A 57,671-nucleotide genomic window follows, 5' to 3' on the forward strand; every position below is an offset into this window, starting at 1 on the left:
CAGTAACATTACCTAAAACACAATCACCAGTGTTAGTTACAGTAATATTAAACGCAACAGTATCATTAACAACAACGAAATCTGTAATGTTTAAACTTACTTTAACAACAGTCATGTTAGGACTGTATACGGTTACATTTGCTGTGTCATTGGTATCATTTGTAACATTTGATTTTGCTGTAACATTGTTTACAAGAGTTCCGTTAGTTAAAGCTTGGAAGTAAACAGTGAATGTAGCATTACCATTCAAACCAAGAGGTTTAAGGTATTTAAATGTCACATTATCCTCACTACTCCAATCAGCACCAACAAACCTAATAAACCTAAATTCAGAAGGTTTGAAGAACTCAGTCACAGTAACATTACCTAAAACACAATCACCAGTATTGGTTACAGTAATATTAAACGCAACAGTATCATTAACAACAACGAAATCTGTAATGTTTAAACTTACTTTAACAACAGTCATGTTAGGACTGTATACGGTTACATTTGCTGTGTCATTGGTATCATTAGTAACATTAGACCTAGCAGTTACATTATTCACCAAAGTACCATTAACTAAAGCTTTAAAGTAAACAGTGAATGTCGCGTTAGCCCCTATACCAAGATCTTGACCATAGAAGAAAGTCCTATTGTCCTGGGATACAGACCAATCAGCACCAACAAATCCAAGATATTTAAATTTGTTAGCATCAAACTGCTCAGTCACATTCACACTACCTAAAACACAATCACCAGTGTTAGTAACAGTAATATTAAATGCAACAGTATCATTAACAATAACGAAATCTGTAATGTTTAAACTTACTTTAACAACAGTCATGTTAGGACTGTAAACAGTAACATTAGCAGTGTCATTGGTATCATTAGTAACATTAGACCTAGCAGTAACATTATTCACCAAAGTACCATTAACTAAAGCTTTAAAGTAAATAGTAAATGTCGCGTTAGCTCCAATACCAAGATCTTGACCATAGAAGAAAGTCCTATTGTCCTGGGATACAGACCAATCAGCACCAACAAATCCAAGATATCTAAACTCAGAATCATTGAACACATCAGTCACATTCACACTACCTAAAACACAATCACCAGTATTGGTTACAGTAATATTAAACGCAACAGTATCATTAACAACAACGAAATCTGTAATGTTTAAACTTACTTTTTCAACAGTCATGTTAGGTTTATAAGCGGTAGTGTTGTTACTTGCTGTATCAGTTTGGTTTCCTGTTTCATTAGTAGTTAGATTAACTGTGTTGATTAAAGTACCGTTAACTAATGCCTTAAATATGACAGTGAAGTTGACACATTCATTTGCAGCCAAACTACCGTCATATGTGAAAACATTACCATTTCTGGACCATTTATCCTGATTGGTATAGTTGACAAACTGCAATTCAGTTGAATTGAAGATTTCAGTAACTGTAACATTGTGTAAAATAATATCATTTGTATTATTTACAACAATTACAAACTGAACTTCCTCTCCAACGTAAACAGTCTTATTTACAGTCAACTTATCTATCAATTTAAGAACTTTAGTTTCATTCCTTGCTTGGAAAGTCTTGTTTCCTGTTTCATTAGTTGTCACATTTACTGTGTTGATTATGGTACCTGTAACTAGAGTTTTAAAGATAACTGTTAAATAAGCACTCTCATTAGTACTCAAGCTACCATTATATGTGAAAACAGTACCATTTCTAGTCCATTGAGTATGGTTAATGTAGTCAACTAACTGCAATTGAGATGAATTGAAGATTTCAGTAACTGTAATGTTATGTAAAGTTTCATTAAATGTATTATTTAAAACAATTACAAACTGAACTTCCTCTCCAAGGAAAACAGTACTGTTTAATGTAATCTTTTCAACCAACTCATGAGGTACGACTCTGAATGAGGAACGGTTTTCAATGGCAGTGTAATAGGTACTTTCCCTATAAATTGCCTCAACAGTATAATTTCCTTTTTTCAAGCCTTGAAGAAGCAATGTTGTAGCACCATAAATGTCAGTCTTATTAATTTCAGCATATGTGACATCTTTTACTACATTGCCCCCTTCATCATAAACAATAATCCTGATAATCTGGTTGTTTTCGAAAGGATATTGATAGATGTCCTCACCGTCATGGCTGTTTTCAGGCCCAATAACAGGGTTTATGTCTTCGGCTGGAGTATGCTTAATGATTTCAGTACCATTCATAGCATAGAATGGGTAGCTGATGTTATTTACAGTAACATCACTTTCCTGATTATAAATTGCATTAGCAATGTTGTCTCCACCTTTATGATAAACGATGATTGTAATGTTTTCGCCCTCATAAATTGTTGCAATGTATTTAAAGTCTTCACAAGAACAGTTGCATTTACCTTCACTTGAACAATTTCCAGAGCAGCCACAGCCACATTCGCACTCATCATAACTGCTTGCACGGATGACATCAATCATTCCATTGGCCCGCATTGAATCTAACATTCTATTATGTACACTATTCATAGTGTTTTCACGATTCCGTGTATTATGACTTGAACAATTGCAGCTGCAATTGCAAACGCCTTTCACAGTACAGTTAGCTGTACTGTTCCACCTGTCATAATCAATGATTAACAGATAGGATTTAGCCTGATTGTCAAAGAAACTTGAATCATGAACCCTCAATGTGGAATCCTGTACATATATTGCAGAACCGTTTGTAGCAGTGTTATATGTAAAGTTACCTTGAACATCAATGTTTTCAGAGTATGAAACGTGAATTGCTCCACCTTCACCTCTGTCCCTGTCGATGTCTCCGGTAGCATGGTTGCTGTAGAATGTGGAATTTTTGATAATTAAATCGTTGGCATACATGATTTGAGCAAAACCACCATTTTCTGCAGTGTTGTTGAAAGCATAGATATCTTCCATGTAAAGATTTTCACCATAACATACCATTGCCCCACCAGTTTCATCTGCTAAATTGGATGAAATGTTGTTGTGGGTGAAATTGGTGTTTGCCCCTTGTATCGCCATAGCTCCTCCGGAACTGAATGATGGAAACTCTTCACTGTTGTGAGCTTCGTTAAAGGTGATGTTGTTGTATGTGAATAGGCTGTTATCACCATCAATATAGATAGCACCACCCATATATGCTGAATTTCTGGAGATGTTGTTGCCTGTGAAGATACTGTTACTTCCCTCAATGGCTATTGCACCTCCTCCAAAATCAGCGGTATTGTCAACAAGAGTACAGTTTTTAACAACGTTGTCATCACCTGCAACATAGGTGGATCCACCCAAATAAGCATGGTTATTTACTGAAGTAACATTCTCAAAGACATTCTCGTTTCCTCTGATGTAAACAGCACCACCTTCTTCGGTAGCATTACAGTTGGACAAGGTCACATTGACAAAAGTACAGTTGTCACCTGCAACGTCCAAACCACCACCACGAACATCAGCGGTGTTGTTGTTCAAATCAGAATTTTTAACAATAATGTTGTTACCTTCGATAAATGAAGAACCACCACGTTCAGCATGGTTATGAATGGAAGTAACATTGTCGAAGACTGTGTTGTTACCCTTAACGTAAACAGCACCACCATCCTTAGCAGCGTTACAGTCGGACAAAGTCACGTTAACGAAAGTACAGTTGTTACCCGCAACGTCCAAACCACCACCATTTATAGTAGCACTATTGTTGTTCAGGTTACAGTTCTTAACAACAACCTCATCACCAGCTATATATGAGGAACCTCCTTCCTGAGCAGTGTTGTTAACAGAAGTAACATTATCAAATACGGATTTATCACCTACAACGTAAACAGCACCACCTAAAGTACCTGCTTCGTTGTTGGATAAACTTACATTGAGAATTTGACAGCCTTCACCACCGCCAATGTTTAAAGCTCCACCTCTTAATGTTGCGGAGTTGTTGTCAAGGTTGGAATTTTGAACGGTTACATTACTACCACGAATAAATGTGGAACCTCCAAGATAAGCGGAGTTGTTGTTTGAGTGAACATTATCAACAAGGATATTGTCACCTACAATGTCAAATCCACCACCTAAACCGGAAGTCTCATTTCTGCTTTCGTTGAAGATAGCTCTATTGTTATTCAGCTCTCCGTCTCTAACGATAATGTTGGTACCGTTAATGAATGCAGCACCACCACGCTCAGCAGTGTTGTTATCAGCGATAACATTGGTCAATGTAGTACCATTTGAATTAACGTAAATAGCACCACCCATAAGACCTGCCTTATTGTTGGATACACTAACATTTTCAACATTACAACCGTCACCTGCAATATTAATACCACCACCACGTAAGGTAGCGGAGTTGTTGTCCAGGTTACAGTTCTGAACGGTTACATTATCACCACGAATAAATGTAGAACCTCCAAGATAAGCGGAGTTATTGTTTGAGTGAACATTATCAACAAGGATATTGTCACCGACAATGTCAAATCCACCACCTAAACCGGAAGCTTCAGGATTGCTTTCGTTGAAGATAGCTTTGTTGTTGTTCAATTCACCATCTCTAACGATAATGTTGGTACCGTTAATGAATGCAGCACCACCACGTTCAGCAGTGTTATTGTCCGCAACAATATTGGTTAATGTAGTACCATTTGAATTAACGTAAATAGCACCACCCATAAGACCTGCATTATTGTTGGATACATCAACATTTTCTATTGTACAGTTGTCTCCTGCAATATTTAAACCACCACCACGTAAGGTAGCAGTGTTGTTGTCTAGGATACAATCTTTAATAATAGTGTTGTTACCACGTATAAATGTTGAACCTCCACGATAAGCAGTGTTGTTTACGGATGTAACATTGATGAATTTACAGTCATTACCGAATACGTCGATTGCACCACCGATACCTGAATTGTCAGGGTCGCTTTCATTGAAAATAGCTTGGTTATTACTGAATGTTGAATTTGATACAGTAATGTTATTTCCTTCAATGAATACTGATCCTCCACGGCTAGCGGTGTTGTTGAGTGAGTCAATTTCGTAAATGTTTAAGTCATCGGTTTTGATGTATATTGCTCCACCTTCTCTGTCTGCGTGGTTATTTGACACTTCAAGGTCATAAACTTTACAGTCATCACCAGCGATGTCGATTCCACCACCTCTACCGGAACCCTCAGTTCCGTTATAAAGTGCTTTATTTCCATCTAAAGTACAGTTGTGAACATCAGCATTGTTTCCTTCAATAAATGTGGAACCTCCTTTGGCAGCTGTGTTGTTTACGGATGTTACATTAGTGAATGTTGCATCGTTACCTCTAACGTATACAGCACCTCCTTCGGCACTGGCATAGTTATCGGATACATCAACATTATAAACAGTACAATTGTCACCTAAAATGTTTAGACCTCCACCACGCAAAGTAGCGTTGTTTCCGTCAAAAATACAATCGTGAACAACAGTGTTGTTCCCTTCAATAAATGTTGATCCACCACGATTTGCAGAGTTGTCGACAGAGTGAATATCATAAACCTCTAAATCATTGGATTTAATGTACATCGCTCCACCATCATTGTCGGCATGGTTGTTTGAAACATCCAAGTCATAGACTTGACAGTTTTTACCAGCGATGTCCAGTGCACCACCTCTACCGCTGTTATCACTTCCATTGGATAGAGCTTGGTTTCCATCTAGGGTACAGTTGTGAACCAATGCGTTGTCACCTTCAATGAATGTTGAACCTCCGCGAGAAGCAGTGTTGTTAAATGATGTTACATTATAGAATGTTGCATCGTTACCTTTAACGTATACAGCACCTCCATCAGTACCAGCATTATTATCGGATACATCGACATCGTATACAGTACAGTTGTTACCTAAAATGTTTAGACCTCCACCACGAAGGGTAGCATTGTTTCCGTCTAAAGTACAATTGTGAACGACAATGTTGTTACCTTCAATAAAGGTTGATCCACCTAATTGAGCGGTGTTGTTTACTGAATTGATGTCGTAGATGTTAAGATTACTACTTTTGATGTAGACAGCTCCACCTTCTCCGTCAGCGTGGTTGTTGGACACTTCCAAATCGTAAACCTTACAGTTGTCACCGGCAAGGTCCAATCCACCACCCCTACCGCTTAATCCGGTAGAAGAAGAATTGTAAGCATTGTTTCCAACTAAAGTACAGTTGTGTACATCTGCATTGTTACCATCAACAAATGTGGAACCTCCTCTGTTAGCGGTGTTGTTGAATGAGTATACATCAACAAATGTTGCATCGTTACCTTTAACGTATACAGCTCCACCATCAGTTCCAGCACGGTTGTTTGACACGTCAACGTTATTTACGTTACAATTGTCACCAGCAACATTTAATCCTCCACCACGCAAAGTAGCGTTGTTATTGTTTAATGTACAATTATCTACTAAAGTATTGTCTCCACGAATAAATGCTGCACCACCAAGGCTTGCATTGTTATTATTAGCGGTTACATTAGTGAATCTACAGTTATTACCGAGTACATCTAATCCTCCACCAATACCTGACTCTTCATTGCCGTTATAAATAGCACTGTTGTTGCAGAATGTGGAATTCTGTATGACTGCATTGTTACCTCTAATGAATGAGGAACCACCGCGAGCAGCGGTGTTGTTATTTGAGGTAATGTTGTCGAAAAATGCACCTTCTGTAATCAAATAAATAGCACCACCGTCGGTACCTGCCCTATTGTTTGATATGTCAGAATTTCTGAATTCTGTAGGTGAAGATGTAGCGTTGATGAAAAATCCACCACCTTCAGAAATAGCGGTGTTGTTTTCAAATGTACTGTTTTCAACTGAAACAGTTGCAATAATAAATAAATCAACTGCTCCACCTCTGTCTGCAGTGTTATTGTAACATTCACAATCCACAATGTCTACATGCTCAATATGATACATGTGAAGAGCACCACCTTGTGCCCTTTCGTCGGCACGGTCTCCTTTAGCGGTGTTTCCGATGAATGTTGTGTTTATGTAACGTAATGATGGTCTTGGACTTACAATATCGTCGATTGTAACGTCAATACCCCCACCGTTACCGTTGAAAGCGGTGTTGTTTATTAATTCTGAATCATATGTGTTGAATGAGCCTCTTAAAGCTCCACCATATGAACCACTATTATTAATGAAAGAAGAACCATAAACGCTTACTTCCTGAACACAGGACCAGATAGCTCCTCCACCGTTTGGAACACCTCTTCCATCTCCGAGAGTACTTAATGCTGTGTTATTAATGAAAGTGGAATTGTAGAAATTCCAGCCTGCAGCATCATTGTTTACTCTTACAGCACCACCACCGATATTAGCGGTGTTGTTGATAAAGGTACAATTATCGACTACTCCATTGGTACTTCCCACTACATCAATGGCACCACCATAATCGGTATTGTCACCATTGATGAATGTGATACCCTGGAGAGTTACACCATCAACATTATTTATAGTGAATATTCCGGATTTTCCTTCAGCATTCAATACAGTGCCGTCAACACCAATGATTGAAATTGGCTTATTTATTACCATTTCATCACTAATATCATTTAAATAAGTGATATCTTTTAGCATTAAAATAGCACCGGCTTCGGCATTGTCAATTGCTCTTTGAATATCGGAAAAAGCATCACCTTCAACATTCACAATACCAAAAGTACCTTCTTTTGTTTTACCGTCTAAATAAGTAGCGGTGTAAGTATAACTATCCATTGGAAGATGTGAATAATCATAAGTGATTTGACCATTGCTATCAGTAAAATCAGTAACAGTATCTACTAAATCCCCATTAGAATTGCGGATTTCCAATTGAATTTCTTCATTAGGTAAAGGAACTTTAGAACCTTCCTCACCAGATGCTCCTTCAATGTTTCCGACAACAATATTGGAATAGTCAGTAGCTAATGTAAATGTCAACACAGGATATCCTGCGACAACACTTAAATCTGTTACTCCTCCAAGTTCACAGTTTGAAACTTTACCGTCAGCACTACCGTAAGCGTAAATTGCTTTACCTGAATTAGCGGTGTTGTCTGTAAAATTACAGTAGCTCATATCTGCATTATGGCAGTCATCTTCAATATAGATGGCTCCACCATTAACTGCAGAGTTACCTGTAAAATTACAGTTTGTCAAACTTGCATCATCGTGTGCAATATCTATAGCACCACCACCAATGTTTCCATTTGTAGCAGTATTTTCTTCAAATTCAGAATTTATTACAGTTAATTCCGGTCTTCCAGCATGAATTGCACCACCCATACCGCCGCTATTCTTTTTAAATTTAGAATTGGTTATTGTGAATCCTGTTCCATCACCAACAATATTGATGGCACCACCATAACCCCAAGTTTCAGCAGTATTTTCCGTGAAATTACAACTATCAATTTTTAAATTACCTCCGGAAGCAACATGTATTGCACCACCATGAGCAGCAGTATTTTCTTCAAAATTACAACCAGTAAATTCACAATCATTTGCTTCTATAAAAACAGCTCCACCGCTGTTAGAGTGTCTTCCTACATTATTAGTGAAATTACAATTGTTGAATGCAGTATTTGTTCCTTCATCACTAATATGAACGGCTCCACCCCCTTGATATTGACAATTATCAAATAAACAATTGTTTATTGTACAATCTGAAGCATCAATATACAGAGCTGAAGCAGGACCATTACCACCATTTGAATTTAAAATTCTAACATTATTTAGAGTGATTCCAGGTGCATTAAAGCTAAATACTTTACCAGTATTTGCATTTATTGTTGAAAATCCATTAGGATTGGAGATACTACCTCCGCTAATAACAATATTTGCAACATTTACATTGATTGGTCCACCATTATAATCACTCCAGGAAGAAGTAATGTCGTTATTTCCTAAATAAACGGTATCGCCCTCAGCTACATTTCCATTGTCAAAATACTGTTGGATCTGTTGAAGTGTAGAACCTGAGAGGTCATGATCAACAGATAAAATCTCATCATCTTCACTAATCTGTAGCTCATCCATCGAAGAGTCACTCGACGTCGACTGCGATATCGAATCACCCGTATCAGTTAATGTAATATTATTCGTTGCTGAATCTTCCGATGCGCAAACTACTCCCACTAAAGATACGAACAAGAATAATATCAAAATAAATACAATCGTATTTTTAATCTTGATATTATCTCCTCCATTTGAATACAATTTTTTACTTACCCGTATAATAAATATAATTTATCATACCAATTTAATCAAAATATATGATTAAATCATAAAAAAATGCATATAAATCATTCTAAAGACTAAACAGCCAATTAGAACAAAGAATAATACATTCCTTTACGAGTTCTATATTAGTTTTTGAAAGTATATAAACTTTATAATTTTATGGCAAAAATGTGTGTAAAATATAACTGTCATGAAAAAAAGATAAATGAATTTCTTAAAAATCAGAAAAAAATAATTAAAAAAAATAATTTAAGGGAGAATTTACAATTCTCCGTTAGCTCGTCTTTCATCCAAAAGTTTAAGGCCTAAGTCGCCAAGCTTATACTTTTGAATCTTTCCGCTTGTGGTGAGCGGGAACTCGTCTACAAAGAAGACATATTTAGGAACCTTGTATCTTGCAATGGATCCGATACAGAAATCACGGATGTCCGCTTCGGTCACATCATCAAAGCCATCTTCCTTGATTATGAATGCCCCTACGATTTCACCGTATTTCTCATCAGGTATTCCTGCAACCTGAACGTCCTGTACGCATTCGTGGGTGAAAAGGAACTCCTCGATTTCACGAGGGTAGATGTTTTCACCTCCACGGATGATCATGTCCTTGATACGGCCTACGATTGAATAGTATCCGTCCTCGTCAACTGTCGCAAGGTCTCCTGAGTGGAGCCATCCGTCAGGTTCGATGGTTTCTGCGGTCTTTTCAGGCATGTTGTAGTATCCCTTCATCACGTTGAATCCTCTGCACATGATTTCACCGGTCTCTCCAGGACCAAGTTCCTCACCGGTTTCAGGGTCAACGATTTTAACCTCGATGTTAGGGAATTTCCTGCCTACTGTATTGATTTTCTTCTCGAATGAGTCTGCAGCGTTGGTCTGTGTGAATCCAGGTGCCGCCTCTGTGAGTCCGTATACGCTGGTGATCTCCTTCATGTTCATCTTTTCAATGGCATCCTTCATTGTTTCGACAGGGCATGTTGAACCTGCCATGATGCCTGTTCTAAGTGAGCTCATGTCGAACATCTCGAACATAGGATGGTTCATCATTCCGATGAACATTGTCGGAACGCCGTAAATGGATGTGCACTTTTCCTTTTGGATTGATGAAATGGCTAAAAGAGGGTCATATTCCTCAAGGACAACCATTGTTGAACCGTGGGTGATGACAGCCATCACACCGAGAACTGTTCCGAAACAGTGGAACAGCGGCACTTGAAGAAGCAGTCTGTCTGCAGGGGAGTAGTTCATGTTTTCCCCAATGTAGTAACCGTCATTGACGATGTTTCTGCTTGTAAGCATTACTCCTTTCGGGAACCCTTCTGTTCCTGATGTGTACTGCATGTTGATTACGTCATGCTGTGTTACGGAGTCCTTAACCTTTTGATACTCGTCATCGTCATAGTTCATTCCAAGCAGCAGAAGCTCATTGGTGTTGTACATTCCGCGATGCTTCTCCTGACCCACGTGGAAAATGAACTTCAGATGTGGGAATTTTTCAGCAACAAGATGGTCCCTTGCACAGGTCTTGAGTTCAGGAACCAGTTCGTTGATGATGTCGAAGTAGCTTGTGTCCCTAAATCCGTCGGTCATCGCCAATGCCTTCATGTCGGATTGCCTGAGCACATATTCAAGTTCGTGTGACTGGTATGCTGTGTTTACTGTGACTATTGTTGCACCTATCTTTGCGGTTGCGAACATGTAGGTAAGCCATTCAGGCACGTTTTTTGCCCATATTCCAACATGGTCTCCCTTTTCAATTCCGATAGCCAGCATTCCTTTTGCCAGATTGTCTACTCTTTCATCAAATTCCTTATATGTAAATCTTAAGTTTCTGTCCGGATAAACGATAAATTCATGATCAGGTTGTTTTTCAACCATTGATTCGTAAAACTTTCCTAATGGAAGTTCTGTAAATAATTCACTCATACTTTCACCTCTAATCTCTTAATAAAATAACTAACCAAAATACAAATCATTAATGCAATTCCAATTGCAATGTTTTCAAGTGTAAATCTAAATCAGCTGTGTAAAATCTATCAATTTTTGGCTTAAAAGTTATTTTATTCATTCAAATCACCAACCTAGTATGGAGTGTAGAGCACTGCTAATATCTTAGCGCCATTTTCACTTTTTGCGTGAAGGTGGTGCGGAACCGCTGAGTCATAGAATATGGTGTCCCCTTCACCGATTGAGAAAGTGTCCTTTCCGTAGATTACTTCAATTTCTCCCTCTAATACGTAAATGAATTCCTCACCTTCATGGGAGGATAATTCCTTTTCTCCTTCCTCATACTGAATATCAATCATGAAAGGATCGATGTTCCTGTCAATCTTACCTGCACCTAATGAGTGGAATTCAAGGTTGGTTGCGTTTGTCACGTCCTCACGGCCTGAGAAATACAGGGAGTTTTCGGTCTTGCCGCCACGGGTAACTACAGGTCCGAGTTCCGGTGTGTCGTCGAGGAATGTTCCGAGCCTTACCCCTAAAGCCCTTGCCATCTTGGTCAATGGGGTTAATGAAGGGATAACTTCTCCGGCTTCCATAGCCTCTAAAACTTCAAGCTTTACGCCACTTCTCTCTGCGAGGTCTTCTATAGACATGTCCTGTCTAGCTCTAATGTCTTTTATTTTCTTTGCAAAATCTTCGTTTGTCATATCTTTCACGCTTTTTTGAATTTACACTTAAAATAATTTAAGTATTAATAACTATATTCAATAATATATTTAAGATTAACCTTAAATTATTTAAAATGGTAAAAAAATTGAAAAAAAACTGCCGAATGTTTAGGAAAATCATTAAGATGACAATGAACAAATATCCTTGCAGTTTCACATCAAAATTGACTTAAACTCGTTGAATTGACTTAAAATCCAACAAAAATGTTTTATATCTTACAGACAAAGTAGATAATGTAAAGACATTCCCCATTTCTTTACAATAAAAAGAAAAAACTATATTTAGTTGTAGAATTTCCAGACGATAAGGCTAGTTAAAAACTAGTCTTATTCATTAAGTTTAAATAATTAAAGAAATATAAATTATAATTGAAAAACATTGCGATGTTTTTCATAATTTGCAGATTAGTAAACTTGTTTTATAAAACATGGGAGAAAACACGAAAAAAACAGTATACAAAAGTATTATTGTCTGGTGCAAACTTAACTGATTGCGCTGGACAATATCAATACTGTTTTTTTTACCTCATCCTACTTATTTTCAATGAAAAACTTTTAAACTATAAGAGAATAATATCAATTAAGGGTGAAATTTTGAAAAGGAAAACCAAGATTATTCTTATAGTGGTTCTTCTGTTGCTTTTGGGAGTGATGATTTACAGTGAGCAATACAAAAAGGAACATTCCCCATATCAAGTTATCGGAAACAACAGTTTAGGAACTGTTGAAAAGATAGTTTACGGCAACATGAGTGCCAATAATTCAATTGCATTGATTACAGGAATTCATCCAAGGGAAAAATTATCCATTGGTCCTGAAATCAAGGCTGCAAAGGAATATGTTGATGGAAGGGATGACGTCAAGATAATTCATTATCAGGTAAACGTGACAAAAAATCCTAAAGACTACAAGAAGAGCCGTGCAAACGGTGAAAGCCTTGTCCATGACTTCGTAAATCCTGATGTTACAAAATCAGACGCTGATTGCGTAATAATCAGCCATTCACATATGGACTGGTACGGTGAGGGATTCTACCTGGCAACACCTGAGATGGACAATGCCTCCGTTAAGATAGCCGAAAAGATCAACAATACCACCGATTTCAGATACTATCCGAGAACAGGCAATGAGTCATACAAGTCAACATCAGCTGTCCTTGTTTCAAAGCCTATCGCACAGGCAGGATATCCTACCTTCGTTTATGAGATTCCAGAAAATATCACAAAGCAGGATTCCACCGATTGGGCTAAGGACTTGTTTGGACTAATGGAAAAATATGCTTGCTAGCATATTTTACCTTTACTTATTTTTAAACCGAAAATTAACCTTCAAATAATTGAATTTATCGTTTATCAAATTGAAAGAAACACAATTTCCATCAAAATTCAAACACATTTCTTCAATATAATTGTCTTAGACTATCAAATCGGAACCAATGGATAGGACAATCTACATGAACCGATGAATTTTCTAAAAAATAAAACATATATATTAACAAATACATACCATTAATTAATTTAAAAGGACTGTTTTATATGTTAAGTATTAATCAATGTTATTTAGATTTTGTAGATAAAATCTTAAAAAGCGGAAAGGAAACCTATAAGGACTCAAACCATCATTTATTGGAGAGTCTTGGAAACTTCTATATAATCGACGACCCAATGGACTTGAAATTCAGGGCAAAATACCAAAACTACACCACAGAAATGATGTTGGACGACATCAAATCCGGAAAGTACGACCTCGAAGGATGCCCAATCAAAAGCGATGCACTGTATCAATATGTGCAATCAGTGGAAGACCCTGAAATAATCAACAACACCCAAGGATTCGTCTACACATACCCAAACCGTATTTTCGCACACTTTGACGTTGACCAATTCGAAAGCATGAAAAAAAGAATCCTGACCGCAACCGGATCAAACCGTGCCGTTGCAGTCACAATCAACCCTATTGAGGATGCAGAAGAGGAAGACATCCCATGTCTCCAGTTCCTCCAATGCCTTGTTCGTGACAATGAACTCACAATCCACTGCATATTCAGAAGCAACGACATTTTCGGAGCGTTCTACTCAAACATGTTCTTCATAGCATACCTGGGATTGAAGATGAAGGAAGAGGTGAACAAGGAAATTGTCGGTGAAAAAATAAACTTCGGCGGAGTTCACTACCACTCAACCTCAGGCCACATATATAATACTGACATAAAAGCAGCTCGAAAATTAATTAAAGCAAATAAATAAGGTTTTTACCTTATTTAATTCTTATTTTATTTTTAATCTGTAACTTGCCATAGCTTGTTTTTATGGTGTATTTTCCTTTTTTATATTTTTTGGTAATTTTTAAAATGGCTTTACCTTTTTTGTTTGTTTTGACCTTATAGGTTTTTCCTTTGAATTTGAAGGTGATCTTTTTATTTTTAAGGATTTTACCATTTTTGTTTACAAGTTTGGCTGTGAATTTGATGGTCTTTCCCTTTTTGACCTTGATGTTTTTGGTAACCAATGTTGTTTTGACTGTGATTTTATTTGATACCTTAAATCCATTATATTCCGCATTTATGGTGTATTTTCCTGGATTCAATGAGACCATAAATGATGCATAACCATTATTGTCGGTTGTCCTTGTGTATTTCTTATTGTTTATTGTGAATGTCACCTTAACGTTTTTGGAGACATTTCCATTATCATCAAAGACCCTGACCTTGAAGTATTTTCCGGCATCGTAATAGACTGTCAAATCATTATTTCCGGTTATTCTTTTGACAACCTTAATGGATTGAACCCTAACGTCACCATTAAGAGGGTTTGTGATTTTAACAGAATAGACGGCAGGACTTAAAGTGATGACAACATTGCCGACACCATTTCCATCAGTGATAACCTCATAATTGTTGGATCCGATTGTGACCAGAACGCGTGTATCCCTCAACGGAATGCCGTAATTGTCCAGTAGGGTAAATGAATATCTGGAATTATAGGTTTTAGTATCGTCATTTGACAGTATAGTGGTCATTACGGTAAGATTTGCTGATGAATTTGATGAATCATAATAATCTTCAATTCCATTGTAGGTCACATAGACATTATTTAAGCCCAAATCTTTAAAGCAATGGGTAAACTGTGCAATTCCCCTAGTGACATTGACTGTATATGGAGTATCATCAACAATGAATGTGACATTGCCTATATCCATAGCATTGCCGTATTGGTCGGTGACTTTAACCCACATTACAACCGGGTTATAATCATTATCGATTGCCAATGTGATTTTTGTACCAATAATGCTAACATCAAACTCCTGAAAAGTTCTTGATGAGTTATAATAATAAATTGAATTGAAAACAGCTGAAACATTATGTTTGCCCATACTGAACTCTTCAATAAGTGTTGCGGTACCGTTGGTAATGTCTACTGTATATGGAACATCATCAATAGTGAATGTGACATTTCCATAATTTACGGCATACCCATACTCATTAAAGATGTGAGCAGTGATGTTAATAGGATTATGCTCATTAATTTCCAAGGAAATGCTGGTATTCATCACTGATGCATTAAACTTAATGGTATCCTGTGATGAAATGTAACCTGTGTTGTCATATACTGCTGAAACTTCATACTCATCGATACCCAATGGTATTTTCAGTGCAGCCCATCCATTGACAACACTGACAACATAATCGTTTGCGTTAATAGTGAATGTGACATTTCCTCCTATTACTGGATTACCATATTGATTTAAAACCTGAGTTTGGATTTCAAACATGTCGGAAACATTTATGGAGAGTTCAGTGGTTGTGTTGACCTCATTTAATATTGTAAATGCCTTTATGCAGGCTACCTGTGTTGCATAGGTATGGGATGAATATTCCCAATGTAAACCGTACAAATCAGTCCAGTTTTCACCGTCATAGCTTATGAATGAAATGTTTTCATAAAAGAGCTGCTTATTGATTGGAACGCCAGAGGCAATTATATCTTCGGAAATAGGAACGCTTGCCTCATTATCTGTGGTAATCTTGAATTCGACTTCAAAGACATCACCAACGGCAAGTGGAATGAAGCTGCTCAACTCGATTGTTGAATAGCTAAGAGTTGCAGTGCCTGACTGGACATGTCTTAAAACATCATTCACATATATTGACAGATCCCATGCAGTGTTCTTTTCAAAATAGGTTGAAACTGCAGTTAACCACTCATTGTCTGTTGCAGTGAATCTGTTCTTGTACCATACTGTATTTGACTCGTTTAAAAAGAAATCAGTCCTTCCGCTTACATCATACTGGTAATTCTTATCGTATTTTATTGACTCGTTGAACAGGAACACGTATGTACTATAAGGCTTGTTTAAAGGAGCTAAAGATGTGTCATAATATGAAACATAATAATATCCGTTTTCACCTGAGCCGGTACCCCAACTGTTTTTGATTATCCAAGCACCGTCGCCAGGAGGGGTTGTTTTGAAGTTATTTTTTGAATAGTTGTCATCCCATCCGACAATTGCAACAGCATGGTTTGCCCCCTTATCTGTCCTATACCAATAAATATTTTTTCCATTAATATAATAATTAGTATATCCATCCTTTTCGGATTCAGGACCTGATTGATACCAGTGGATACTTGTTGAAACAGCACCATAGCTCATTATTACCCTTTTGATTTCATCATTGTCAGTGTAACTTGTCCTTGTTAAAAACAGAATGTTTTGAACATGGAAAATGCTGCTTAAAACTGGAGACAACACTTCTCCTATGATATATCTGTCCTGAGTTTCATTGACAGGTCCCATCCAGCTTACAAGATAAGCATGACCCATACGGTCATATCCTCCTGTGTTTGTTACCATTTGCCAGCCATAACTTGAAAATTTGGACATCAAATCCTTCATGTTCTCTTCGGACAAATCATAGGTGCATCCTGTTGCCTTTAAAATGCAGGATTCAAGTGAAGCCAATGAGGCAAATGCCCAACAGTTTCCGTTTGAACCCTGGCTCTTAACCGGAGTGACATAGCAATCCCTCAAATCATAACTGGAAGGTAAATCAGAATCATATGAAGGTCCTGATCGTATAAGCAGGTAATTTTGAGAAGAGTTATAGTTAAGATTGATTGCTTCACATTCATAAACGTCATTTTCATAGCTTGCAGTGTTGTTGAAGAATGAATTCATTAATGATTCGTTCAAAATGGATGTGCGATTCAGATTTCTGCTGATTGCTGAGTAGACTGCACCCGCAATGCTTCCTGCAGTGTTATCAGTAAAAGTGTTGTTGAATGCTATGAAATTGTTCACCTCATCAATGAACAGCGCTCCACCGTCTTTTGCAGTATTGTTGATAAAAGTGGAGTTGTTAAGGCAGAAAGAACCGAAAAGCGCATAAATTACACCGCCACTATACTTCGCATGGTTGTTTCTTGCTGTCACATTGGTGAGATTCAGATTTGTATATACTGCAGTTATCGCACCGCCCATTATGGATGTGGAATTGATTATCGCCACATTTCTGCTGATAAATTTCGCTTCGTGAAGATAAATTGCACCACCATACCGTTCGGCATAGTTATTAATGAAAAAGGAGTCAATGATTTCCAAACTACCCTTAGTGATGCTGATTGCACCACCTGATGTTGCACTACAATTCAAAAAGGTACAGTTTTCCAGATATATTTTTGTATTGGGAAAAGTAACACTTATTGAACTGATTTTAGTACCTTTGAAAATTACATTTGTAGCGTTAATAATTGAATTGGAACTGTCGGAAATAGCCAAACCAACCAAAGTCAAATTCTTAAGAGTAATTGAACTATCAGCAAAAAATCCAACATTATTATTATATTTGACAACAGTGTTTTTTGGATTTTGACCTATCAGAGTTATATTTTTACTCATGACCTGAGCGTCCAATGGATATTCTCCATCACTCAAATGAATAATGGAATTGTCCTTAACTCTATTTGAGGTGAGTTCCTTGTATGGATTGTCCTGAGATCCGTTTCCAGTATCATTCTCAACATTAGCGTCGAAATAATACTCTTCACTTATCACATTAGTCTCATTACTTACTTCTAAAGCTGTCTGGTTGTCCATAGCATATGTTGCAGGTATCAGAATCAACAGACACAATAGTGAGAATAATGCAATTACTTTATAATTTTTCAAGCCAGTTCCTCCGTTCAACAATTTAAACATGTGAAAATCGTGAAACGATTTATAATATTTCTATATTTGGCTTTAATAATATAAATACTTGTTTAGAAAAAAAAAGGAAAAATTTAATTAATGAAATTAAATTGCTCTTCATTAATTAAAAGATAATTTATCAATTCGGATGAATCCAAATCTTCACGGTTCAAATCGACTGCAGTGATTTGTGAGTTATGATATGTCCTGTAATAGAGTATTGCCTTGTTTGTGTTGTAGCATGAAGTATATATGGTGTACTCATACAAATCAGGGTCATCTATAAAAGTGCAACCGTTTTGCTGCTCTACTGAGCCAAGTATATGGAAAAACTGACCCACACTGCTTGCCTCATCGCTATCGGAGTATGAATTTGCACGGGTGAAGGCAACCTTTGCAAATCTTGAAGCGGATGACAAATCTCCGGGAAGGCCGATACCTCCCATACCTCTTGAATATTCATCCAAATCAATATCCCCTCCGAATGTGTTTTCAGGGTTTCTATTTGACAAGTTCCTGTAGTTATTCAGGTAGAACAGCTGCTTGTCGAAAGGAGGGTTATTTGTCAGTACCCCTACAGGATTATCATATATCTTCAGACCCTCTTCGAGAGGCTCAACCACAATAGCTTCCTTTCCGTCGGACAACATCCAGTGAAGCGGAGAGAGTGGCAGTTCATCTGCGAAATTGATGTTTACAAGATTGATTTCAGACAATAGCTTGCGCGCTTCAGCCACATTGCCTGCCTGGCCCAACAAATAGGGAATCAGCTCAAATGGTGTTACATTCACCATATCCTCATCAAATTCCTTATAGACTGCATTGCCTGCAAAGTTTAAGCCTGCAATAGCCAGACCCTTTTCGTTGCATGCATCATAATACAAGGGATATGAGTCAATTCCTGCAGCTATTCCAATTATTGCATAATGGGACTCAATTGCATCAATCTTTCTAAACTCGAATTTGTAATTTCTTGGAGTTATTGTTACCCTTTCATTATATGAAATTTCATAATCAAAGTTCCGTCCAAAATAATGGTCATCAGTTATATAATTACTTGCAGTACACATATTATCACCTCATAAAAAATTTGAATAATTCAAAGCTCTGTTCTTAATGTCTCCAAACTTATCCTCAATCAATAATTCACCATTCCTAAATACTGTTTGAAGATAGTCTTCACCTTCTGAATCTATTGAGACTGTTTTGAATGAATTGTTTTGCTTGATTAATTTGAATCTTCCTGTTTTTGATTTTTTACTTGAATCCAAAGGGTTCTTGAATATGTCATGCCATTCGCCATCACGCAACTGTGCTGAGCATTTGAATGCATTTCTTTGGGTATCGCGAGTTACAGAGGAATGCAATCCTCCTCCCATACCAAAGATAATGTTTTGTGCTGCCCAACCTGCAGACTTCATCGCAAAGAGGATATCACGAATCTTTTGATAGTTCAAACCGTCTCCCCACAAGAGTCCGATGTTCAAATCAAATACCTTATATCCCTTATCGGTCAGATGACTTCCAAAACCTTCGGAAAGCAGGTTTAAGCAATCGATAGTTGTTGATACAGGCTCTCCACTATCCGGCCTGAAGACTACCTTATTGTTTTCTCCATCCAGGAAGTTCAAAATAGCATCGTTCAACTCCGAACCTGATTTTCCGGCTTCAGCCAATAGATTTTTGTAATTATAGGAATCTATGACAATTGACAACACTCCATCTTTAGCATTGTCAATGACATTGAGCACCTGCGAAATTTCACCTTCAGGACCTAAAGAAGTCATTACACTGTGTTCTGTCGCCTGAACTGAAAATCCGTAAATGTTTGGATCATTATAATAGTTTACAGGAATTGATAAGGAAGGAATGGTATCTGTTCCTGAAAAACTAAGCAAGTGAGCGGATCCGCACAGCCTTGATGATTCCGTTGAGGTTGCACCCCTATAACCGAAGTCATGCAACATGAAATCAAGATTATCCTTAAGGGATCCTGTTATCTCCAAATAGAAATTGCATAGCTTTCTAACCTCAGCAGAGAGTGTTGCAACAGTTGACGGATACCATACCTGCAATAATAACGGTTCCAGGTAATTAGGTAGCCAGCATGATTTCTTATCAGTGTTTTCAACTGTCATTAAAGCATTGCCTACCTCAACAGGAGTTCCTTCCGCAACCGCTTTTATTTCAATAGGAAGCCTTCCGTCATAGTTGTCCAAAATATGCTCCCAGCCCTTTTTGTTGAAGATTCCTTCACCTATATGTGTGGAAATTATGCTGTCGGCTTCATCAATCTTTTCCTGAGTTACAACGGAGCCTTCCAAATACTTTTTAATGATATATTGGAGTCCATAAAAAATTGTTTTGTTAAACTCAGCACCAACCCTACTTTCGAGGTAGGAATAAATCTTTTCAGTGCCTTTAGGATAGAAATAGTGATGAGTTACTTTATAGCTGTCGGTTAAAAGGCAAATATTGTTTTCTATCATAACATCACTTGATAAGATATTTGACAGGCATAAAATATAAATTTTTGTAAAAAAAAGAAAAAAGAAAATAAGAGTCTAGATATAACTAGTGTCTTGTTTTCTGAAGTGTGCTTGTGGGTGATCGCATAATGGGCAAACTTCTGGAGCTTCTTTTCCATAATGGATGTATCCACAATTGTTACATTTCCATGCGATTTCTTCATCTTTCTTGAAGACTTTGTCCGCTTTGATTTTGTCGGATAAAGCGTTGTATCTGTCTTCGTGTGCTTTTTCAGTTGCACCTGCTGCGTCAAATAAAGCTGCTATGTCATCAAAGCCTTCTTCACGTGCAGTTTCAGCGAACTCTTTGTACATTACGGTCCATTCGTAGTTTTCGCCTGCTGCTGCGTCTGCGAGGTTGGTTAAGGTGTCAGGTACTTTTCCACCATTCAACAATTTGAACCAAATTTTAGCGTGTTCTTTTTCATTGTCGGATGATTCTTGGAAAATTTCCTTGATTTCAACGTAACCGTCTTTTTTAGCTTGAGAAGCGTAAAATTCGTATTTTACACGTGCTTGTGATTCACCAGCGAGTGCTGCTTTTAAGTTTTCTTCAGTTTTAGATCCTTTTAAATCTGCCATAATTTCATCTCCGTTAGATTAATATTAATAATGAATGTAATATTATTTAAATGTTTTTACCAGGTCAAGACTTCCCTTTCAACAAATATATCATCATATCGACAGTTGATTTTGCTCTTGTCTCCTTTAAAGACTGTGCAGGCAAAATCCTTCTCATTGTCAGCGATTAATTGCTTAAGCTCCTCATAGGCGTTCCATTTGATTGAATGCTTCATGAATTCGTTGACTGGAAATTCCCATCTGATATTATCTCCCTGATAATACTGGATGATTCCCTCTGCATACTTCTGAGCCTCCTCATCGAGCAGGTAATCTCCATCGATTAGACCCTTGATTGCAACGTCGGGAAACCTCGGATGCCTTATGAAAAATACTACCATCTTGTTCATAGTAATCTGGTAAAAAATAAAAAAATAAAAAAAGTAAAAGAGCTTATTTGAAGTTAGTTGCTCTTTCTTCGAAATGTGCTTTTGGAAGTCCACATACAGGACATTTTTCAGGTGCGTTAGGACCTTTGAAAACAAATCCACAGTTTTCACATTTCCATTCAATGTCTTCTTCTTTGTTGAATACTGCATCGTTTTCAACGTTTGCGAGTAAAGTTCTGTATCTTTCTTCATGTTCTTTTTCGATTGCTCCTACTTTTTCAAATAAGAATGCAATCATTGGGAAACCTTCTTCTTTAGCGGTTTCAGCAAACTCTTTGTACATTGCAGTCCATTCTTCGTTTTCACCGTCTGCTGCAGCGTTTAAGTTAGCAATAGTGTCTGGTACTTCTTCATCGTGTAATAATTTGAACCAGATTTTAGCGTGTTCTCTTTCGTTTTTGGAAGTTTCCATGAAAATATCGTGGATTTGAACGTAGCCTTCTTCTTTTGCTTTAGCTGCAAAATATTGGTATTTAGTGTGTGCTTGGGACTCACCAGCAAATGCTGCTTGTAAGTTTGCTTCAGTTTTTGTACCTTTTAAATCAGTCATGATTAACATCTCCAATAATATAATATTGTAAATTATTTATTAAATGTTTTTCTAAAAAAATCTGAAAAAATAAAAAAAAAGAATAGATTATGAAAATAATCTATTTAAGCTATGTCGGAATATAAAAGACCGTTAGCTCTGTTCATTGCAAACATCAAGAATGGTGTAACGATAATGTTCAAGATGCTTAACATAGGGATTTTACCGTAAACAAATGATAAAATTCCAGTGATTATGCTAACAATTATAGCCATTAAAATAACTGTTGCAATAACTTTTCCGATACCAATTCTTGAAAGGTCTCTGAAAGCTTCAGGTATGTTCAATGCTTCACCTAAACTGTCGGTGTTTGCTAATCTTGCATTTGCCATGTATTGGAAGAATGAGAAGATAATGAACAATACGAGAGCAATGATGAGAGTGATTGAAAGTGAACCAACTAAACTGCTCATAACATCTTTAGGAACCATTTCCAATGCTGAGCTTGCAACGACGGTTCCGTTGGTGTTTGCAGCAGCTTGATTAACATATCCCATAACATTTACAACGTTGCCAGGAACATTGGTTAAGAATGCAACGATCATAGTGATTATTGCAGGGATGATGTAGTATACGATAACTACAATGATAGCTTTGATACCTCTGACCAAATCGTTCTTAAAGTCAATGCTTGGAGCCTTATCTTCCAAGTCGATACCTGCTTTTATAATGTCAACTTCATATCCTGCTAGCACAAATGCAACTATAAGTGCAAGAATAAAGAATATTGCTGTACCTATTAAATAAACGCCGGAACTTGCTCCTAATGCACCAATTCCAACTCCTAATGCAGCAAGAACGCCCACTACAAAAGTGATTGCAATATATATTGCAAGTGCAGTCAAGTTGTTTGCTGGAAACATGAATGAATCCTTGATAATATCTAAAATTTCCATATATATCACCTATTAATTTTTTAAACACTCCAATAGTGTCCAAAAGAATATTGAACTTTATAATATTTAAAATTGATTGAAAAAAAAGAGAAAAAAAGATGAATAAATCTATTCATCTATACCGAAGGACTTTTTGAGCAAGTCTGCGTTTACAAATCCTTCCTTATACATTTTACCGGTAGTCAAATCATTGATAACTACTTCTGCAGGAGCAAACATTCCTTTGTCGATTTGATAGAAGTCAAATTCTGCTTCTTTAAATACGTCAAAGAATGGTTTACCATATCCATCAGCTGCGGAGGATGGTAATTGAGCTGCCACAGCGGCAATGTCATCATCTTCATCAGCTTCAACATAGTAGTAGGTTCTTCCACCGAAGAGTACTGCATCGTTTGTTTTACCCATAGCTTTAAGTCCATCTGGGTCAACAGGTGCGATTGGTGCGATACCTGCTGCATGTTTAACTTTGGTCACATCGAACTTGATGAATTCCAACATTTTGTAAGTTCCGTTTTCAACTACTCTACCGGAGATTTGAATAGATCCAACAAGAGAAGAAGTAGGAGCTACAAGCAAGTAAACATTTTTAACGTCAACGTCACATTCATCAGCAATGTATTGAGCAACTTCATCACCAGGTAAGACATCAGCTTCCAAGGTTAAGATAGCTAAATCAGCATCCTTGTCTTCGTAACCGATTTCCTCATAGGTTTCAGCCGGTTTTAAAGCGATTGCTCTTGCAGGTCCAGAACCTAATGCGAAGAAATCTCCAACAGATACGGACCAACCAGCTTTCTGTGAACCTAAGGTTGAAATGGAAGGTGAGTCAGTTTTGATTTTTACTGAAGGAAGTGCGAATTTTTCAGATAAATCGCCTGGAATTGAAATTCCAACATCTGCAAGTCCACCAAGGCATACTTTAGTGTATAGTTCTCCTGCTTTGAAACTTCCATCGACATTTACACCACAGTCGATAACAGTAGCACCATTATCTAAAGTTGCAACAGCGATGTTTAATTCATCTGCTTTTTCAATCATTACATCTACGGTTTTTTTAGCTTCTACGTTTACACTTACCATAGTTTTTACCTCTAAAAAAATTTAACTTAAATATTAAGTTATTAATTAAAAATATGGTTTTATTCTTATTTATATTTGCCTAAATGAATTTTGAAAAAACTAGTCATCATTCACTTCATTTTCAATCGGCTTTTGCTTGGGCATGTTAATCCTTGCAACCTTGACCAACTGTTCATCACTGCTTTGGGCTATTATTGTCTCAAAGGAGTTGACGGATTTTACGTTTGCAAGGGCGAATATCCTAATGTGCTGTGATTTGGCGTTGAGCACAATGTCAACCCATTCCTCATCTGTGCCAATGTATTCTGCGATGTGTGCGAAGTTATCCAGAATGTGAGGGAGCTGTTTTGCTATCTTCATCAGAAGCGCCTTGTTCCTAATCTTTAGAAGGGCCTTTTCCCTGTTGTAGAAGTAGGACTTGAGCTTTCCATTCTCCCTTGTGATGTCACAGTTAGGGTCATTTATGACTATGTTGGTGAGAATCTCCTCATCCATGATTCTGTCAATGGCCTTCTCCTGAATGAACCTGTTTTTGGACCTTTCGGCGATGTATGCCAGAAGTGACTGGCTGTCCGATGCCGCAACCATGAAAAGCTGTGTGTCATCATCGAATTCGTTGATGTCGTGATTCCTGAAGAATGACTCGTCCAGGTTGTTGATTATCTTTTGACGGGTTTCGGTGTCGGACTCGTTATTGTTCATGACGGCCATCTGGAACCATCCCGGATATTCGGTCAATGACTCGCACTTGTCAAAAATTGCCTTGATTGAAGTTTCCCTTGAAATCTTCCAATTCTCAAGACTGGAAACGTCGTTGAGGGAACTGCAGTTGTAAAACAGCTTATTCATTGACTTGATGTTTGAAACGTCCCATTTCTTCAATGGTGAAACGTCTGTCAAATCGCTGCAGCTGTCAAGCATTCCGGTTACTGACTGGACGTTTTCAATGTCCCATGACTTGAAATGGCTGATGTCATACAGTGAACTGCATTCCCTGAAGAGGAAATCCAGTGAAAACACGTTGGAAACATCCCATTTTTTCAACGGTGACGCATCCCTCAGGGAAGCGCAGCCTTCAAACAGGCCGCTCATACGGGTAATGTTGGAAACGTCCCATTTCTTCAGCGGCGAAATGTCCCTCAGATTGGTACAGTATGAGAATACCGCAAGCAAGGCCTTGTTCCTGTACATCTTGGAGAGATCCCATTTTGACAGGGGTGAGATGTCCTTGAGATTGACGCATCCCCTAAACAGTGCGGTTATGTTGAAAACATTTGACAATTCCCAATATTGCAGGGCTGAAATGTCCTCCAGTGAGGCGCAGAAATCAAAAAGGCAACCCATGTCCAGGACATTGCTGACATCCCAATACGCCAGGGCTGAAATGTCCTTGAGGCTAGTGCAGTATGCAAAGAGATAATACATGTCGCTTACATTGCTTACATCCCATGACTCGAGGGCAGAAAGCTCTTCAAGAGATTCGCAACCTGAAAACATCCTTGATATGCTATGAACATTGGACACGTTCCATTTCCTCAATGCTGAAATGTCGCTTAGGCTTTTGCAGTCCTTGAACATGAAACTGATGTCTTCCACATTGCTGACGTCCCATGATGAGAGTGATGAGATTTCCTCAAGGGACTCGCATCCTGAAAACATTTCCTTCATGCTTTTGACATTTCCAACTCCGAATGTCACTATGGCTCTGAGGTTCTTAAGGTCCTTGTATCTTGCCTCAAGCTGGGTTTGGCCAAAGAGGTCTTCACTTATGAATATGATATCCTCCCTATTTTCAACATCCTTCCAATTGGTGAGGTTTTTACCGTCCTGAAGAACAATGAGAAGGTTAAAGTCCCCCAATTCATAGATACTTTCAGTTGTAGTATTGAGATGTTCAAAATCATACAAGTGAATCTTAGCCATAACAAACCCCTTTTTAATAAAACAAAATCAATCTAATAATAGGTTTGTTCAATTGAATATATAATGTTTAAGTAAATCCAAATCGCTAAAGCATTTCATCAAAATCATCATAATCAATTAAATCCGGACTGTCTGACAAGTCTGAACCGCAGTTTTCACATGTCACACGTGAAAGGTCATTCAGATGTCCGCAAACGCTACAAGTAATCATATTATCACCTAATACCTATCGAGATGAACCTTAGATTCATCATATCTTAACTTAACTTCACTTTCATGGGCAGGATAGCCTACACAAATCACTGAAAATGGAATGCAGTGGTCTGGAATATTCAGGTATTCCTTCAGCCTCAACGTCCTGTCCTCAATAGGATGGAAACCCAGCCAAACCGCACCGAGCCCCTCATGTGTTGCCTGAAGCAAAATGTTTTCATTGCATGCCCCAAGGTCCTGCTCAATCATCCTATGGATTCTTGCCTCGCTGAGATTTCCAATTGTTACAATCAGATGTGACGCCTTCTCGGCGGGCTTTGCATAGTCATGCATTTGGGAAATGGCCAGCTTGTCCTCAGGCCTTGAGACAACAATGAATTCCCATGCCTGCTGATTGCATGCCGAAGGCGCCTGCATGGCGGCCTTAAGCAGACTCTCTATCTTCTCGTCACTGACCTTTTCATCCGTAAATCTTCGAACACTGCTTCTTTTAAAAATTAAACTCATCTAACCACCAAACAACTCTTCGATTTCCTCTCTTACATACGGATAATCATTGACGTCGGTCAATATTTGAATCTGATCTGAAAAATTGATTTTAAAGTCTTCAGTAGGAATAACATACTTGCCGTTTCTGATTACTGACACCACAATGGCATTCTTAGGGAATGGAATGTCCTTGATTTTGAAGTTGATGTAATTGCAATCAAGAGGAACCACATACTCACTCAGGACATGCTTAGATGTCTTTTTGACATATTCCTGATTCTTTTTGAACAGTAGCCTGTCATATAATGACTCGTAAATCGGCTCGTTTCCAAGAAGCGTAGGGACAACATATGCTATCAGTGACACGATGACCATCGCAACCAGGGACTCTGTAGAACCTGACATTTCCGCCAAAAGGACTATACCAGTGATAGGTGAGCGGACGGTAGCTGCGAAAAAGCCGGCCATGGAGATGATTATGAACCTGTAAATCAGGTCATGCTGCAATCCAAAGGCCGGAACGACTATGGTACCGAATACCGCACCTATATATGCTCCCAATACAAGTATTGGCAGGAATATGCCTCCAGGAGCTCCTGATGAGAATGAAAACATTGAAAAGAGATATTTCAATACCAGCAAGAGAACCAAAAATCCAAGGGACGGAATGGCAATGTCCAGCATGTCCATCATGAAGTGACCTCCGTCACTGATTTCAGGAATCATCAGCGCCACAATACCTGAAATGACAAACACCAAGACGAACTTGAGCCATGAAGGGATGCTGAGACGGTTCATGAAATCGCTTGACTTGATCATTCCAACATTATAGACATAACCCAAAAGACCTATGACAAGTCCTAAAATAACCAGCAGCCAATAGGATTCAAGAGGAATGTCCAAAACAGGGAAAGTGAGGATTGTGGATTGCCCAAAAATAATTTTTGAGATAAAATCCGATACGATTGCTGAAACAAAAGCGATGAAAACCAAAGTCTTGTCGAATCCGTGGTTGATTTCCTCAAAAACAAAAATCACACCTGCCAATGGCGCATTGAATGCTGCAGTGATACCCACGGCGGAACCCACAAGAATGAGCCTCAGCTCATCGGTCTTGGATCCCTTGAACATCTTGGCTATTCCCTTACCTGCCATACCACCAATCTGGACTGACGGGCCTTCAGGACCAAGGGATAAACCACCAAGAGCGGTCAGGACACCGGCGGCAATCTTTGAAAAGAGCACTTTTGCCCAATTGGCTTCCATATGACCCTTCACCTCAGCATAAACCTGGGGTATTCCGCTTCCTGCCGAGTCGACTTCCCATTTGGTTATAAGGTCGATCAAAAGCCCCATAATTATCAGGGCTATGAAAAATAGAATGATGTACAATACATTTCCATGTATTATACCCAAATAATCTCTTAAAACACCCTCTGATAGTGCAAGCAAGAGACGGTATAGGCAAACCATCAGTCCTGCAAATATACCTACCATAACTCCCTGAATGGTTAAACGGAAGATATAACGTGGATTTTCACTCACGGATTTCAGTGTTTTTTCAAGAGCTTTCATTATTTTACTATTTATAATAAATCATATAAATTATTTTCAAAATCCTTCACAAAGTATCGGATATTTTTCCTGCCTCTTGTGTAGATTTCATGGCCTTCGGCTTCAAGCATTTCCTTTTGACGCTCGATTCCACCGGGATATTTTGGATTCAGCTCGCCATCACGCTTAAGTGTCCTCCAGTATGGAATCTCATCGAAATCACGTTCATTACTTGCCTGAGCAACAAGATTGATGAATATTCCGGCAGTCATCGGACAGGTGAAGTCCGCCCCATGCTTATCAGCTAAAAAATCCCTGATCTGTGTAATGGTAATCAGCTTACCCTCAGGAATTTCAGACATTATCTCATTATATTCCAGTGGAGGTGCTATGAGCATGTCCTTTCCACCATATCGTTCAATAGACCTGTCATCTTCAACAACAACTATTTTCGGCATATCTTTAGAGTCTTGTAATTTTTCATTGAAAGTTTTGCGTGCCATAGTATCACCTATTATAGGGATAGCTATATTTAAAAATCATAGTATAAAAAGATTGGTTTTACCTTAATAGTTAAAGAATACCCTGGCCTCCACATGTCGGAGAGGTTCAATCATAGAATATTTGCATATTTCAAAAAAAGTTAATTAAGAGAACACCAAAAATATATTACAGTGATTCAATGAAAGGCTTTTTTAAATTTGAAGATGAAAATACCGATTTACCCTTTTATAACAATGAACCGAAATTATCCAAAATGGAATGGGCATTGTTAATACTGGCAGAAATACTATTTTTGATTCCGGTATTTTTATCCATAGAAATGTCCGATGAAGTATTTTCCTTGTATTTGTGTTTAATTGTCTTGCTTCCAGTAATATATGTTTCAAAAGGCAATTTGAGTTTATTTTTTAAAAAAGTGAAACGTGAAAACATAAAATTAATAATTATATGTACAGTTCTTCCTTTCATCTACTCAATGTTCATGATATTTATTTTAGAATACCTGAAGATTTCTCCTGAATCCACAATTGAACCTACGTCAACAACCCTTCTTTCGATAATAAACATGCTTGTTCAATTAATGGGCGAAGAACTCTTTAAAATAATATTATTGATTATTGCAATGTCCATCATATATCATTTTACTAAAAATCGAAAACTTTCAATCATTATCTCATCAATAATTACAATGACAATATTTGGAATTGCTCATTATCAATACGGTCCACTTATTCAAATCCTATTGATTCAAGGATTAGGATCAATATTTGATTTGTATGCTTATCTAAAAACCAAAAATGTTCTAGTCTCATATTTAGCGCATTTGCTTTATGATTTCATTCCATTTATAATGGAACTGATAGCGCTTCCTATGTGAATTCAATATAAATTAGAGTTGTCAACTATAATCTGTTTCTCTTTAATATTGTCAATGACCTGATTTTTGTATTTAATTTCAACAGCAATTAATGTGGCACCTTCATTTTTTGGAATGAATGTGATTGAATGCTTATTCAATATAATCCACTGCATATCCTTAAAATTTAATCTGGATTTTTCATCCCCTATATGCATTTCCACATACTCATCCTCAATGATCAGCTTCTTGGAGGAATCATTATTCTTAAACTTTGAAATTCTTCTGTTGATGAGGAAAATATAGACTATTCCCAAAATCAGCGCTATTGAAAATATAATGATTACATACAGATACATCGAAGTGCCTGGACTCATAAGATACAGGACTGCAAAGATTACCAGAAACACCAATGCAATTCCGGTTAAAAGAATTGCCTGTGACTTTAATCCCCTTATTTTTTGCCTTGGATTTTTCACCAGCTTTGAATAGTTGGACATCACTGCCAAAACTTCGCTGTAATAATCGTTAGATCCGATTTTGTCAATTTCAATTTCCATGATTAATACTTTCATTAAGAAATGTTATAAATTTATTCCTTTTTACGGAAATTAATTTCTAGTTTGAGCTTCTCCAGGTGTTTCCGCATTTTGCGCAACGGATAAAATTAGTCGGAGCCTCATCGGCTGAGCGTGTCTGCACTGTCCACCAGTACCCCTTGGTCCCACCGCATTTGTAGCAGGTTATTTCTTTGCTAGGAAGGAGCACACTATCCTTATCAAGAACGATTACTTTCGCATCAGGTTTTTTCTCCCCTTCCATGTGGTACTGCTCCTCAATATCGTCATCGGTGAGGCTTTTCTCATAGCCACATCCACATTTAATCATGCCTTTCTTAGGCATTAACATCTTACCACAATTAGGACAGAATTCCATATCACCAAACACCATTAAAAATTCGTAAGTAATAGTTTAGTCGAAGGTGTTTATAAATTAAACGGTTGAAAAAAAGAAAAAGAAAGTTACTGTAAAAGTAACTATTCTAAAATTACGGCAGGTTTGATCAAGTCACGTGGTTTGTCCCTCATTATGATCATTGCTTCGTAGATGTCATCGAAGTTTGTGAATCTGTGAGTGATTAGTTTACTTGAGTCAAAACGACCATATTGAACTAATTTGACAAGTTGTTCCATTCTTGCACGTCCACCAGGACATACTCCACCACGGATTGTTTTGTCGGCCAGACCTGCTCCCCATGCAAGTGCAGGCAATGGAATTTCAGCTGCGCCGTCGTAATGGTTCACATTACCTAAAATTCCTCCAACCTTAAGGACTTCAAGTGCTTCTCCAACTGTGTTTGCGTTACCACCTGCAACAACAACCTTGTCCACACCTTCACCGTCGGTCAGGTCCATGATTTGCTGTACGGTGTCTCCATCGTGATAATCGACAATGTCGGATGCTCCATATTCTTTTGCCACTTTAACGGAAACAGGTCTGCTTCCTACAGCAAGAATTCTGGATGCTCCCATGAAGTGTGCTCCGGCAACACCCATAAGGCCCACAGGTCCTATACCGAATACTGCAACGGTTTCACCAGGTTTGATTTCAGCCAGTTCAGCTCCATAGAAACCTGTTGTCATCATGTCGGATATCATTACAGCCTGGTCGACGGACACTTCATCAGGCAAGTGCGCAAGGTTACCGTCAGCTTGGTTGACATTGAAGTGTTCTGCAAATGTACCGTCCTTGAATGTGATGAAGCTCATTCCTGTACCCATTCCATAACAGTGTTGTCCGAATCCTTTTTGTCCAGGTACGGTAAGCCAGTCAGGAGTGATTGCAGGTACGATTACACGGTCTCCAGGCTTGAAGTCTTTTACATGGCTTCCGACTTCTTCAACGATACCTGTTGACTCGTGACCGAGAATACGGTTTGGTGCATCGCTCATGTATGCATTTCCCCAAACAATGTGTACGTCAGAAGTACAAGGTGCAAGTGCAATCGGTTTTACAATCGCATCGTAAGGTCCACATTCAGGTTTGTCTTTTTCAACCCAATCCATAACGTCTTGGTCTATTCTTGCTAGTCCTCTCATTGTTTTATCTCCTTAAAAAATTTATAAGCTGATTAGGTAAAATTTACATTACAATCAACTCTGATTAAAAATATATTTTTAAAATATTTAAATGTTTTCAAAGAGTTGAATATCGTTCAAAAAAAGAGTATTGTTAATCAAAAGAGAAAAATAAAAAAAAGTTCGACGTGGAAGGATTAGCCTTCCACCATTATCAGCTTACCCGTAGCGGGGTCCTTGTAAACCGTACCCATTTCGGTATATCCTTGACCGGAACTGTTTGAAGTGTCCGGAGTTTCGTTCAATTGCTGACCTTGATCCACTTCGGTCATCTTTTGCTGCATCTGCTCCTGAATGTTATGGTCCGGATCAAGCATAGCCTGCATGTTCCAGCTTATGATAACAAAAACAAGAAAACCCAGAGCAATAACAAGCATCGCATCCACAAGGTTGGAGGTACCTGCCATCGGGTCCTCTTCGACACGTTTAGATCTACGTCTACTCTGTTTTCTCACCATAAAAACCACTATCTTTTCATTCTATCAAGAACAGCATCAATCAATGCGTCCAAATCGGACAGGTATCTGTCATACCAACCTGAACGGACTTTACCAATAACATAACATAACGCACCGGAACCGATACCTACAATTGTGGTGTTGAACGCCACTGTAAGGGATGTTGCCAGAGTATTGATGTCTCCCGCACCCAATGCAGCAAGACCTGGACCCATAGGAATCAATGTACCCATCAACCCTAGTGTAGGTCCGATACGTGTAATAATATCAGTTTTCTGTAAACTGTCCATTGTTTTTTCTTCTTCAAACTCAAATAGCTTACGTGCAAGGGCTTCCCTTGACTCCACTCCCAATTCGGAAGAGGAAGCGATTTCAATCAATGCCTTCTTCTGTGATTTTGGAATCTTGGCACTTGTAATCACATTTTTCAATGATTCGACTGAATCTGCCCTGTTGATATCATAAATCAAATCCCTGATTGTTCCGACAGGAACCTTACGTCTTGAGGTATACTCAGCTATAACTCCTCCCAAAGTGATTATGGAGATAATAACAATTATAAGAAGTATAACCAATACAGGAATTGTCAGACTTTGTGAAATCACATCAAGAGAGCCTGTTAAAAATTCTCCACCTGGAATATTTAAAACCATACATTTTCACCTTTATCTTAAAATACTTTTACCGTTTCTATTTAAAACGATGCCTCCGGCAATCAGAATGGCGAAAGCCAAAATAACCATTAAGACATCTTGAGGAGAACCCATGGTAATCGGACTAGTAGTTTTTGCCAAAACCCCCGCAATGTTAGGGATAACAATTGCTGAAAGCAGGAAATATGCACCAAGCAGAAGCATGAAATTGCCCAATACAATAGGATAAGGCCTATTGATTACCCTGACAATTGTGTTTGATGCAAAGTATGTCACTATCATAACGCCGACAAGTGCCGCTGCGGCATACCAACTGAGGTCAAGTGAGCTGACCCCTATTGTCGGTGCGACAATCAGAACGCTTGCAATGATTGAACCGAAACAGCATGGACAAGGGGCAATGATAGCCAAGGAAGTAGCAGTTGATGTATTTTTATCATGGATTTTCCATTCCCTTATTGTGAATAGACCTGCAATAATCATGATTGATGCCATGATAATGTAGAATATTGTGTTATAGCTGTAGATTGCCTGAACCAACTGCTCAGAGTATAGTGAAGCAATTGCAGAAATAAGAACAACCCCACCACCATAGGCGATGCAGATTACTGCGAATAATTTTTTAGACAAATTGGCCAAACCTGATGCAAGCCCGATTTTAATTCCAAAAACCATGACTGATGCAAAAATACCAACTTGCCATAAAATACTCATCATATCCATAGTAAATTCTCCAATTCAAATTAAACTTAATAATTTACAATTACTTATTACTTCAACAAAATATATAAATTTTTTTTATTGAACGATGTGAAATTAATACATCATCAATAATAATATTATAAATGAAAGATTAAAAGCCTTTTGATTTGAAAAACTTTAAGGTAGATAAATAGAATAATATTATTATACTAAAAAATTAATGAGGCAAAACATGTTTTGGAACGAAGAAATTGAAACTATGCCAAGGCAAGACCTTGAAGAATTACAATTAAAAAAGCTTCAAAGCACTGTAAAAAGAGCATTTGAAAAAATACCTTATTACAACAAGAGATACAGTGAAGCAGAAGTTTATCCAGAAGACATAGAGACTTTAAAGGATATTGAAAAATTACCATTCATAACAAAAGATGACTTGCGCGAAAGCTATCCTTTCGGACTTTTTGCTGTAGACATCAAAGAAATTAAGGAATTACACTCATCATCCGGAACAACCGGAAAACCTGTGGTATCCGGATACACAGAAAAAGACCTTGACACATGGGCTGAAACCATAGCAAGAGGATTGACCATGATGGGAATCGGTGAGGATGACATCCTACAGAACACCCACGGATACGGAATGTTTACAGGAGGATTCGGAGTCCACTACGGTTCACACAAGGTCGGCGCCGCAATCATCCCGATTTCAACCGGACAAACCCGCAGACAAATCGAGATAATGAAGGATTTCGGGGCGACCGGATTGATCTTCACACCATCTTACGGAATACACCTTGCTGAAGTTGCCCTTGAGGATGGAATCGACCCAAAAGAATTGGGAATCAAAGCAATAGGATTCGGAGCTGAAGGATGGACCGAAGAAATCAGGCAAAGGGTGGAAGAGCTCTTCGGAACCAAGGCCTACAACATCTACGGATTGACAGAACTTATGGGTCCTGGAGTAGGTATCGAATGTGAAGCCCAAAAAGGTCTGCACATTGCAGAAGACATCTATTACCCAGAAATCATCGATCCAAACACCCAACAAGTATTGGGGGAAAACACTCCTGGAGAACTGGTCTTAACAAACTTAGAACGTGAAGGAATGCCTGTAATCAGATTCAGAACAAAAGACTTAACCAAGATTACCTATGAAAAATGTGAATGCGGAAGGACACATGCAAGAATGAGCAGAATTACCGGAAGATCCGACGACATGATTAAAGTGAAAGGAGTGGCTATTTTCCCATCACAAATTGAAAAAGCGTTGCTCAAGGTCGGCGATGCAGAGCCTCATTATATGATTATAGTTACCAGACCTGGCACTTTGGATGAAATCGAAGTAAAAGTGGAAGTCTCACAGGACATCTTCTTCGACGGCGTCAAGGAAATGATGGCAGTTCAAAATAAAATCGGAAAATCAATAGAAAACGAAACAGGAATAAGGGTTAAAGTAACATTAGTGGAACCAAAAACCCTGCCAAGATTTGAAGGAAAGGCAAAAAGGGTTATCGATGAGAGAAACCTACACTGAGGTGACAACATGAAAATCAAACAACTATCAATATTTTTACAGAACAAAATGGGAAGCCTATCAAAACCTCTGGAAGTGCTCACTTTCGCTAACGTCAACATCAGGGCAATGTGCATGGCGGACACTTCCGAATTCGGTATCTTAAGACTTGTTGTTGACGATCCAATCAAAGGAAAAGAAGCTCTTGAGGAAAACAATTACCTGGTCAAGATTACCGAAATCATTGCTGTTGAAATGAATGACACACCTGGAGGATTGACCACCGTCTTAAGAGCCATTAAAAACAATTTAATTGATTTGGAATATCTTTATGCATTCAGTCATAACAAAGAAGGCAAAGCCATATTGTTATTGCATGCAGACGATATTGACAGACTTATAGAAATTCTAACTGCTCACGGATTTACTATTGTTCCAGCAGAGGAAGTTTATAATTTATAAACTAAAAAAGAAAATGAATTCTTTTTTAGTAAATTCTATTTTTTTTATAGACACTATTCGGCCAATGTCCAATAGCATCTTTTTGGAGAAACGATTGTTTCATCCTTTTTCAGTTCTTTCATTATTTTGTCAACTTCCTTTTTCTCAACGCCGGACAGTTCACTGACTTTTTTTGCATTCAAAGGTTCTTCTGAATTTTTAAATGCCTCGATTACTTTTTCTTTGTTATCCATAATAATCACCTATTATTATTTTTGTCATGATGTTATTTATTTTTTGACAAAATATGGCCCAACCCATAATACTTTTGATGATTAATGACTTTTTGTGTTATTAACTAAAAAATATTTATAAAAAATTAAAATCAATTGGAAAATATTAAATATATTTTACATCATACATTTAATCATAAACATCATGACATCATGATTGTTTAAAAATTTAGGTGATTAAAATGGGAAAACTAGACGGAAAAGTAGCAATCGTCACCGGATCAACCTCCGGTATGGGTCGTTCTACAGCCAAATTATTCGCTGAAGAAGGTGCAAAAGTTGTTGTAACTGGAAGAAACGAAGAAAGAGCAAACGCTGTAGTGGATGACATTAAGGCAGCTGGCGGAGAAGCATTCGCAGTCATTGCTGATATGGCTAATGTTGACGACATCAAAAAAATCTTTGATGCAACCATTGAAGAATATGGAACTGTCGACATTCTTTTCAACAATGCAGGACTTTTAAGCGTAACCCCTCTTTTAGAAATTACCAAAGAGGAATGGGACAAAGTATTTGCAGTTGATGTATACGCTCCATTATACTTAACCCAATTGGTAGCTCCTGTAATGAAAGAAAAAGGAAAAGGTGTTGTAATTAACACTTGTTCAGTAGCATCCTACGCTGCACACTTTGGATTTGTAGGCTACATCTCATCCAAACACGCTATTGCAGGTCTTACCAAATCCATGGCATTCGAACTTGGTCCTGAAATAAGATGTAACGGTATTGCTCCTGGTGCTATCCACACCGCTATGGTAGATAGTATTGGTGGAGTAGAAGCATTACAAATGATGGTTGACGGAGCTCCTATGAAAAGGGTTGGTCAAGGAGAAGATATTGCTGCATTAGCATTGTTCCTTGCTTCTGACGAATCTGAATTCGTAGACGGTCAAATCATCAGATGTGACGGCGGATTTGAGTGTTAAGTTTTTAAAGTAGTTGGATTTTTATCCGCTACTCCTATTTTATTTTTTAATATTGAGTGTTTTTTAGTCTAATTATATATTAAATTAAACTTATTTTAAAAAAAAGAAATGAGAAATGTTATTTTTCAATAACATATCCATGATTTTGTGCTTTAGTGACAAAGACAGTTCCCTTATCACCAATAATCTCTTTGGTTTTCTCTACAATGAATTCATTTGACTCGTCAAACATGGTGTAGAGAACAGGACCGAATGATGAGATACCTACACCATAAGCTCCAGCTTCCTCAATAGCTTTCATGGTAGGCAAGTAACTGTCATCAAGTGAGTGTTCCAATTTGTTGAATCCCACTTTTTGAAGCTCACTGACAGCCCATCCAAAGTTTTTGATGTCTTTTTCAAGCATGAATGGTACGAGATTCATTAAAATCAAGTGAGATACCTGTTCAACTTCCTCCTTAGGGATTGGACAATAGGTCTGGAATACATCCACTTCATCATCCCCTTCCATATGCTTTTCAATGTGAGGAATTGCGATTAAGATATTCCATTCTTCAGGGAATTCATATCTTGCAATTAATGTTGCAGGTTTTGCCTGTGATGCACCGGACGGCAAGAACAGAGGTTTTTCCTCTTTGCTGTGTCCACCATCAACAATGAAACCACCTAAATCGTGGGTGTATGTACCGATACCGGAAGTTCCGCCTCTTCCAACAATGCTGCTTAATTCACGGCTTTCGATTTCAATTCCCATTGTTTCTGTTATTAAATGAGCTGTTGAAACAGCAATTTGAGTTCCACTTCCAAAACCGGAATGTGGAGGGTAAGTTTGATGTACGATAAATTTGAACCCTGCATCAATGTCAAAGTGCTCAATAGTCTTTTGAGCGGCATCAGGGATTTTTTCCTTACATTCCAAAATAGCTTCCTCGTCTGTTACAGTGTCTGCAAATTCAAGCTCGATTCCGCTATCGATTTGCTCAACTTCCAATACAAATTGTGGATCAGCTAATGCTAGACCAATTCCACCATCGACTCTTCTATATGACCCGTTCAAGTCAATAAGGGACATATGTATTCTTGAAGGTGCTCTAATAATCATTTTTTCACATCCTAAAATAATATCTTATTTATATATGTTAATATGATTTTATAAAGTTTTCTTTTATATATTAAAAAATTAAAAAATCAGAAATCCAAATTATCAACAGCATCAACTAATTTTGATGCCAATCGGCTAGTGTATTCAAATTCCTCATAGGAAAAGCATTCATAGACAAGTGTTGGAATTCCGGCTTTTGCTGTCGGTTCGGTAATGTATGGAGGGCTTGATCTGAATTCTGGAGCGTAATAGACAATCTCATCGATTCTGTCAATTATCTCTTCCATATACCTTTCGGATTTCTCATCAAAACCCGGTGCAAAAACGAAATTGGTTATTTGATAATCGCCCGGACCTTTCGGACCTCTGTTGGAATGGATGTCCATGAACAAATCATATTTCTTGTTGATTATGTCATCTCTAATAAATTCCTGAGCCAGTTTCTGTCCTTCAAGGCGCCCCTCCGTTTCTGAAGCCTTGTCATTGACGTTGATGTTATAGAGGAAATAGCAGTAGTTCAAATTGTCCTTAGCTGTCAGTTCCTCGAACAGTGCCCTATGGGATTTGCTTTCAAGAGGATGCATCCCAATTACATAGGCTATTGTGATTTTTGAGTCAGGATTTCCAAAAGGACCATGAATATGTACACTGCCTAATTCATTTTCACCAAGTAATTTTCCGTCAAATTGACTAGAATCTACCTGTGCTTCATCGGTTGGGCCTTCGGAATACATTTTATCTTTAAAAAAAAATAAGTGATGACTAGAAGTTAATCTAGTCTTCGGAAGGTGCACGTCCACCTAATTCCTTGTTAAGTTCATACATTAATCTGTTGTCGCCTTCTGCGAATTTGATTTTTGCGACTAATTCCATAGCGTTTTCTTCTTCTTCGACTTGTTCTTCAACAAACCATTGCAAGAAGTTGTTGGTTGCATGGTCTTTTTCTTCAATAGCCAAATCAACTAAGTCGTTAATGAGACCAGTTACCATTTTTTCGTGTTCAAGAACGTGATTGAATGCTGCTGCTGGAGAATCCCATTCGGTTTGAGGTCCTTCAATAGCGGTTAATGTTACGGAAGCTCCTCTTCTTATGATGTAGTCATAGAATTTCATTCCGTGTTCTAATTCTTCTTCAGCTTGGACTCTCATCCAGTTAGCGAATCCATCTAAGTCTTCATCTTCAAAGTAAGCTGCCATGGATAAGTATAAATATCCTGAGTATACTTCAGCGTTTAATTGGCCGTTTAAAGCCTTTTCCATTTTTTCAGATACCATTAAATATCACCATTATAACTTTTGTAATTAATTTCATATAAAACCTACTACAAAATAAGAATCATGATAGAAAAATCCCTTTATGAAAACTATGAAGTCAATTTTGATGAAACAAAAACACCAGACAGTGATGATTATTTATTCATTTTCAACAATGAAAGAGAATTATATTTAAATGAGGATAAGAAATTGCCTAAATCATTGGATGATTTTAAAATTGATTTTTGTTTTTATATTGGAGATTATAAGGATGCAAAAGCTTTTGTTGTTAATGTTGAAAGTGATGAATCATTTTACCCTTTGCAGGAGGTTTATGAGTTTGACCATGACCTTTACCACATTGCCGGAAAAGCCGTACTTGTAAGGGATTGGTATGTATCACACAGGTTTTGCGGACGATGTGGAACAGAGACCCAAATAGATGAAAAGGACATGATGTTAAAATGCCCTTCATGCGGACAAAACCATTATCCTCGCATCGCTCCTGCAATTATTGTGGCAATCAGAAATGGTGACGAATTGCTTATGGCAAAACACAGCTATCATGACAACATAAGGTACGCTTTAATAGCTGGATTTGTAGAGCCGGGCGAAAGCATCGAGGAAGCCGTGCATAGGGAGGTTCTTGAGGAAGTTGGAGTTAAAATCAAAAATCTGGAATATCAAAGGAGCCAATCCTGGCCGTTCCCAAATTCACTTATGCTGGCCTTTACCGCAGACTACGATTCAGGCGAAATTAAGGTTGATGGTGATGAAATCGTGAAGGCCAACTGGTTTAAAAAGGATGAGATAATAAGATACGGATCAGACATCAGCATCTCAGACTGGCTGATACAAAGCTTCATCGATTCGATTGAGTGAGAAGATCATTCCTCTTCCCAATCACCGAAATCATAGTCCGGGTCAAATCCGCAGAACTCACAGTACACTTCAAAATCCGCAATTACAGAACCGCAATTAGGACATTTTTTCATTTTAACACCTCAGATATTTTTTGATAGCCTGTTAATGTTGTTCAAGGCGATTACACCTGCCTTAAGTCTTGCCAATCCGTCCTTCAGCAATTCCGGAGGGCATGCAATGTTCATTCTCAAGAAATTATCGCCGCATTCGCCAAAGTCACTTCCTGCAGACAGGAAGAGTCCCTGATTTTGCCTTAGAAATTCAGATAAAACTTTTGATTGTGTATTTAACTCAGAACAGTCAAGCCAAAGCAGATATGTCGCATCACATTCAACCAGCCTTACCACTGGCAATTCGTTGGCCAGATAATCCTTAACCATTTGCTTGTTTTCATAGAGGACTTCCCTCAGCTCCTCAAACCAATCCTCTGAATCATTGTAAGCCGCAATCACAGCCGTTGTGGCAAACACATTGCATGAATCTGAATTGTCCACATGCATTTGAGTCTTGATTTTCTCTAAAAGCTCAGGGTTTGTACAGTGAACTATGGAGCTTTGAAATCCTGCAATGTTGAATGACTTTGAAGGGGACAGGCACCTTATGACATTGTCATTGGCTTTAAATGGATTATATTTAACTCCAGGATCTGTCAAATCGCAGTGAATCTCATCTGAAATCAGAATCACGTCATGCTTTCTGCAAAGCTCATCGATTCTGTCCAAATCCTCCCTTGACCAGATCTTTCCTACGGGATTTTGGGGATTGCAGAGAATCATCATCTTGACCCTTGACAGCTTCTCTTCCAAATCGTCAAAGTCAATCCTATACTTGCCATCTTCATAAATCAGTTCATTTTCGAGGACCTTGCGATTGTTGTCCTCAATGTAATAGAAGAAAACGTGATAGACCGGTGACTGAATCAGTATCTCGTCGCCCACATCGGTCAGGCACCTTATCATTGATGAGATTGACGGCATCACTCCCATCGCATATGCCATATCCTCACGGGACATGTTCAAACCATATCTTCTCGCCCACCAGCCAATATAAGCTTCAAACAGCTCATCCGGAACTACAGTATATCCGTATACCGGATGACTTGCCCTGTTTTGGATGGCTTCCTGAATGGCCGGAGCCACCTTGAAGTCCATATCAGCCACCCACATCGGCAGGTCATCATCGAAAAGGTCCCATTTGAGGCAATTGGTGTTGTGCCTGTCAGTCACGCTTTTGAAATCGTATTCAGTATTTTTCATAATGTATTCTTTCCTCATCGAACTTGTCCATGAACTTGTTTTCCCATCCTTCGGCAGGATATCCGATAGTGACTATGGAAAACGGAACATGTGTTTCATTGTCCAAATCAAACAGTTCAGCTACCTTAGCCATTGTTTCTTCGGTTGGTGCAACACCGTTCCAAAGGCCGCCCAATCCAAGATTTACGGCTTCAAGCAGCATGTTTTCACAGGCAGCTGACATGTCCTGTTGCCAATGTGCCTTATAGAATGCCCTGTCAATGTTTGCCACAAGCAGTATTGCAACAGGAGCTGTCTTTACCCTAGGCTTGATTTCCGCCAGTTTCATTAGAGTATCCTTGTTTTTGATAACTACAAACTCCCACGGTTCGGCTCCAAGCCTTGATCCTGGGGCCTGCATACCTGCCTTCAATATCTTAAGGATATCCTCGTCACTGACTTCCTTATCTGCGTATTGCCTAATGCTTCTTCTTGTATTAATAATTTCTTCAAAATCAGACATATTTTTAAATAATATACTCATCATATAAATAATTAGTTTATTTAAATGGAGGTGAATTCTAATGATTAACAAAGGTGCTGGAATATTAAGCATAATTCTCGGTTTAATCTTCATGATTTTCCCAATGTTTTCAGCAGGATTGGTCTCAATAATTGTTGGGCTAAGCTTACTGTTTTTTGGAATCTCAGCTATATTCATGGGAATCAACATGAGAAACAATGTTGACAATACCTTTTCAGTGATAACTATTATAATTGGACTAATAGCTGTCATATTTGGATTCTTGTTCATATTCTATATTGATGCATTATCATTCCTTGTAGGTATCCAATTCTACCTTGTAGGATTTATCATGATAGTCTTCGGTATCACTGGACTTGTATCCAGAATGAGCCGTGTATCTACCTTTACTTCAATATTGGTATTGTTAATGGGACTCATTGCAATCGCACTTGCAATATTCGCAATGTCAGAGCCTATATACATTGCAATAATCATTGGCATAGTCTTAATCATAGAAGGAATTGCTTTGCTTTTATCAGATTAAAGACTTGGCTAATTATTTAAAAAAAGGAAATTTTCCCAACCATCACCAATTAAACACGAATTTATAGTTCAAAACTTATCAAATATTATAATTAACCAAGTCTAGGATTTCTGTGAAATCCAGTTTATAGATTTGGTCCTTATTTTAAATAAAAATAGTTGAAGTGTGAAAAAGCACGTTTGCACACTTCGAAAATGTTTAAATATGTGATTCGAATTCTTTGAAGTCTATGTCGCTTTCGGCGCAAAACTCCTTAACGCGTGACAGGATTTCTGATATGTCATCATCCGCACATTCGTTTTTGAAGTAGAACACTACAGGTTGTGCGTTGGTGTATACGGTAAGGACGATATAATCATTACCGTAAGCGTCAACCTTCAATGTGTTATACATCTGGATATGCTGTATGATTTCGTTTTGAGCCTTGCCGATTGAAGTTTCATTACCGAATTCTATTACTTCTGATCTTTCGTACTGCTGTTTCAATTTTAGGAGTTTGTCCTCATCGGTGAGAACCTCGTTTTCAGGTTCCAAATCACCTAGTTTTTCCTTGAATAATTTCGCATTGTGTAGTTTTTCCTGAATTTCTGCCAGTTCGCTTTCCAATTGCTTTTCCTCTTCGAGTAATGAATTTATGAATGCTTCACTTCCATTGTTGAATTCCTCATACATTTCAAGGACATCTCTTGCAGAGAGGATTGAATGGTTCTTGAAGAATTCCTTGGTATGTGGCTTTACACGTATGCTCAATGGTTTTAGATTCTCCCTTTTGGATTTGTGAGTGGAAACATCCTCCTCATCGTCATCGCTGTATTTCTTGTGCAATGCCAGCATCTTCTCATGGAATATTCTGCCGAACTCTTCGCGGGACATGTCTTCCGGGAAATTTATTTCAAAGTCCCCTGGAGTGTATGATCCCCCGAATCTTTCATTTCCGAATTCAAATTTTTTGGTTCTTTTTTGGTTTGTCATGTCATCACTCCGATATTTGTATTACAAAGTGAATTTTTGTATACAATTAAATATTGTAAAGAAGTAGTATATAAATGTATTCATTTTTAAAAAATGTATACATGAAAAATTTAAAAAAAAATAAAGCGAATTAACTGCTCAATTCGGCACCTATTTCAAAAACACTTTCCAAATCACGGGCAAACTGTTCCCTTTTCAGTTTCAGCTCATCATCTGTTGAACTTGAGGACATGTTCTTGGAAATGTTTTGATAGGTTTCAATGACAACATTGCCGTTCAGCATCTTAAGCAAATCCTCAGACTGCTTCATGTGGGGCCTTACTGACTTTTCGAAATAATCCATAGGATAGTTGATTGTATAGAAAAGCCCAACGTTGACCTTGCCCTTGAACTTGTTGCCTGTCTTATAGGAAACCATGCAGTAAATCAGTCTCTCAAGAAATGCCATGTAATGGCTGGTAGGCTGTGAAAAGAATATTGGGGCTGCAATCAAGACACAGTCCGCATCAAAAATCCTTTCAATCAATGGGGAAAGCTCATCCCTCCAAAAGCATTTGCAGACATCCTCATCATTCTTGCAGATAAGACAAACCCTGCAACCTGAAAGGTCCAGTTTGTACAGGTCGACATATTCCACATCGGCTCCAACGGATTCGGCACCCTTTAAGGCAGACTTTGCCAATCGAGCATTGCAATCCCTTCTTTTAGGACCTGCATTGATGACTATGGTCTTCATTTTGACAGCTCCGCACCTATTTCAAAGGCCTTCTCCAGGTCGTTCGGGAACTGCATGATCCATTGCCTTTCCTTTGCCTCCTGTGAAAAGCCGTTCATGTTATATTTTGAATAGTCGCTGACCTGCATGGTGTCGCAGACAGGGTATGAGACGATTTTACCGTTCAAAAAGGAAAACAGGTATTCCGTTGTTGCCAGACTGTCCTTCATTGAGTTCTCATAGAATTCCAGAGGGGCGTTCATTGTGTAGAATATCCCTACATTGACCTTTCCGGCATAATAGCTTGAACCGTCATCATATGACATTATGCAGAATATCAGCCTTTCAATAAGGGCCATGAACTCGCTTGTGGGATGGCCGAAGTAAATCGGAGAACCAATTAAAAGGCAATCGGCGTCCAGAATCTTTTCAATCAAAGGTGTCAGGTCATCCCTCCAGTAGCACTTGCCCTTGGTCTTGTCCTTGAGCTTGCAGACAAGACAGCTCCTGCAGCCGGTATAGACCATGTCATACAGGTTGAAGTATTCTGTTTCGGCACCAACTGATTCGGCACCCTTTTGGGCGGACTGCAATATCTCTGATGTGTTCCATTTCTTCCTTGGACTTGCGTTAACGACTACTGTCTTCATTTGGATAACTCCGCACCGATTTTAAAAGCGGCATCCAAGTCAACAGGGAAACGTTTTTCACGACTTAATTTTTTATCTTCCTCATCGAAGGCTCCCATTGCATATTTGGAGTAATCATTGACCTGTAAAGTATTGAATACTGGATAGATTTTAACTTCGCCGTTCAACATGCCGAATACCTGGGAGGATGACTGTAGATAATCCTCCATCATGGTTTCATAGTAATCCTCAGGAGCGTTCATTGTGAAAAACAGACCCACATTGACCTTGCCCTCAAAATATGATCCGAAACCGTCATATGAAAGTATGCAGAATATCAGCCTTTCCATCAGTGCACGGTAATGGCTTGTAGGCTCGTTGAAGTATATCGGAGAGCCGATCAACAGGGTATCCGCATCCAATATCCTTTCAATCAATGGGGATAGCTCATCCTTCCAATAGCATTTGCAACGTTCATTATCAGCTTTCTTACAGATGAGACAGCTCATGCATCCGTGCAAATCGAGCTTATATAAATCAATGTATTCCACTTCCGCACCAACAGATTCTGCACCTTTTGCAGCCTCTTTCATGATTTGTGCGGTATTCCACTTTCTCCTTGGACTGGCATTAATAACTACTGTTTTCATAAAATCACCATAATAATTATCTAATTATTATATTTTGACCTAATATAATAAAAAAATAATTATTAATATTAATTAAAATATAAGAAATATTATATCAAATTTTAAAATAGATATTAGGTGACAAAATGGAATATGAGATTAAAGGTGGAGCATTTCCTGTTGTAATCTGCAGATTACAAAAGGGAGAAACAATGAAAGATGAAACCGGAGCTATGGCTTTTATGACTCCAAACATTAAAATGGAAACAAATACCGGAGGCGGTCTCATTAAGGGACTTGGAAGAGCATTATCCGGAGACACAATATTTTTAAGCTTCTTCACTGCACAAGAGGATGGCGCAGAAATAGGATTCGCATCATGCTATCCTGGAAAAATCCTTGCAATAAGACTTAACGGATCAAACTCAATAATCGGTCAGAAAAATGCGTTTTTAACTTCAGAGAAAGGCGTTGACATCCAAATGCACTTCAGAAAAAAACTGGGAGCAGGAATTTTCGGTGGAGAAGGATTCATCCTTCAAAAATTCACTGGAGAAGGAATGCTCTTTTTAGAAATAGACGGAGAAGTTATCGAAAGGACCCTTGCACCAGGTGAAAAATTAATCATCGACCAAGGACACGTTGCTGCAATGGAAGAGACCGTTGACTTTGATATCCAAAGGGTGAAAGGTGCTAAAAACATGTTATTCGGAGGCGAAGGCCTATTCTTCGCTACATTAACCGGTCCTGGAAAAGTATGGATACAAAGTATGCCAATCAGCAGATTAGCTGAAGCGATAATACCATTCATTCCAACAAAATCAGAATAATTAAAAAAAAAGAAGTTTATTTATTTAAATAAACTTTTTAACTATTTTTTTGCTTCAATGACAGTTTTTCCGTTCATGTAAGGGACTAACACGTCAGGAACTTTAACACTACCATCAGCCTGTTGATAATTTTCCAAAATGCAGCACATTGTTCTTTCGGTTGCAATTGCAGTACTGTTTAGGGTGTGCAGGATTTGAGCGTCTCCAGAACCTGCTCTACCGACACGGGTCTTTGTCTTACGTGCCTGGTAATCCTTACAGTTGGTACATGATACCAATTCTCTGAATGCGCCTGAACCTGGGAACCATGCCTCAAGGTCATATTTGATGGCTGCATTGTCATTCAAAGCGGATGACACGATAGCTATAATCTGATATGGAAGACCTAACTTTTGATAGATCCTTTCGGTGACTTCCATCAGGTGATCGTGCTGATTTCTGGAATCTTCAGGTGCTGAATAGATGAACTGTTCGATTTTTTCAAACTGGTGAACCCTGAATATTCCCAGGGTATCCTTACCGTGTGACCCTGCCTCTTTCCTAAAGCAGGTGGATAATGCGCAGTATCTTAAAGGTAACTCATCAGGATTGATGATTTCATCCCTGTGAAGTGCTGCCAAGGTTTGCTCAGCGGTTGCAATGAGGTACATGTCCTCATTTTCCACCTTGTATAGAGTCTCTTCAAACTCTCCGAGCTCTGAGGTTTCCGCTGCGACTTCCCCCTTGACAAAGAATGGGGTTTGCATTGGAATGTAACCTTCAGCTTCAAGTTCTGATAATGCGAATTGAATTAATGCGAGGTTCAAGTGCAATATGTCACGTTTGAGGTAATAGAATCTTGCTCCTGCGATGCTTGCCGCAGTCTCAAGGTCTGCACCGTCAATCTTGTTGATCAAATCAACGTGGTTTAACAGCTCAAAGTCATGTTCTGGGATTTCACCATATGTCCTTACAACGACATTGTCGTCTTCGGTGTCTGATATAGGAACATCCTCATCTATGATGTTTCCGACTTTGTACCTGTAATCGTCACGAAGCTTGAGGTAATCAGCATTTTTTGCAGTCAATTCCTTGATTTCAGCTGCAACCTCTTTTGATCTTTTGATTACCTCATCCAAATTGCCTTCTTCCTTTGCCTTTTTGAATGATTTTGATAGCTTGTTTTTCTCAGACCTTAATGAATTGAGTTTCCTTTCACCTTCTCTCCATAAGGTGTCGTATTCTATTACTTTTTCCACATTGTCTGTGTCTCTAAATCTCTTCTTTTCAGAGTCTATGATCAATTCCGGATTTTCTCTGAATAACTTTATATCTAACAATATTTTGTCCCCTAAAATATTTTATACAATATTAATTTTAGTTTCTTTTGTTTTTTAAAGTTAATGATGAAATCACAATAACTTCTCTTCCCATTCCTTGACCTTAAAACCTACCAAAACGAAATCGTCGCCAACGACAATTGGGCGTTTGACAAGCATTCCGTCGGTTGCCAAGATGTCAAACTGTTCCTGTTCTGTCATGTCAGGGATTTTGTCCTTAAGTTTCTTTTCACGATATACCATTCCACTGGTGTTGAAAAATCTCTTAAGAGGCAATCCGGACTTGTTGTACCATTTTTCAATTTCTTCAGCTGTAGGATTGTCCTCCACGATATGTCTTGATTCATATTCTATATTGTGTTCATCCAACCAGTTTTTGGCCTTGCGGCATGTTGAGCATTTAGGGTATTGTACGAATAACATGATATGATTTATGGCGCTAGAAATATTTAATTATTTCATCAAAATCATCAATCGCCTCAAGGACATATTCATCTTCCGAGTCCCTTTCATTGCCGTAACCCCATTTGACTATAACGCAATCGATTCCGGCATTCCTTGCGGTTTGGATGTCTGTTCCGGAGTCTCCAATGTAGATTACCTCACTTAAATCGACATCAGCCCTTTTGATAATCTCAAGGACTGCGTGAGGGTCTGGCTTTGAGGGATAGTCAAAATCATGGCCCATTATCATGAAAAAGTCAATGTCTGAGAAATGCCTTTCGGTGAATGTGGCGATGGAATCGTTGAACCTGTTTGAGTTGATTGCTATCAAAACACCCATGTCCTGCAATTTCCTTAAGATTTCAACGCTTTTGGGGAAGGGAACGGTGTTTTCCTTTTCCGCCCGATAATAGATGTCAAGATAGGTGTCCTTGGTTTGTCTGATGTTTTCGGGAGTGGCGTTCTCTTCCAGAATGAGTGCAACAATCTCATCGATATTTCCTCCCAGATACTTGACATACTCGTCGCTTGTCAGTGTCGGGAAATCATACATCGACAGGGCCTCGTTGAGGTATCTGACAACATCATGAATTGAATCTATTAGCGTTCCATCAAAATCAAAGATTGCAAGTTTTTTCATATTTTCTAGGTTTGTTCAATGTGACTAAAAAAATTTTCCGTATTACATGAACTCCTTTCTCATGCAGATTACGCTGTCGTCACCGATGAACTGGCCAAAATCATCAGTCAGGTGATAGCCCAACTTCTCATACAACCTGATTGCAGGAACGTTATGGGCTCCTGTTACTATTATGGAAAAGGAGAAATCATCCTTCATCACCAGTTTTTCCAATTCTCTGATGAGACAATATGCTATTCCTCTCTTTCTGAAAGCTTTCTTAACGTAAACCCTTTTGAACTCGACGGAATCCTCATCCATAACCCTGTAACTGGCGCATGCAATGGGTTGGCCTGAATCCAAGGCAAGCAAGACCACATGAGGCTTAGTGAACTCGTTGTACTGGTCATACTTTGACAGCTCATCGCCTATCCGCTCATAATAACCTCTGTCCAGTTCACGGACAAGCTCCAGGAATCTCTCATCCTTTTCGTTGGTTAAAACCGTTTCCATAACTATCACACCCATCATTATATTATCGTTCGCTCCTAATTAACCTGATCAGTGCGACAACACCTACAAGGGCGGTGAAGCTTTCGATTGCGGCAGATGCGAAATCGAGGATTGCCAAAAAATAAATGATGTAAATTGCACTGTTTAGGATGAATCCCATTTTAATTGTCTTGATTGTTTTCAAATAGTAGTTGCAGAGGGTAATCTGGATTATTGCAATGATCGGCAGCAGTCCGATGAAACCCAATGTGTTTACAAGCAACCCCAGGACGACGGATATCACAATGAAGAATACCGTCCAATTGAATGTCAGCTTGTCCTTATAAACCATTGCGTTACGGGATGCCGCAATTGCCATTGTGGTCACTCCTGTCCATGAAAAAAAGAACACCGAGGATATCATCAATATGAAAGCGTTAAGGAATTGGTACTTGTAGGCCTGCTTCTCATCATTGACCCACATGCTTAAAATGATGAAAATCCCTGCTATGAGAGAAATAACATTACCAATGACTATGTTTAAAGGCAAGCTCATGTAAACCTATTTATTGAAATGGTTAAATAAACTTAACCTATTTCTTCCTATCGAAAAATTCAATTTCAACAAAGTTCAGCTTGGAAATGACATATACTGCAAGAATTCCAAAAGCAATCACCGCCAGCACTGCCAAAACGCCACCCCACGGAACCGGAAGTGAATCCGGCACTTTTAGATACAATAAGATAAACACCGGAAGGATGATGAATGAAGTGATGATTACGCAGACATTCAATGCAGCATGCCCCTTTTCGATTGTGAAAACATAAGTGAACAGTATCAGAAACACTCCAATTATTGCAATCGAAACGATTATCTGATGATTCAGGTTCGTGAAAATCCCTAAGAGAACCAGAACCAGAAATAGTGAAATGCAGAAAACAGTTCGTAAAGGATGTCTTGCCATATTAATTAATCTTTACAGGAAAATTTAAAAAATTTTCTATTTTGGCACAATGGTGATAAAATCACATGCGTTCATCTTTAAAATCAATCCCTTCAATTCTCAGCAATGCGATTTTCCTGTCGATTCCACCGGCATAACCCGTCAACTTTCCATTGCTGCCCAAAACCCTATGGCATGGAACCATGATTGATATCGGATTGTGTCCAACCGCTCCGCCAACGGCCTGTGCGGACATTGTCGGAGATATCATTGATGCAATCTCCCCGTAGGTCATTGTCTCTCCATGTGGAATTTCAGACAGTATTTTCCATACTTTCTGTCTGAATTGGGATCCATGGGCTTTAATCTTGAAATCGACCTTGGGATTTTTGCCTTTGAAATAATCGTCAAGCCAACCGGTGGCCTTATTAAAAATAGCTAAATCATCATTTACAATAAAATCAGTTGATGGAAAATGCTTTTGGCCGTAAAACCATGCTCCGCAAATTGCCTCGCCATCACTTGCAACCATCATCTTTCCAATCGGTGAGGTGTAGTCTGTCGAATAATACATTTCAATCCATGTATGACTTGAAGAATTCCTCGAATTAGTTTAATCCAAACTTGAAGGAATTAAAAATCAAGTTTAAAAATATCTTTCTTATTATCAACTTCAATAGTATACTCTACAGGTTCAATAATCTTTCTTAAAACTTCAATAGTTAAATTTGTCATAATTAATGATTGATAAAACGATTATAAAAGCATTTCTATATAAATATCGACAATATTGATATCAACTTGTAATTTTACAAGCTTATAGCAATATTGATACAAGTGTAAAAATAGTAATTTAATTATATATCTGATTTTTCACGAATCAAATCTTTAAATTCTGCAACATGTTCTTCAAAATGTTCTAAAGATTTAACTCCAGTAATAGTAATTTTACCACTACCAAAAAGAAGATAAGTAAGGTCATATTTGTCTTTGAAGTTCATTCCAGGAAATTGTTCAGGTTCATAAGAAGCATCATAATCAGTTAATTCTACAATTAGTTTTTCTAAATCAACTTCAAAGTCTAATTGATCCATATACACCCGATTGTTAATGTTAATATTTTTAATAGTATTATCAATGCCATATTTTTGAATATAATCTACAACATTGTTAGCAACTTCATTTAACTCATCTTCACTTTTAGCACCAGTAACAAGAAACTTTCCAGAACCATAAAAAGCAGTATATTTATTATAAGGTGGAATTTTAGCCTTAACCCAAAAATGAGCTTTCTCTACATTGGGTAATTTAACTAAAAGTTCTTCTAAATCAAATGGTTTCTCCATTTCGACAGTTGCAACAATATTTACTAACTCCATCATATTAAATTCTGTAACTGCTTGTTATTATACCTTGACAACAATTTTGTATTAACATAATAATTATATCCTGTTACCAACAAATTCAATATCATATCAAATATGGTTGTGCAACTATGAATATTGATGTTGAAAGCGAAGCAATGCTTGAAGAAAAATTCATAAATCAGCTATCTAAAATGGGATATGAATTTATCAAAATAAAAAATGAAGAAGAACTCAATGCAAACTTTAAAATACAATTAGAAAAATTAAATAAAAAAGAACTAAACGGAACCCCAATATCTGATGAAGAATTTGATAGAATTTTAACCTATCTTGATTCTGGATCAATATTTGATAGAGCTGACAAACTACGAGATGAATACACCATTAAAAGAGATAACGCAATGTCAGTATCCATAAAATTCCTAAACCAAAAAGACTGGTGCAAAAACATCTTCCAAGTATCAAACCAAATAACAATGGTAGGATCCCATAAAAACCGATATGATGTAACAATATTAATAAATGGATTACCATTAATCCAAATAGAACTTAAAAGACGTTCAATGGACATCAAACAAGCTTTCAACCAAGTTAAAAGATACATGAAAACATCTTATGACAGACTATTCAAATATATCCAAATATTTGTCATTAGTAATGGAAATGAAACCAAATATTTTGCTAATGGTCGTCCAAGTAAAATAAACTTCGGATACACATTCTTCTGGAAAGACAAAGAAAACAACAATATCCACAACCTCCATAAATTCACTGAAGCATTCCTAGAAAAATGCAACATCGCCAAAATGATTTCCAAATTCATGGTACTAAATGAATCAACAAAAGAACTAATGGTATTAAGAGCATACCAAAAATATGCAGTAGACGCAGTACTAAATCAAGCACTAGAAGTAAAAAAGAATGGATACATATGGCACACCACGGGAAGTGGAAAAACACTAACATCATTCAAAGTAAGCCAACTACTCGCAGAAGAAGAATCCATTTATAAAGTCATTTTTGTTGTAGACAGGAGAGATTTAAACGACCAAACCAATAAAGAGTTCAACAAATTCTGTCCAAAGTGTGTAGGAACATCAGCACATACCGGAGCATTAGTTAAAAATCTTTTGAGTGATAAAAATAAACTCATTACAACCACTATCCAAAAGTTATCCATTGCTGTAAATAGGAAACACACAAGGAAAAAATTAGAAAAAATCAAAGACAAAAATATTATTTTAATATTCGACGAATGTCACAGAAGCCAATTCGGTAAAATGCACAATGATATAACAACCTTCTTTGAAAACACATTATCATATGGATTTACAGGAACACCTATATTTGAAGCAAATGCTATGGGTACTAAAACCACCAAATCAATTTTCAAAGAAAGATTACATACTTACATGATTAAAGATGCCATAGCTGACCAAAATGTACTTGGATTTTCAATTGACTATTATTCCACAATGAAAACAAAAGAAGGCATAATTGATGAAGAAGTAGCTGCAATCAAAAAAACTGAAGTCTTAGCCCATCCAGATAGACTAAATATGATTGTAGACCATATTCTTGACAGTTATGATTATAAAACCAAAGACCGTGAATTCAATGCAATATTTGCAGTATCCCAAAAATCAAAAGAAAACCCAACAGGATACATACACGACTATTACAAAATATTAAAACAAAAAAACAAAGAAAGAGGCACGAATTTAAAAATTGCAACAATATTTACTTATGCACCAAATGAAAACTTTGATGAACAAGAAAAACATTCACAAGAACATTTAGACGACTATATTAAAGAATATAATGAAACATTTGGAACAAACTTTGATTCAGACACAATGGGCGAATACCACAGAGATGTTTGTAAAAGAATGAAACACAGAGAAATAGACTTATTACTTGTTGTTAATATGTTTTTAACAGGATTTGACAGTAAATTACTCAATACATTATATGTGGATAAAAATCTTGAATATCATACACTATTGCAGGCATTTTCAAGAACTAATAGAATATATAATGCACGTAAATCACAAGGAAACATTGTATGTTACAGACCAATCAAAGAATCAGTAGACAGAGCAATAGCATTATTTTCAAACAATGCACCAATAGAAGATATACTATTGCCACCCTACAAAGATCTTGTAAAAAGATTTAATGAAGAATTAAAAGTGCTACGTGATTTAGTTAAAACAGCACAAGAAGTATATGAACTTCAAAGTGAAAATGATAAAAAAGATTTTGTATTGGCCTTTAAGAAATTAATTAAAACAAAAAATAAATTAGATGTCTTTTCAGAATTCACATTTGATGATCTTGAAATGACCGAACAAGAATATGAAGATTATACTGGAGCATACCTAAATATCAAAGACACAATCCCTCCTGAAGAGGGTCCTGGTGCAGTATCAATCCTAAAAGACATAGATTTTGAATTAGAATTACTGACTAATGATAAAATCAATGTTGATTACATTTTAGGATTGATAGATGATATGAAAGTGGGTTCCGACTTTGATAAAGGAAAAGAAAAGATTATTAAATTAATGGAACAATCAGTACATTTACGTAGTAAAATCAAACTTATAGAGAAATTTATTGATGTTGAATTGCAAGACATTAAAGAAAAAGGATTGGATGTGCCTGAAGAATTTGATAGATTTGTAAGAGATGAAAGAAGAGATGCAATATGTGACTTAATTGAAGAAGAAGAACTAATAGAAGAAGTAACAAGAGAAATATTAAGTGAATATGAATTTACAGAAAAATTAGATGACACTTTAATCAAAAAAGCATTTAAAGATAAAGAATTAAAATACAAAGACAAAAAGAATAAACTTAAAAAAGTAAAACAGGAAATTTTAGAAATATTTGATATATTTGATTTTTAAATATATAGGTGGAATTAATAATGGCTACAAATTTGGAAACTAAATTGTTTGCAATTGCAGATGAATTAAGAGGAAATATGGACGCTAATGAATATAAAAACTATATTTTAGGATTCATATTTTACAGATATCTCTCTGAAAAGCAAGAAAAATTCATAAATGAATTACTTGAAAAAGATGACCTCACTTTCAATGAAGCATGTGAAGATGAAGAGTTTAAAGCAGATTTAAAAGAAGATTGTATTGATACATTAGGATACTTTATAAGTCCAGAAAGCTTGTTTAGCTCAATGATAGCTAAATGTAAAGTTGGAGACACCATAAGAAATGATTTAAGATTAGCATTTAATGAAATCACCAACTCTTCACAAGGTACAGAAAGTGAAGATGACTTTGACAACTTGTTTGATGATGTCGATTTAGATTCACCAAGATTGGGTAAAAAAGACAAAGATAAAAATAAAATAATATCCAAAATATTGATATTACTAAATGATATTGATTTTGAATTAGATAATGATGAATCAGACATACTTGGAGATGCATATGAGTATCTGATAAGTCAATTTGCATCAGAAGCAGGTAAAAAAGCAGGAGAATTTTATACTCCTCAAGAGGTTTCAAAAATTCTTGCAAAAATAGTGACATTGGGAAAAGAAAAAATAAAAGATGTTTATGATCCAACATGTGGATCAGGATCATTACTTTTAAGAATATCAAAAGAAGCAAGAGTAGCACATTATTATGGACAAGAATTAAATACCACCACCTTCAACCTAGCAAGAATGAACATGATTTTACATGGTGTTAAATATGACCAATTTGACATAAAACAAGGAGACACATTAGAAGATCCACAACACAAAGATATGAAATTCGATGCAGTAGTTGCCAATCCCCCATTTTCAGCAAAATGGAGTGCAGACAAATCATTCCTTGATGACAGTAGATTCAGTGCATATGGAAAACTAGCACCAAAATCCAAAGCAGACTACGCATTTGTACAGCACATGATATATCAATTAAATGAAAGCGGAACAATGGGTATTGTATTGCCACATGGAGTATTATTTAGAGGAGCTGCAGAAGGAAAAATAAGACAATACCTTGTTGGTGAAAAAAATTATCTTGATGCAGTTATAGGATTGCCATCAAACTTATTTTATGGAACAAACATACCAACATGCATATTAATATTTAAGAAATGTCGTGAAGAAGACCAAGATATATTATTTATTGATGCAAGTAAAGACTTTGAAAAAGTTAAAAATCAAAATAAATTAAGATCAGAGGATATAGACAAAATAATAAACACATATACATCAAGAGAAGAAATAGAAAAATATTCACATAAAGCAACACTAGATGAAATAGAAGAAAATGATTTCAACTTAAACATTCCACGTTATGTAGATACATTTGAAGAAGAAGAACCTATAGACCTTGATGAAGTAGTTGATGAACTAGAAAAGATTGAAGCAGAAATGGAAAAAGTCGATGCTGAAATTAAAAAATATTGTGAAGAATTAGGTATTAGAGCACCAATAATCAAATGAGATGATACAAATGAGTGAAGAAAAATTAGTACCTAAATTACGATTTAGCGGATTTGATGACGAATGGAAAAACTGTAAATTACAAGAAATTTGCAAAGTTCAAGACGGAACTCATACAACTCCAAATTATGTTGATGAGGGTGTTCCTTTTTATAGTGTTGAAACTATAACTAGTGATGCTCCACCCAAATTTATTGCTTATGAAGAACATGAAACCTTAATAAAAAGATGCAAACCTCAATTTGGAGATATTCTTCTCACAAGAATAGGAACTCTTGCAAAATCCAAAGTCATTGATTGGAATAATGAATTTAGTATTTATGTTAGTTTAGCATTATTAAGTTCAATAAAGATTAATAATTACTATCTAAATCAATATATACAAACAGAAACATATCAAAAAGAATTTTTAAAAAGATCATTATTACTTGCAGTTCCTCAAAAGATTAATTTAAAGGATTTGAATGAAACAATCGTCAAATTTCCATCAATTAAAGAACAAGAAAAAATTGCAAACTTTTTTTCTGCAATTGATAAAAAAATTGAGTTATTGGATGAGAAGCGTAAATCATATTTGGATTTCAAGAGGTATTTGATGCAACAGATTTTCGCACAGAAATTAAGATTTGATGAAACTGAATCTTGGAAAATTATGAAAATTGATTCATTAATATCAGAATATAAAGAAAAAGCAGGAAATAACAATTTTCCTGTATTGTCTTCAACATTATCTGGCATATATTTACAATCGGATTATTTTGATAAAAATGTAAATAGTGAAGACACTACAGACTATAAAATTGTTCCTAAAGGTTATTTTACATACAGATCAATGAGTGATACTGGTGTATTCAGATTTAATATTCAAAATATTGTAGAAAAAGGGATTATAAGTCCTGCATATCCTGTTTTTACAACAAATAATATTAATGATATATTTTTAGAACAATATCTTAATAATAGTTCATTTATCAAAAGGCAAATATTAACATTAAAAGAAGGTGGAACAAGATACGCGTTGGGTTTAAATAAATTTAAAAAACTAAAAATTGAAGTTCCATCTATTAATGAACAAAATGAAATTGCGTCATGTTTTGAAACAGTTAATAATAAAATTAATAATATTTATAAAGAACTTAATTTTGTAAATGATTTTAAAAAAGGTTTACTCCAACAAATGTTTGTTTAAGTGAATAAATTAAAGTTTATTCACTATTTCTTCACCTTTATCAGTTAATCTGTACAATCTTCCTTTACGTACAGAATCATCTAAAACTTCAATTAAATCTTTACTTTTCAATTCACTTAATACTTTGCTCACGTGATTAGTTTTGATATCGCTGCGCTCAGCTATTTCTTTCGGCATCAATACATTATCTTCCAATGCTTTTAATACATTCTGCCTGTAACTGGATCTTCTCACAAAATCCAATGTTTCGTCATCCATGCAAATCCCCCATTTTTCTTGTTTCCAAACCCGTTATAATCTTTTTCCCATCTTCATTAATTGAATAAACTATGTTTCTTTTTCCTTCGCCGCTAATTAAATTATTGTCACGTAATTGTTTCAGCACAACTGACACCCTTGACTGAATAATACCTGTTTCTTCAGCAATTTGTTTTGAGGTTTTATCGCCAGCAAGTAGTGATTTTAGTGCATCTTGTCGTGTTTTTGATCTAGCGACAAAGCCAAGCAAGTTATAAATATTGGAATTTTCCATTAAATAATACTTAATTAACAAGATTATATAATCTTATCTACATGACATTGCAGAAGTAAGTTGAATCGCAATGGCCTAATGATTTATTAAAAAGAATGA

Annotated in this window: 55 protein-coding genes; 12 read left to right on the forward strand and 43 right to left on the reverse strand. The window is 37.1% G+C overall.

Annotated features, from left to right (window positions below; translation table 11 throughout):
* The 3 genes from MBBTH_RS02005 to MBBTH_RS02015 form a co-directional block, all read right to left on the reverse strand.
* On the reverse strand, positions 1-9,007 hold a 9,007-nt coding region (locus MBBTH_RS02005), incomplete at its 3' end, for a right-handed parallel beta-helix repeat-containing protein (protein ID WP_133241925.1).
* 465 nt (positions 9,008-9,472) lie between these two features.
* Positions 9,473-11,137, reverse strand: a complete 1,665-nt coding sequence (locus MBBTH_RS02010; protein ID WP_116591378.1) for an AMP-binding protein — start codon at positions 11,135-11,137, stop codon at positions 9,473-9,475.
* 155 nt (positions 11,138-11,292) lie between these two features.
* Complete coding sequence (locus MBBTH_RS02015) at positions 11,293-11,865, reverse strand: helix-turn-helix domain-containing protein (RefSeq protein WP_116591379.1); 573 nt, start codon at positions 11,863-11,865, stop codon at positions 11,293-11,295.
* Between the two features lie 615 nt (positions 11,866-12,480).
* Between MBBTH_RS02015 and MBBTH_RS02020 the strand changes: the two genes are divergently transcribed.
* Positions 12,481-13,173, forward strand: coding sequence for a hypothetical protein (locus MBBTH_RS02020; protein WP_133241926.1), 693 nt, complete (start codon positions 12,481-12,483; stop codon positions 13,171-13,173).
* A gap of 248 nt (positions 13,174-13,421) precedes the next feature.
* Positions 13,422-14,132 (forward strand): thymidylate synthase, encoded by a 711-nt coding sequence (locus MBBTH_RS02025; protein ID WP_116591381.1) that lies wholly within the window; start codon positions 13,422-13,424, stop codon positions 14,130-14,132.
* Between the two features lie 10 nt (positions 14,133-14,142).
* Here the strand turns inward: MBBTH_RS02025 and MBBTH_RS02030 are convergent, their stop codons facing one another.
* The 13 genes from MBBTH_RS02030 to MBBTH_RS02085 all read right to left on the reverse strand — a co-directional run bounded on the left by MBBTH_RS02030 (position 14,143) and on the right by MBBTH_RS02085 (position 28,857).
* Positions 14,143-18,081, reverse strand: a complete 3,939-nt coding sequence (locus tag MBBTH_RS02030; RefSeq protein WP_116591382.1) for a C1 family peptidase — start codon at positions 18,079-18,081, stop codon at positions 14,143-14,145.
* A gap of 83 nt (positions 18,082-18,164) precedes the next feature.
* Complete coding sequence (gene bsh, locus MBBTH_RS02035; RefSeq protein WP_116591383.1) at positions 18,165-19,142, reverse strand: choloylglycine hydrolase; 978 nt, start codon at positions 19,140-19,142, stop codon at positions 18,165-18,167.
* Positions 19,143-19,151: 9 nt separating this feature from the next.
* Positions 19,152-20,561 (reverse strand): nicotinate phosphoribosyltransferase, encoded by a 1,410-nt coding sequence (locus MBBTH_RS02040; protein WP_116591384.1) that lies wholly within the window; start codon positions 20,559-20,561, stop codon positions 19,152-19,154.
* 75 nt (positions 20,562-20,636) lie between these two features.
* Positions 20,637-21,182: a rubrerythrin gene (gene rbr, locus MBBTH_RS02045; protein WP_116591385.1), complete on the reverse strand. Its 546-nt coding sequence runs from the start codon at positions 21,180-21,182 to the stop codon at positions 20,637-20,639.
* A 56-nt stretch (positions 21,183-21,238) separates the two neighbouring features.
* Complete coding sequence (locus MBBTH_RS02050; RefSeq protein WP_133241927.1) at positions 21,239-21,571, reverse strand: hypothetical protein; 333 nt, start codon at positions 21,569-21,571, stop codon at positions 21,239-21,241.
* A 43-nt stretch (positions 21,572-21,614) separates the two neighbouring features.
* A complete protein-coding gene (rbr, locus tag MBBTH_RS02055; protein ID WP_116591387.1) occupies positions 21,615-22,160 on the reverse strand; it encodes a rubrerythrin in 546 nt (181 codons plus the stop codon).
* Positions 22,161-22,264: 104 nt separating this feature from the next.
* Positions 22,265-23,095 carry a DUF4013 domain-containing protein gene (locus MBBTH_RS02060; RefSeq protein ID WP_116591388.1) on the reverse strand — a complete coding sequence of 277 codons (831 nt, stop codon included), beginning with the start codon at positions 23,093-23,095 and terminating at the stop codon, positions 22,265-22,267.
* A gap of 108 nt (positions 23,096-23,203) precedes the next feature.
* Positions 23,204-24,175, reverse strand: a complete 972-nt coding sequence (gene mch, locus MBBTH_RS02065; protein WP_116591389.1) for a methenyltetrahydromethanopterin cyclohydrolase — start codon at positions 24,173-24,175, stop codon at positions 23,204-23,206.
* Positions 24,176-24,274: 99 nt separating this feature from the next.
* Positions 24,275-26,098 (reverse strand): BspA family leucine-rich repeat surface protein, encoded by a 1,824-nt coding sequence (locus MBBTH_RS02070; RefSeq protein WP_116591390.1) that lies wholly within the window; start codon positions 26,096-26,098, stop codon positions 24,275-24,277.
* Positions 26,099-26,183: 85 nt separating this feature from the next.
* On the reverse strand, positions 26,184-26,309 hold the full coding sequence (locus tag MBBTH_RS11160; RefSeq protein WP_279305930.1) for a hypothetical protein: 126 nt from the start codon (positions 26,307-26,309) through the stop codon (positions 26,184-26,186).
* Positions 26,310-26,317: 8 nt separating this feature from the next.
* Positions 26,318-26,818 (reverse strand): nitroreductase family protein, encoded by a 501-nt coding sequence (locus MBBTH_RS02075; RefSeq protein ID WP_116591391.1) that lies wholly within the window; start codon positions 26,816-26,818, stop codon positions 26,318-26,320.
* The gene (locus tag MBBTH_RS02080) at positions 26,819-28,375 is read right to left on the reverse strand and encodes a ClC family H(+)/Cl(-) exchange transporter (RefSeq protein ID WP_116591392.1); all 1,557 of its coding nucleotides are present in this window, start codon (positions 28,373-28,375) and stop codon (positions 26,819-26,821) included. It lies immediately after the preceding gene.
* 11 nt (positions 28,376-28,386) lie between these two features.
* Entirely contained in the window at positions 28,387-28,857 is a 471-nt protein-coding gene (locus MBBTH_RS02085; RefSeq protein ID WP_116591393.1) for an MGMT family protein, read from the reverse strand.
* Between the two features lie 179 nt (positions 28,858-29,036).
* On the opposite strand from MBBTH_RS02085, the gene MBBTH_RS02090 reads away from it, so the two are divergent.
* Positions 29,037-29,735 (forward strand): CPBP family glutamic-type intramembrane protease, encoded by a 699-nt coding sequence (locus MBBTH_RS02090; protein WP_116591394.1) that lies wholly within the window; start codon positions 29,037-29,039, stop codon positions 29,733-29,735.
* A gap of 2 nt (positions 29,736-29,737) precedes the next feature.
* Here the strand turns inward: MBBTH_RS02090 and MBBTH_RS02095 are convergent, their stop codons facing one another.
* The 6 genes from MBBTH_RS02095 to MBBTH_RS02120 form a co-directional block, all read right to left on the reverse strand.
* Positions 29,738-30,274 carry a hypothetical protein gene (locus MBBTH_RS02095; protein WP_116591395.1) on the reverse strand — a complete coding sequence of 179 codons (537 nt, stop codon included), beginning with the start codon at positions 30,272-30,274 and terminating at the stop codon, positions 29,738-29,740.
* Between the two features lie 58 nt (positions 30,275-30,332).
* Entirely contained in the window at positions 30,333-30,650 is a 318-nt protein-coding gene (locus MBBTH_RS02100; RefSeq protein WP_116591396.1) for a transcription factor S, read from the reverse strand.
* Between the two features lie 101 nt (positions 30,651-30,751).
* Positions 30,752-31,813, reverse strand: coding sequence for an NAD(P)-dependent alcohol dehydrogenase (locus MBBTH_RS02105; protein ID WP_116591397.1), 1,062 nt, complete (start codon positions 31,811-31,813; stop codon positions 30,752-30,754).
* A gap of 176 nt (positions 31,814-31,989) precedes the next feature.
* Positions 31,990-32,310, reverse strand: a complete 321-nt coding sequence (locus tag MBBTH_RS02110; protein ID WP_116591398.1) for a DUF2149 domain-containing protein — start codon at positions 32,308-32,310, stop codon at positions 31,990-31,992.
* 8 nt (positions 32,311-32,318) lie between these two features.
* The gene (locus MBBTH_RS02115; protein ID WP_116591399.1) at positions 32,319-32,963 is read right to left on the reverse strand and encodes a MotA/TolQ/ExbB proton channel family protein; all 645 of its coding nucleotides are present in this window, start codon (positions 32,961-32,963) and stop codon (positions 32,319-32,321) included.
* A gap of 12 nt (positions 32,964-32,975) precedes the next feature.
* Positions 32,976-33,686, reverse strand: coding sequence for a DUF2162 domain-containing protein (locus tag MBBTH_RS02120; protein ID WP_116591400.1), 711 nt, complete (start codon positions 33,684-33,686; stop codon positions 32,976-32,978).
* 211 nt (positions 33,687-33,897) lie between these two features.
* On the opposite strand from MBBTH_RS02120, the gene MBBTH_RS02125 reads away from it, so the two are divergent.
* Both MBBTH_RS02125 and MBBTH_RS02130 read left to right on the forward strand, forming a co-directional pair.
* Complete coding sequence (locus tag MBBTH_RS02125; RefSeq protein ID WP_116591401.1) at positions 33,898-35,199, forward strand: phenylacetate--CoA ligase family protein; 1,302 nt, start codon at positions 33,898-33,900, stop codon at positions 35,197-35,199.
* Between the two features lie 9 nt (positions 35,200-35,208).
* The gene (locus MBBTH_RS02130) at positions 35,209-35,640 is read left to right on the forward strand and encodes an acetolactate synthase (protein ID WP_116591402.1); all 432 of its coding nucleotides are present in this window, start codon (positions 35,209-35,211) and stop codon (positions 35,638-35,640) included.
* A 53-nt stretch (positions 35,641-35,693) separates the two neighbouring features.
* On the opposite strand, the gene MBBTH_RS02135 is transcribed toward MBBTH_RS02130, so the two are convergent.
* Positions 35,694-35,873, reverse strand: coding sequence for a MarR family transcriptional regulator (locus tag MBBTH_RS02135; RefSeq protein ID WP_116591403.1), 180 nt, complete (start codon positions 35,871-35,873; stop codon positions 35,694-35,696).
* Positions 35,874-36,094: 221 nt separating this feature from the next.
* Between MBBTH_RS02135 and MBBTH_RS02140 the strand changes: the two genes are divergently transcribed.
* Complete coding sequence (locus tag MBBTH_RS02140; protein ID WP_116591404.1) at positions 36,095-36,838, forward strand: SDR family NAD(P)-dependent oxidoreductase; 744 nt, start codon at positions 36,095-36,097, stop codon at positions 36,836-36,838.
* Between the two features lie 118 nt (positions 36,839-36,956).
* Here the strand turns inward: MBBTH_RS02140 and MBBTH_RS02145 are convergent, their stop codons facing one another.
* From MBBTH_RS02145 to MBBTH_RS02155, 3 genes are all read right to left on the reverse strand, one after another.
* Entirely contained in the window at positions 36,957-37,940 is a 984-nt protein-coding gene (locus tag MBBTH_RS02145) for a beta-ribofuranosylaminobenzene 5'-phosphate synthase (RefSeq protein ID WP_116591405.1), read from the reverse strand.
* Positions 37,941-38,026: 86 nt separating this feature from the next.
* Positions 38,027-38,674, reverse strand: a complete 648-nt coding sequence (locus MBBTH_RS02150; protein ID WP_116591406.1) for an adhesin — start codon at positions 38,672-38,674, stop codon at positions 38,027-38,029.
* 40 nt (positions 38,675-38,714) lie between these two features.
* Positions 38,715-39,215: a ferritin gene (locus tag MBBTH_RS02155; protein WP_116591407.1), complete on the reverse strand. Its 501-nt coding sequence runs from the start codon at positions 39,213-39,215 to the stop codon at positions 38,715-38,717.
* A gap of 63 nt (positions 39,216-39,278) precedes the next feature.
* Here MBBTH_RS02155 and nudC point away from each other — a divergent pair, with 63 nt between their 5' ends.
* Positions 39,279-40,076 (forward strand): NAD(+) diphosphatase, encoded by a 798-nt coding sequence (gene nudC, locus MBBTH_RS02160; RefSeq protein ID WP_116591408.1) that lies wholly within the window; start codon positions 39,279-39,281, stop codon positions 40,074-40,076.
* A gap of 5 nt (positions 40,077-40,081) precedes the next feature.
* Here nudC and MBBTH_RS02165 read toward each other — a convergent pair whose 3' ends face one another.
* The 3 genes from MBBTH_RS02165 to MBBTH_RS02175 are packed head-to-tail and all read right to left on the reverse strand — an operon-like array spanning position 40,082 to position 41,876.
* Positions 40,082-40,189: a zinc-ribbon domain-containing protein gene (locus tag MBBTH_RS02165; protein WP_116591409.1), complete on the reverse strand. Its 108-nt coding sequence runs from the start codon at positions 40,187-40,189 to the stop codon at positions 40,082-40,084.
* 9 nt (positions 40,190-40,198) lie between these two features.
* Entirely contained in the window at positions 40,199-41,374 is a 1,176-nt protein-coding gene (locus MBBTH_RS02170) for a MalY/PatB family protein (protein ID WP_116591410.1), read from the reverse strand.
* Positions 41,361-41,876 carry a nitroreductase family protein gene (locus MBBTH_RS02175; protein ID WP_116591411.1) on the reverse strand — a complete coding sequence of 172 codons (516 nt, stop codon included), beginning with the start codon at positions 41,874-41,876 and terminating at the stop codon, positions 41,361-41,363. The genes MBBTH_RS02170 and MBBTH_RS02175 overlap by 14 nt, the downstream gene beginning before the upstream one ends.
* 61 nt (positions 41,877-41,937) lie before the next feature.
* Between MBBTH_RS02175 and MBBTH_RS02180 the strand changes: the two genes are divergently transcribed.
* Entirely contained in the window at positions 41,938-42,423 is a 486-nt protein-coding gene (locus MBBTH_RS02180) for a DUF308 domain-containing protein (protein WP_116591412.1), read from the forward strand.
* A gap of 198 nt (positions 42,424-42,621) precedes the next feature.
* Here MBBTH_RS02180 and MBBTH_RS02185 read toward each other — a convergent pair whose 3' ends face one another.
* The 4 genes from MBBTH_RS02185 to MBBTH_RS02200 form a co-directional block, all read right to left on the reverse strand.
* Complete coding sequence (locus tag MBBTH_RS02185; RefSeq protein WP_116591413.1) at positions 42,622-43,395, reverse strand: hypothetical protein; 774 nt, start codon at positions 43,393-43,395, stop codon at positions 42,622-42,624.
* Positions 43,396-43,525: 130 nt separating this feature from the next.
* Positions 43,526-44,131, reverse strand: a complete 606-nt coding sequence (locus MBBTH_RS02190; protein ID WP_116591414.1) for a flavodoxin family protein — start codon at positions 44,129-44,131, stop codon at positions 43,526-43,528.
* Positions 44,128-44,760, reverse strand: a complete 633-nt coding sequence (locus tag MBBTH_RS02195; protein ID WP_116591415.1) for a flavodoxin family protein — start codon at positions 44,758-44,760, stop codon at positions 44,128-44,130. Before MBBTH_RS02195 ends, MBBTH_RS02190 begins: the two co-directional genes overlap by 4 nt.
* Positions 44,757-45,389, reverse strand: a complete 633-nt coding sequence (locus MBBTH_RS02200) for a flavodoxin family protein (RefSeq protein ID WP_116591416.1) — start codon at positions 45,387-45,389, stop codon at positions 44,757-44,759. The genes MBBTH_RS02195 and MBBTH_RS02200 overlap by 4 nt, the downstream gene beginning before the upstream one ends.
* Positions 45,390-45,514: 125 nt before the next feature.
* Here MBBTH_RS02200 and MBBTH_RS02205 point away from each other — a divergent pair, with 125 nt between their 5' ends.
* The gene (locus MBBTH_RS02205) at positions 45,515-46,198 is read left to right on the forward strand and encodes a TIGR00266 family protein (protein ID WP_116591417.1); all 684 of its coding nucleotides are present in this window, start codon (positions 45,515-45,517) and stop codon (positions 46,196-46,198) included.
* A 41-nt stretch (positions 46,199-46,239) separates the two neighbouring features.
* Here MBBTH_RS02205 and serS read toward each other — a convergent pair whose 3' ends face one another.
* The 8 genes from serS to MBBTH_RS02245 form a co-directional block, all read right to left on the reverse strand.
* Positions 46,240-47,517: a serine--tRNA ligase gene (gene serS, locus MBBTH_RS02210; protein WP_116591418.1), complete on the reverse strand. Its 1,278-nt coding sequence runs from the start codon at positions 47,515-47,517 to the stop codon at positions 46,240-46,242.
* A gap of 72 nt (positions 47,518-47,589) precedes the next feature.
* Entirely contained in the window at positions 47,590-47,940 is a 351-nt protein-coding gene (locus MBBTH_RS02215; protein WP_116591419.1) for an arsenate reductase family protein, read from the reverse strand.
* A gap of 16 nt (positions 47,941-47,956) precedes the next feature.
* Positions 47,957-48,601, reverse strand: a complete 645-nt coding sequence (locus MBBTH_RS02220) for an HAD family hydrolase (protein WP_116591420.1) — start codon at positions 48,599-48,601, stop codon at positions 47,957-47,959.
* 42 nt (positions 48,602-48,643) lie between these two features.
* Positions 48,644-49,093, reverse strand: a complete 450-nt coding sequence (locus tag MBBTH_RS02225; RefSeq protein ID WP_165814006.1) for a GNAT family N-acetyltransferase — start codon at positions 49,091-49,093, stop codon at positions 48,644-48,646.
* Between the two features lie 22 nt (positions 49,094-49,115).
* Entirely contained in the window at positions 49,116-49,628 is a 513-nt protein-coding gene (locus MBBTH_RS02230) for a YgjV family protein (protein ID WP_116591422.1), read from the reverse strand.
* 37 nt (positions 49,629-49,665) lie between these two features.
* Positions 49,666-50,037 carry a hypothetical protein gene (locus MBBTH_RS02235; protein ID WP_116591423.1) on the reverse strand — a complete coding sequence of 124 codons (372 nt, stop codon included), beginning with the start codon at positions 50,035-50,037 and terminating at the stop codon, positions 49,666-49,668.
* Between the two features lie 61 nt (positions 50,038-50,098).
* Entirely contained in the window at positions 50,099-50,590 is a 492-nt protein-coding gene (locus MBBTH_RS02240; RefSeq protein WP_116591424.1) for a methylated-DNA--[protein]-cysteine S-methyltransferase, read from the reverse strand.
* Between the two features lie 283 nt (positions 50,591-50,873).
* Entirely contained in the window at positions 50,874-51,398 is a 525-nt protein-coding gene (locus tag MBBTH_RS02245) for a TBP family protein (protein WP_116591425.1), read from the reverse strand.
* A gap of 113 nt (positions 51,399-51,511) precedes the next feature.
* Between MBBTH_RS02245 and MBBTH_RS02250 the strand changes: the two genes are divergently transcribed.
* From MBBTH_RS02250 to MBBTH_RS02260, 3 genes are read left to right on the forward strand one after another with little or no spacing between them, the layout of a single operon-like run.
* Positions 51,512-54,295 carry a type I restriction endonuclease subunit R gene (locus MBBTH_RS02250; protein WP_243409621.1) on the forward strand — a complete coding sequence of 928 codons (2,784 nt, stop codon included), beginning with the start codon at positions 51,512-51,514 and terminating at the stop codon, positions 54,293-54,295.
* A gap of 20 nt (positions 54,296-54,315) precedes the next feature.
* Positions 54,316-55,851, forward strand: coding sequence for a type I restriction-modification system subunit M (locus MBBTH_RS02255; RefSeq protein WP_116591426.1), 1,536 nt, complete (start codon positions 54,316-54,318; stop codon positions 55,849-55,851).
* Between the two features lie 10 nt (positions 55,852-55,861).
* Entirely contained in the window at positions 55,862-57,040 is a 1,179-nt protein-coding gene (locus tag MBBTH_RS02260; RefSeq protein WP_165814007.1) for a restriction endonuclease subunit S, read from the forward strand.
* 9 nt (positions 57,041-57,049) lie between these two features.
* Here the strand turns inward: MBBTH_RS02260 and MBBTH_RS02265 are convergent, their stop codons facing one another.
* The gene (locus tag MBBTH_RS02265; protein WP_116591428.1) at positions 57,050-57,298 is read right to left on the reverse strand and encodes a winged helix-turn-helix domain-containing protein; all 249 of its coding nucleotides are present in this window, start codon (positions 57,296-57,298) and stop codon (positions 57,050-57,052) included.
* Positions 57,291-57,572, reverse strand: a complete 282-nt coding sequence (locus MBBTH_RS02270) for an ArsR/SmtB family transcription factor (RefSeq protein WP_116591429.1) — start codon at positions 57,570-57,572, stop codon at positions 57,291-57,293. The genes MBBTH_RS02265 and MBBTH_RS02270 overlap by 8 nt, the downstream gene beginning before the upstream one ends.
* Positions 57,573-57,671 lie beyond the last annotated feature (99 nt).

It is taken from the genome of Methanobrevibacter thaueri (assembly GCF_003111625.1).
Classification (GTDB): domain Archaea; phylum Methanobacteriota; class Methanobacteria; order Methanobacteriales; family Methanobacteriaceae; genus Methanocatella; species Methanocatella thaueri.

Excerpts from the sequence above, each read along its gene's own strand:
- MBBTH_RS02010 (WP_116591378.1), bottom strand. The coding sequence starts at position 11,137 with ATGAGTGAATTATTTACAGAACTTCCATTAGGAAAGTTTTACGAATCA.
- MBBTH_RS02015 (WP_116591379.1), bottom strand. The coding sequence starts at position 11,865 with ATGACAAACGAAGATTTTGCAAAGAAAATAAAAGACATTAGAGCTAGA.
- MBBTH_RS02025 (WP_116591381.1), top strand. The coding sequence starts at position 13,422 with ATGTTAAGTATTAATCAATGTTATTTAGATTTTGTAGATAAAATCTTA.
- MBBTH_RS02030 (WP_116591382.1), bottom strand. The coding sequence starts at position 18,081 with ATGTTTAAATTGTTGAACGGAGGAACTGGCTTGAAAAATTATAAAGTA.
- bsh (WP_116591383.1), bottom strand. The coding sequence starts at position 19,142 with ATGTGTACTGCAAGTAATTATATAACTGATGACCATTATTTTGGACGG.
- MBBTH_RS02040 (WP_116591384.1), bottom strand. The coding sequence starts at position 20,561 with ATGATAGAAAACAATATTTGCCTTTTAACCGACAGCTATAAAGTAACT.
- rbr (WP_116591385.1), bottom strand. The coding sequence starts at position 21,182 with ATGGCAGATTTAAAAGGATCTAAAACTGAAGAAAACTTAAAAGCAGCA.
- MBBTH_RS02050 (WP_133241927.1), bottom strand. The coding sequence starts at position 21,571 with ATGAACAAGATGGTAGTATTTTTCATAAGGCATCCGAGGTTTCCCGAC.
- rbr (WP_116591387.1), bottom strand. The coding sequence starts at position 22,160 with ATGACTGATTTAAAAGGTACAAAAACTGAAGCAAACTTACAAGCAGCA.
- MBBTH_RS02060 (WP_116591388.1), bottom strand. The coding sequence starts at position 23,095 with ATGGAAATTTTAGATATTATCAAGGATTCATTCATGTTTCCAGCAAAC.
- mch (WP_116591389.1), bottom strand. The coding sequence starts at position 24,175 with ATGGTAAGTGTAAACGTAGAAGCTAAAAAAACCGTAGATGTAATGATT.
- MBBTH_RS02070 (WP_116591390.1), bottom strand. The coding sequence starts at position 26,098 with ATGGCTAAGATTCACTTGTATGATTTTGAACATCTCAATACTACAACT.
- MBBTH_RS11160 (WP_279305930.1), bottom strand. The coding sequence starts at position 26,309 with ATGATTACTTGTAGCGTTTGCGGACATCTGAATGACCTTTCACGTGTG.
- MBBTH_RS02075 (WP_116591391.1), bottom strand. The coding sequence starts at position 26,818 with ATGAGTTTAATTTTTAAAAGAAGCAGTGTTCGAAGATTTACGGATGAA.
- MBBTH_RS02080 (WP_116591392.1), bottom strand. The coding sequence starts at position 28,375 with ATGAAAGCTCTTGAAAAAACACTGAAATCCGTGAGTGAAAATCCACGT.
- MBBTH_RS02085 (WP_116591393.1), bottom strand. The coding sequence starts at position 28,857 with ATGGCACGCAAAACTTTCAATGAAAAATTACAAGACTCTAAAGATATG.
- MBBTH_RS02090 (WP_116591394.1), top strand. The coding sequence starts at position 29,037 with ATGAAAGGCTTTTTTAAATTTGAAGATGAAAATACCGATTTACCCTTT.
- MBBTH_RS02095 (WP_116591395.1), bottom strand. The coding sequence starts at position 30,274 with ATGGAAATTGAAATTGACAAAATCGGATCTAACGATTATTACAGCGAA.
- MBBTH_RS02100 (WP_116591396.1), bottom strand. The coding sequence starts at position 30,650 with ATGGAATTCTGTCCTAATTGTGGTAAGATGTTAATGCCTAAGAAAGGC.
- MBBTH_RS02105 (WP_116591397.1), bottom strand. The coding sequence starts at position 31,813 with ATGAGAGGACTAGCAAGAATAGACCAAGACGTTATGGATTGGGTTGAA.
- MBBTH_RS02110 (WP_116591398.1), bottom strand. The coding sequence starts at position 32,310 with ATGGTGAGAAAACAGAGTAGACGTAGATCTAAACGTGTCGAAGAGGAC.
- MBBTH_RS02115 (WP_116591399.1), bottom strand. The coding sequence starts at position 32,963 with ATGGTTTTAAATATTCCAGGTGGAGAATTTTTAACAGGCTCTCTTGAT.
- MBBTH_RS02120 (WP_116591400.1), bottom strand. The coding sequence starts at position 33,686 with ATGGATATGATGAGTATTTTATGGCAAGTTGGTATTTTTGCATCAGTC.
- MBBTH_RS02125 (WP_116591401.1), top strand. The coding sequence starts at position 33,898 with ATGTTTTGGAACGAAGAAATTGAAACTATGCCAAGGCAAGACCTTGAA.
- MBBTH_RS02130 (WP_116591402.1), top strand. The coding sequence starts at position 35,209 with ATGAAAATCAAACAACTATCAATATTTTTACAGAACAAAATGGGAAGC.
- MBBTH_RS02135 (WP_116591403.1), bottom strand. The coding sequence starts at position 35,873 with ATGGATAACAAAGAAAAAGTAATCGAGGCATTTAAAAATTCAGAAGAA.
- MBBTH_RS02140 (WP_116591404.1), top strand. The coding sequence starts at position 36,095 with ATGGGAAAACTAGACGGAAAAGTAGCAATCGTCACCGGATCAACCTCC.
- MBBTH_RS02145 (WP_116591405.1), bottom strand. The coding sequence starts at position 37,940 with ATGATTATTAGAGCACCTTCAAGAATACATATGTCCCTTATTGACTTG.
- MBBTH_RS02150 (WP_116591406.1), bottom strand. The coding sequence starts at position 38,674 with ATGTATTCCGAAGGCCCAACCGATGAAGCACAGGTAGATTCTAGTCAA.
- MBBTH_RS02155 (WP_116591407.1), bottom strand. The coding sequence starts at position 39,215 with ATGGTATCTGAAAAAATGGAAAAGGCTTTAAACGGCCAATTAAACGCT.
- nudC (WP_116591408.1), top strand. The coding sequence starts at position 39,279 with ATGATAGAAAAATCCCTTTATGAAAACTATGAAGTCAATTTTGATGAA.
- MBBTH_RS02165 (WP_116591409.1), bottom strand. The coding sequence starts at position 40,189 with ATGAAAAAATGTCCTAATTGCGGTTCTGTAATTGCGGATTTTGAAGTG.
- MBBTH_RS02170 (WP_116591410.1), bottom strand. The coding sequence starts at position 41,374 with ATGAAAAATACTGAATACGATTTCAAAAGCGTGACTGACAGGCACAAC.
- MBBTH_RS02175 (WP_116591411.1), bottom strand. The coding sequence starts at position 41,876 with ATGTCTGATTTTGAAGAAATTATTAATACAAGAAGAAGCATTAGGCAA.
- MBBTH_RS02180 (WP_116591412.1), top strand. The coding sequence starts at position 41,938 with ATGATTAACAAAGGTGCTGGAATATTAAGCATAATTCTCGGTTTAATC.
- MBBTH_RS02185 (WP_116591413.1), bottom strand. The coding sequence starts at position 43,395 with ATGACAAACCAAAAAAGAACCAAAAAATTTGAATTCGGAAATGAAAGA.
- MBBTH_RS02190 (WP_116591414.1), bottom strand. The coding sequence starts at position 44,131 with ATGAAGACCATAGTCATCAATGCAGGTCCTAAAAGAAGGGATTGCAAT.
- MBBTH_RS02195 (WP_116591415.1), bottom strand. The coding sequence starts at position 44,760 with ATGAAGACAGTAGTCGTTAACGCAAGTCCAAGGAAGAAATGGAACACA.
- MBBTH_RS02200 (WP_116591416.1), bottom strand. The coding sequence starts at position 45,389 with ATGAAAACAGTAGTTATTAATGCCAGTCCAAGGAGAAAGTGGAATACC.
- MBBTH_RS02205 (WP_116591417.1), top strand. The coding sequence starts at position 45,515 with ATGGAATATGAGATTAAAGGTGGAGCATTTCCTGTTGTAATCTGCAGA.
- MBBTH_RS02215 (WP_116591419.1), bottom strand. The coding sequence starts at position 47,940 with ATGTTATTCGTACAATACCCTAAATGCTCAACATGCCGCAAGGCCAAA.
- MBBTH_RS02220 (WP_116591420.1), bottom strand. The coding sequence starts at position 48,601 with ATGAAAAAACTTGCAATCTTTGATTTTGATGGAACGCTAATAGATTCA.
- MBBTH_RS02225 (WP_165814006.1), bottom strand. The coding sequence starts at position 49,093 with ATGGAAACGGTTTTAACCAACGAAAAGGATGAGAGATTCCTGGAGCTT.
- MBBTH_RS02230 (WP_116591422.1), bottom strand. The coding sequence starts at position 49,628 with ATGAGCTTGCCTTTAAACATAGTCATTGGTAATGTTATTTCTCTCATA.
- MBBTH_RS02235 (WP_116591423.1), bottom strand. The coding sequence starts at position 50,037 with ATGGCAAGACATCCTTTACGAACTGTTTTCTGCATTTCACTATTTCTG.
- MBBTH_RS02240 (WP_116591424.1), bottom strand. The coding sequence starts at position 50,590 with ATGTATTATTCGACAGACTACACCTCACCGATTGGAAAGATGATGGTT.
- MBBTH_RS02245 (WP_116591425.1), bottom strand. The coding sequence starts at position 51,398 with ATGATGGAGTTAGTAAATATTGTTGCAACTGTCGAAATGGAGAAACCA.
- MBBTH_RS02250 (WP_243409621.1), top strand. The coding sequence starts at position 51,512 with ATGAATATTGATGTTGAAAGCGAAGCAATGCTTGAAGAAAAATTCATA.
- MBBTH_RS02255 (WP_116591426.1), top strand. The coding sequence starts at position 54,316 with ATGGCTACAAATTTGGAAACTAAATTGTTTGCAATTGCAGATGAATTA.
- MBBTH_RS02260 (WP_165814007.1), top strand. The coding sequence starts at position 55,862 with ATGAGTGAAGAAAAATTAGTACCTAAATTACGATTTAGCGGATTTGAT.
- MBBTH_RS02265 (WP_116591428.1), bottom strand. The coding sequence starts at position 57,298 with ATGGATGACGAAACATTGGATTTTGTGAGAAGATCCAGTTACAGGCAG.
- MBBTH_RS02270 (WP_116591429.1), bottom strand. The coding sequence starts at position 57,572 with ATGGAAAATTCCAATATTTATAACTTGCTTGGCTTTGTCGCTAGATCA.